The organism is Butyrivibrio sp. M55 (genome assembly GCF_900116865.1).
In the GTDB taxonomy this organism is placed as follows: domain Bacteria; phylum Bacillota; class Clostridia; order Lachnospirales; family Lachnospiraceae; genus Butyrivibrio.
Window position 1 is genome coordinate 57672 of record NZ_FPCD01000008.1, and the last position, 57671, is coordinate 115342.

The 57671-nt window shown below is 40.4% G+C and carries 55 protein-coding genes (1 of these 55 only partly in view); 47 read left to right on the top strand and 8 right to left on the bottom strand.

All coding sequences use genetic code 11. The annotated features are described in order from the left end of the window. From BM398_RS10230 to BM398_RS10240, 3 genes are all read left to right on the top strand, one after another. Positions 1–2090, top strand: the 3' portion of a protein-coding gene (locus tag BM398_RS10230) for a glycogen/starch/alpha-glucan phosphorylase (RefSeq protein ID WP_242949801.1). The gene continues 166 nt to the left of window position 1, outside the view; 2090 of the gene's 2256 nt are visible here — the last part of the coding sequence; the start codon falls outside the window, past its left edge; its stop codon occupies positions 2088–2090. Positions 2091–2265: 175 nt separating this feature from the next. Beyond that, positions 2266–3909 carry a sensor domain-containing phosphodiesterase gene (locus BM398_RS10235; protein WP_092337576.1) on the top strand — a complete coding sequence of 548 codons (1644 nt, stop codon included), beginning with the start codon at positions 2266–2268 and terminating at the stop codon, positions 3907–3909. Between the two features lie 47 nt (positions 3910–3956). After that, positions 3957–4694 (top strand): hypothetical protein, encoded by a 738-nt coding sequence (locus tag BM398_RS10240; protein WP_092337577.1) that lies wholly within the window; start codon positions 3957–3959, stop codon positions 4692–4694. 57 nt (positions 4695–4751) lie between these two features. Here the strand turns inward: BM398_RS10240 and BM398_RS10245 are convergent, their stop codons facing one another. Beyond that, a complete protein-coding gene (locus tag BM398_RS10245; protein ID WP_026654189.1) occupies positions 4752–4997 on the bottom strand; it encodes a hypothetical protein in 246 nt (81 codons plus the stop codon). A 348-nt stretch (positions 4998–5345) separates the two neighbouring features. On the opposite strand from BM398_RS10245, the gene BM398_RS10250 reads away from it, so the two are divergent. The 3 genes from BM398_RS10250 to BM398_RS10260 all read left to right on the top strand — a co-directional run bounded on the left by BM398_RS10250 (position 5346) and on the right by BM398_RS10260 (position 8463). Then, positions 5346–6188 (top strand): DUF3737 family protein, encoded by an 843-nt coding sequence (locus BM398_RS10250; RefSeq protein WP_092337578.1) that lies wholly within the window; start codon positions 5346–5348, stop codon positions 6186–6188. Continuing rightward, a complete protein-coding gene (locus BM398_RS10255) occupies positions 6185–7015 on the top strand; it encodes a patatin-like phospholipase family protein (protein WP_092337579.1) in 831 nt (276 codons plus the stop codon). The genes BM398_RS10250 and BM398_RS10255 overlap by 4 nt, the downstream gene beginning before the upstream one ends. A gap of 251 nt (positions 7016–7266) precedes the next feature. Continuing rightward, positions 7267–8463 (top strand): ATP-binding protein, encoded by a 1197-nt coding sequence (locus tag BM398_RS10260; protein WP_092337580.1) that lies wholly within the window; start codon positions 7267–7269, stop codon positions 8461–8463. Positions 8464–8710: 247 nt separating this feature from the next. Here the strand turns inward: BM398_RS10260 and BM398_RS10265 are convergent, their stop codons facing one another. Genes BM398_RS10265 through BM398_RS10275 form a run of 3 tightly spaced genes read right to left on the bottom strand, consistent with a single transcriptional unit; the run spans position 8711 to position 12100 of the window. Beyond that, entirely contained in the window at positions 8711–9973 is a 1263-nt protein-coding gene (locus BM398_RS10265; protein WP_092337581.1) for a substrate-binding domain-containing protein, read from the bottom strand. A 12-nt stretch (positions 9974–9985) separates the two neighbouring features. After that, positions 9986–10918, bottom strand: coding sequence for an HD-GYP domain-containing protein (locus BM398_RS10270; protein WP_092337582.1), 933 nt, complete (start codon positions 10916–10918; stop codon positions 9986–9988). Positions 10919–10951: 33 nt separating this feature from the next. Next, on the bottom strand, positions 10952–12100 hold the full coding sequence (locus BM398_RS10275) for a GGDEF domain-containing protein (protein ID WP_092337583.1): 1149 nt from the start codon (positions 12098–12100) through the stop codon (positions 10952–10954). A 182-nt stretch (positions 12101–12282) separates the two neighbouring features. Between BM398_RS10275 and BM398_RS10280 the strand changes: the two genes are divergently transcribed. Next, entirely contained in the window at positions 12283–13833 is a 1551-nt protein-coding gene (locus tag BM398_RS10280) for a hypothetical protein (protein ID WP_092337584.1), read from the top strand. 322 nt (positions 13834–14155) lie between these two features. Here the strand turns inward: BM398_RS10280 and BM398_RS10285 are convergent, their stop codons facing one another. Then, positions 14156–15469 (bottom strand): IS30 family transposase, encoded by a 1314-nt coding sequence (locus BM398_RS10285; protein ID WP_092337585.1) that lies wholly within the window; start codon positions 15467–15469, stop codon positions 14156–14158. Positions 15470–15757: 288 nt separating this feature from the next. On the opposite strand from BM398_RS10285, the gene BM398_RS10290 reads away from it, so the two are divergent. The 23 genes from BM398_RS10290 (at position 15758) to BM398_RS10400 (ending at position 40190) form a co-directional block, all read left to right on the top strand. Then, complete coding sequence (locus tag BM398_RS10290) at positions 15758–16147, top strand: GIY-YIG nuclease family protein (protein WP_092337586.1); 390 nt, start codon at positions 15758–15760, stop codon at positions 16145–16147. Positions 16148–16412: 265 nt separating this feature from the next. After that, positions 16413–17183: a hypothetical protein gene (locus BM398_RS10295; RefSeq protein WP_207648074.1), complete on the top strand. Its 771-nt coding sequence runs from the start codon at positions 16413–16415 to the stop codon at positions 17181–17183. A 152-nt stretch (positions 17184–17335) separates the two neighbouring features. After that, positions 17336–17470, top strand: coding sequence for a DUF4357 domain-containing protein (locus tag BM398_RS10300; protein ID WP_207648075.1), 135 nt, complete (start codon positions 17336–17338; stop codon positions 17468–17470). A gap of 25 nt (positions 17471–17495) precedes the next feature. Further along, a complete protein-coding gene (locus tag BM398_RS10305) occupies positions 17496–18188 on the top strand; it encodes a hypothetical protein (RefSeq protein ID WP_092337588.1) in 693 nt (230 codons plus the stop codon). A gap of 173 nt (positions 18189–18361) precedes the next feature. Then, a complete protein-coding gene (locus tag BM398_RS10310; protein ID WP_175531910.1) occupies positions 18362–20323 on the top strand; it encodes a reverse transcriptase domain-containing protein in 1962 nt (653 codons plus the stop codon). Between the two features lie 249 nt (positions 20324–20572). Next, complete coding sequence (locus BM398_RS10315; protein ID WP_092337590.1) at positions 20573–21748, top strand: AAA family ATPase; 1176 nt, start codon at positions 20573–20575, stop codon at positions 21746–21748. Beyond that, on the top strand, positions 21741–22391 hold the full coding sequence (locus tag BM398_RS10320; protein ID WP_092337591.1) for an RloB domain-containing protein: 651 nt from the start codon (positions 21741–21743) through the stop codon (positions 22389–22391). The genes BM398_RS10315 and BM398_RS10320 overlap by 8 nt, the downstream gene beginning before the upstream one ends. 74 nt (positions 22392–22465) lie before the next feature. Next, positions 22466–23143 (top strand): hypothetical protein, encoded by a 678-nt coding sequence (locus BM398_RS10325; protein ID WP_092337592.1) that lies wholly within the window; start codon positions 22466–22468, stop codon positions 23141–23143. Between the two features lie 23 nt (positions 23144–23166). Next, a complete protein-coding gene (locus BM398_RS10330) occupies positions 23167–23553 on the top strand; it encodes an HAD family hydrolase (protein ID WP_092337593.1) in 387 nt (128 codons plus the stop codon). A 46-nt stretch (positions 23554–23599) separates the two neighbouring features. Next, the gene (locus BM398_RS10335; protein ID WP_242949803.1) at positions 23600–23815 is read left to right on the top strand and encodes a hypothetical protein; all 216 of its coding nucleotides are present in this window, start codon (positions 23600–23602) and stop codon (positions 23813–23815) included. A gap of 31 nt (positions 23816–23846) precedes the next feature. Next, positions 23847–24164, top strand: coding sequence for a nucleoside triphosphate pyrophosphohydrolase (locus BM398_RS10340; protein WP_330390579.1), 318 nt, complete (start codon positions 23847–23849; stop codon positions 24162–24164). 71 nt (positions 24165–24235) lie between these two features. Continuing rightward, on the top strand, positions 24236–24907 hold the full coding sequence (locus BM398_RS10345) for an HAD family hydrolase (RefSeq protein ID WP_092337594.1): 672 nt from the start codon (positions 24236–24238) through the stop codon (positions 24905–24907). Between the two features lie 18 nt (positions 24908–24925). Beyond that, a complete protein-coding gene (locus tag BM398_RS10350; RefSeq protein ID WP_092337595.1) occupies positions 24926–25222 on the top strand; it encodes an ABC transporter ATP-binding protein in 297 nt (98 codons plus the stop codon). A 128-nt stretch (positions 25223–25350) separates the two neighbouring features. Beyond that, positions 25351–25569 (top strand): DUF3791 domain-containing protein, encoded by a 219-nt coding sequence (locus tag BM398_RS10355; protein ID WP_092337596.1) that lies wholly within the window; start codon positions 25351–25353, stop codon positions 25567–25569. After that, positions 25569–26072, top strand: a complete 504-nt coding sequence (locus BM398_RS10360) for a DUF3990 domain-containing protein (protein ID WP_092337597.1) — start codon at positions 25569–25571, stop codon at positions 26070–26072. Before BM398_RS10355 ends, BM398_RS10360 begins: the two co-directional genes overlap by 1 nt. Before the next feature lie 3 nt (positions 26073–26075). After that, positions 26076–26306, top strand: a complete 231-nt coding sequence (locus tag BM398_RS10365; RefSeq protein ID WP_092337598.1) for a hypothetical protein — start codon at positions 26076–26078, stop codon at positions 26304–26306. A 355-nt stretch (positions 26307–26661) separates the two neighbouring features. Beyond that, positions 26662–28431: an ammonium transporter gene (locus BM398_RS10370; RefSeq protein WP_092337599.1), complete on the top strand. Its 1770-nt coding sequence runs from the start codon at positions 26662–26664 to the stop codon at positions 28429–28431. A gap of 107 nt (positions 28432–28538) precedes the next feature. Further along, the gene (gene asnB, locus BM398_RS10375) at positions 28539–30122 is read left to right on the top strand and encodes an asparagine synthase B (protein WP_092337600.1); all 1584 of its coding nucleotides are present in this window, start codon (positions 28539–28541) and stop codon (positions 30120–30122) included. A 24-nt stretch (positions 30123–30146) separates the two neighbouring features. After that, positions 30147–32255, top strand: coding sequence for a glutamine synthetase III family protein (locus BM398_RS10380; RefSeq protein WP_092337601.1), 2109 nt, complete (start codon positions 30147–30149; stop codon positions 32253–32255). Positions 32256–32277: 22 nt separating this feature from the next. Next, positions 32278–36828, top strand: coding sequence for a glutamate synthase large subunit (gene gltB / locus BM398_RS10385; RefSeq protein WP_092337602.1), 4551 nt, complete (start codon positions 32278–32280; stop codon positions 36826–36828). Between the two features lie 65 nt (positions 36829–36893). Then, positions 36894–38384 (top strand): glutamate synthase subunit beta, encoded by a 1491-nt coding sequence (locus BM398_RS10390; protein ID WP_092337603.1) that lies wholly within the window; start codon positions 36894–36896, stop codon positions 38382–38384. Positions 38385–38601: 217 nt separating this feature from the next. Further along, positions 38602–39111: a hypothetical protein gene (locus tag BM398_RS10395; RefSeq protein ID WP_092337604.1), complete on the top strand. Its 510-nt coding sequence runs from the start codon at positions 38602–38604 to the stop codon at positions 39109–39111. A gap of 5 nt (positions 39112–39116) precedes the next feature. Then, entirely contained in the window at positions 39117–40190 is a 1074-nt protein-coding gene (locus tag BM398_RS10400) for a hypothetical protein (protein WP_139233811.1), read from the top strand. Between the two features lie 244 nt (positions 40191–40434). Here BM398_RS10400 and BM398_RS10405 read toward each other — a convergent pair whose 3' ends face one another. Together BM398_RS10405 and BM398_RS10410 are read right to left on the bottom strand one after the other, a co-directional pair. Then, a complete protein-coding gene (locus BM398_RS10405; RefSeq protein ID WP_092337606.1) occupies positions 40435–41040 on the bottom strand; it encodes a hypothetical protein in 606 nt (201 codons plus the stop codon). Positions 41041–41195: 155 nt separating this feature from the next. Further along, positions 41196–41831, bottom strand: coding sequence for a hypothetical protein (locus tag BM398_RS10410; protein ID WP_092337607.1), 636 nt, complete (start codon positions 41829–41831; stop codon positions 41196–41198). A 183-nt stretch (positions 41832–42014) separates the two neighbouring features. On the opposite strand from BM398_RS10410, the gene BM398_RS10415 reads away from it, so the two are divergent. The 14 genes from BM398_RS10415 (at position 42015) to rsgA (ending at position 53810) form a co-directional block, all read left to right on the top strand. Then, positions 42015–43181 (top strand): SLC13 family permease, encoded by a 1167-nt coding sequence (locus BM398_RS10415; protein WP_092337608.1) that lies wholly within the window; start codon positions 42015–42017, stop codon positions 43179–43181. A gap of 39 nt (positions 43182–43220) precedes the next feature. Next, positions 43221–43781 (top strand): GNAT family N-acetyltransferase, encoded by a 561-nt coding sequence (locus BM398_RS10420; RefSeq protein ID WP_092337609.1) that lies wholly within the window; start codon positions 43221–43223, stop codon positions 43779–43781. 72 nt (positions 43782–43853) lie between these two features. Beyond that, a complete protein-coding gene (locus BM398_RS10425) occupies positions 43854–44705 on the top strand; it encodes a damage-control phosphatase ARMT1 family protein (RefSeq protein ID WP_092337610.1) in 852 nt (283 codons plus the stop codon). A 72-nt stretch (positions 44706–44777) separates the two neighbouring features. Next, positions 44778–45467 (top strand): aspartate/glutamate racemase family protein, encoded by a 690-nt coding sequence (locus BM398_RS10430; protein WP_092337611.1) that lies wholly within the window; start codon positions 44778–44780, stop codon positions 45465–45467. A 98-nt stretch (positions 45468–45565) separates the two neighbouring features. Then, positions 45566–45982 carry a GNAT family N-acetyltransferase gene (locus BM398_RS10435; RefSeq protein ID WP_092337612.1) on the top strand — a complete coding sequence of 139 codons (417 nt, stop codon included), beginning with the start codon at positions 45566–45568 and terminating at the stop codon, positions 45980–45982. Positions 45983–46033: 51 nt separating this feature from the next. Next, a complete protein-coding gene (locus BM398_RS10440; protein ID WP_092337613.1) occupies positions 46034–46771 on the top strand; it encodes an AlkZ-related protein in 738 nt (245 codons plus the stop codon). Between the two features lie 116 nt (positions 46772–46887). Next, positions 46888–47370, top strand: a complete 483-nt coding sequence (locus BM398_RS10445; protein WP_092337614.1) for an RNA polymerase sigma factor — start codon at positions 46888–46890, stop codon at positions 47368–47370. Further along, positions 47360–47950 (top strand): hypothetical protein, encoded by a 591-nt coding sequence (locus BM398_RS10450; protein WP_092337615.1) that lies wholly within the window; start codon positions 47360–47362, stop codon positions 47948–47950. The genes BM398_RS10445 and BM398_RS10450 overlap by 11 nt, the downstream gene beginning before the upstream one ends. 251 nt (positions 47951–48201) lie before the next feature. Then, positions 48202–49185, top strand: coding sequence for a PLP-dependent cysteine synthase family protein (locus BM398_RS10455; protein ID WP_092337616.1), 984 nt, complete (start codon positions 48202–48204; stop codon positions 49183–49185). Between the two features lie 69 nt (positions 49186–49254). Next, positions 49255–49737, top strand: coding sequence for a GNAT family N-acetyltransferase (locus BM398_RS10460; RefSeq protein ID WP_092337617.1), 483 nt, complete (start codon positions 49255–49257; stop codon positions 49735–49737). A gap of 83 nt (positions 49738–49820) precedes the next feature. Next, positions 49821–50795, top strand: coding sequence for a Gfo/Idh/MocA family protein (locus BM398_RS10465; RefSeq protein WP_092337618.1), 975 nt, complete (start codon positions 49821–49823; stop codon positions 50793–50795). Positions 50796–50974: 179 nt separating this feature from the next. Then, positions 50975–51448 (top strand): nucleotidyltransferase domain-containing protein, encoded by a 474-nt coding sequence (locus tag BM398_RS10470; RefSeq protein WP_092337619.1) that lies wholly within the window; start codon positions 50975–50977, stop codon positions 51446–51448. After that, the gene (locus BM398_RS10475; RefSeq protein WP_092337620.1) at positions 51441–51770 is read left to right on the top strand and encodes a HepT-like ribonuclease domain-containing protein; all 330 of its coding nucleotides are present in this window, start codon (positions 51441–51443) and stop codon (positions 51768–51770) included. The genes BM398_RS10470 and BM398_RS10475 overlap by 8 nt, the downstream gene beginning before the upstream one ends. Positions 51771–52220: 450 nt before the next feature. After that, complete coding sequence (gene rsgA / locus BM398_RS10480) at positions 52221–53810, top strand: ribosome small subunit-dependent GTPase A (RefSeq protein ID WP_092337621.1); 1590 nt, start codon at positions 52221–52223, stop codon at positions 53808–53810. A gap of 59 nt (positions 53811–53869) precedes the next feature. On the opposite strand, the gene BM398_RS10485 is transcribed toward rsgA, so the two are convergent. Then, positions 53870–54928, bottom strand: a complete 1059-nt coding sequence (locus tag BM398_RS10485) for a transglutaminase domain-containing protein (RefSeq protein WP_092337622.1) — start codon at positions 54926–54928, stop codon at positions 53870–53872. A 515-nt stretch (positions 54929–55443) separates the two neighbouring features. Between BM398_RS10485 and BM398_RS10490 the strand changes: the two genes are divergently transcribed. The 3 genes from BM398_RS10490 (at position 55444) to BM398_RS10500 (ending at position 57495) form a co-directional block, all read left to right on the top strand. Next, entirely contained in the window at positions 55444–56118 is a 675-nt protein-coding gene (locus BM398_RS10490; protein ID WP_092337623.1) for a helix-turn-helix domain-containing protein, read from the top strand. Positions 56119–56210: 92 nt separating this feature from the next. After that, positions 56211–56732: a GNAT family N-acetyltransferase gene (locus BM398_RS10495; protein WP_092337624.1), complete on the top strand. Its 522-nt coding sequence runs from the start codon at positions 56211–56213 to the stop codon at positions 56730–56732. Between the two features lie 94 nt (positions 56733–56826). After that, positions 56827–57495, top strand: a complete 669-nt coding sequence (locus BM398_RS10500) for an HAD family hydrolase (RefSeq protein WP_175531911.1) — start codon at positions 56827–56829, stop codon at positions 57493–57495. Positions 57496–57671: the final 176 nt, after the last annotated feature.

Below are 57671 nucleotides of genomic sequence, written 5' to 3' on the forward strand. Positions count from 1 at the left end.
GTAAACTCTTATCCAATAACCTGATCAATCTTGGACTTTATGACGAGGTGAAAAAGGAACTTGCTGAAGCGGGCATAGATATCGCTGAGCTTGAAGAATGTGAGTACGAGCCGTCTCTCGGAAACGGAGGACTCGGAAGACTTGCGGCATGCTTTATTGATAGCTGTGCAACCCTCGGACTTCCTGCAGACGGTGTGGGACTTGCTTATCACTGCGGATTGTTCCGCCAGGTCTTTGCCGATAATAAGCAGGAAGAAAAGCCCGATGAGTGGCTTAAATGGGGAAAAGAAAGTTGGATGAGAAAGACCGATAAGCGCTACGAGATTGCGCTCGGCGACTTTACAGTTACAAGTGTAATGTACGAGATCGCCGTGACGGGATATGATACAGGCTGTTGCAGATTAAGGCTCTTTGATATCGATTCTGTGGATGACCGCGTTATCGGACAGGGCATATCTTTTGACAAACAGAAGTTTAAAAAGAATCTGACACTGTTCCTCTATCCCGATGACAGTGATGACTATGGAAGAATCCTTCGAATTTATCAGGAGTATTTCATGGTAAGCAATGCGGCACAACTCCTCCTCAACGAGTGCATGGAGCGTGGAAGTAATCTTCACGACCTTGCCGATTATGCCGCAGTGCAGATAAATGATACTCACCCTTCCATGGTCATCCCTGAACTTATAAGACTTCTGGAAGAAAAGGGAATAGATGAAGATGAGGCGGTTAAGATCGTTACCGATGTGTGCGGTTATACCAACCATACGATACTTGCAGAGGCGCTTGAGACCTGGCCTCGCGAGTTCCTCGAACAGGCTGTGCCTTTTCTTTTACCCATTATTGACAGACTTGATCAGCGCGTAAAAAAGGCCTACAAAGATCCTACAGTTTGGATAAGTGACAAGGACGGCAATGTTCATATGGCACATATGGATATTCACTTCTCACATTCAACAAACGGTGTGGCTGCGCTTCATACAGAGATTTTGAAAAACAGTGAGCTTAAGGCTTTCTATGATATATATCCCGAGAAGTTCAACAATAAGACCAACGGAATTACCTTCAGACGCTGGCTTTTGTCCTGTAACCCCGAGCTTGCGGATCTTATCACGAAGCGTCTTGGAAACGACTGGGTAAAGGATGCGGAGAAACTTAAGGCACTTAAGGACTTCTCTGATGATGAAGTATTTCTTGTATCACTTGCTGATATTAAGAAGAATAATAAAGAGCGCTTTGCAAATTGGCTTGAGCTTTATCAGGGAACAAAAATCGATCCCGATTCGATATTTGATGTGCAGTCAAAGAGACTTCATGAGTATAAGAGGCAGCAGCTTAACCTTTTGTGGATCATCCATACTTTGCAGGAAATCAGAAAAGGCAAGGTTCCCGCGCACAAGATCACATGTATCTTCGGAGCCAAGGCAGCGCCTGCATATACAATAGCCAAGGATATCATTCATGCAATCCTTTGTCTTTCCGAGATTATTGCAAAAGACGAGAAGGCAAGCAAATATCTTCAGGTTGTAATGATCGAGAACTACAATGTTACGGCGGCTGAAAAGCTCATTCCTGCCTGTGATATCTCAGAGCAGATCTCACTTGCTTCAAAGGAAGCTTCGGGAACCGGCAATATGAAGTTCATGTTAAACGGAGCGGTGACTCTGGGAACAATGGATGGTGCGAATGTTGAGATCGCAGATCTTGTAGGAAAAGATAATATCTTTACCTTCGGACTTTCTTCGGACGAAGTTATTAAGCACTATGAGAAAGCTGATTACGTTGCCAAGGATTATTACGAAAAAGACCCTGCTTTGAAAGAGGCTGTGGACTTCCTGACCGGCAAGGAGATGCTTGCTGTCGGTGATAAGAAGAATCTGACAAGACTTTACAAAGAGCTTGTCGGAAAAGACTGGTTCATGACATTCCCTGATTTTAAGGATTATTGCAAGGTTAAGAGCAAGGTACTTAAGGCATATGCGGATGAAAAGAACTGGCGCAAGATGACACTTGCAAATATCGCAAATGCAGGATTCTTCTCATCAGACAGAACAATAGGGCAGTACAATGACGAGATCTGGCATCTGTAAATAAATAGATAAGTATATGAAAGAGGCAATAGTAAATGGACTGTTGCTTCTTTTTTTATGCAAGCAAATCTCTTAGATGATATAATGTTAATAGATGTGCCAAATAACATTGGTTAAGGCTTGAATTCTGGGGCACCTTCTTATAAAAGATTATCGGAAAGAGGTAGGAAGCGGGATGTCAGGAGGAGTGTACGATACAATCAACAGGATTTTCGATACCTTTGCGGTAACGTCGAGAAGCCGATATGTATATGTCTATGACATGGCAAAAAATATCTCGAGGTGGTCACTTAACGCTGTTGATTACTTCGGGCTTACAAGCGAGTATATTTATAATGCATCGGCTGTGTGGGAGAGCAAGATTCACCCTGATGACAGAGAAAAGTATAACGAGTATCTCAAGCAGGTTTTTGTCGGTGTTAAGCTTGATCCCAATTTTGAATACAGGGCAAGGAACAAAAACGGTGAGTACGTTGCGTGCTCATGCAGGGGCGTCGTAATAAAAGACTATGTCGGAAAGCCCTCTTTTTACGCATGTTCTATAACAAACAAAGGAATAATAAACAACAACGATCCGATAACTCTTTTGCCCAACCAGTATGAAATGTTGAACGACATGAGAAGTCTTAAGAATAGTAAAAAGACCTATGCCGTTCTTATGATCAATTTCATCGACTTTGGTGATGTCAACAGGCGTTACGGATATATGACCGGTAACAGCGTGCTCAGGGCGCTTGCGACTAAGCTTGCGACGGACGGCGCACCGGTAGGAAAGGCATACAGAGGCGAGGGAACGATCCTTGCGCTTATCAGCGAGAACATAGATCTTGAGCCGCTTAAAAGACTCTTTATGAGGCTTAAGACTTATTCAAGAGAAGGTATAATGGTCGAAGGAAAGCGCGTTGTCAATGAACTTGGCGGCGGCATAATAATCGCGACCGATTTTGATATAGACGAGCATTCGATTTATACGAGCGCGAAGTATGCGCTTAATTATTCCAAGACGCAGAAGCACGGAAATCTTATGGTTTTCCAGAACGATACGGCGGAAAGCAATAAGAGTAACATGGCTCTTGTAAATGAAGTAAGAAACAGCGTCATAAACGGATATCACGGCTTCTATCTTGAGTATCAGCCGATTTTTTCGGTTACCGACAATCAGCTTGTGGGAATGGAAGTGTTCGTAAGATGGGAAAAAGAACCTTTCGGCTCGGTTTCGCCATCGGAGTTCATCCCGTGGCTTGAGCAGGACCCTGTTTTCTATGCGCTTGGAAACTGGATTCTTGAGACGGCGCTCGGAGAGGCACTTGAGATAAAGAGAAGTCAAAAGGATTTTTACCTCAGTGTAAACCTTGCATTTATGCAGCTTGAAAGATCCGAGTTTAGAACAGTTCTTTTGGAAATCCTAAGAAGAACGGGATATCCGGCAACAGGCCTGTGCCTTGAGCTTACAAACAGCAGCAGTCAGCTTGGAATGGAACATCTAAAGAGCCAGATAGAATTCCTTAAGTCATGCGGACTTAAGATAGGACTTGATGCGTCAGACTTTGCGGCAATGGATCTTGTAAGGCATCTGCCGATAGACCTTATCAATCTCGTTCCTTCAATGACGGCGGGAATGGAAAACAATATTACTTCCAAGTACATGGTGGAAGCCGTTACTTCTTTTGCCCACAGACTTAATATAAGAACGTGTTTCACAGGCATAGAGGATGAGGAGACGCTTAAGATTGCCAAGCAGTATCCAATCTCTGATATGATGGGATATTATTTCGGACATCCGTGCAGGATAGAGGAGTTTAAGAAAGAGTACCTTTGATATAATTGCAGATAGTGAGCATAGATTGGAATTAAGAAAGGATTACGATGAGCAGAACCTTTCGTTATATTCAAAATGATGATGTTCTTAAGTCTTTCATAAAGTTTAGGGATACCATTCTGATTGAAAGACCGGTGGTTATTGCGCGTCACGGAGACTACAGCCTTACTATGACAAGAGTTTCCGACAATTCACTTAAGCTTACTATTGTTAATACGGAAAAGAAAAAGAAAGTTTTCAGCAGGACTTACGATGTAGATAAGACTACAGATGCGCTTGTTTCCAGGGGAACGAGGCATGCTTGCCAGAAGATGGCTGAGCTTAGCGATGAAGAGGTTGACAGAAAAAGGCTCCAGATCTGGAAATGGTATGTACTTGACTGGCAGGAAGAGAACATCGATAAGGACGGCGAAATCCTGAAAGCTGAGATTACCTGGGAGGATTATGTCGATAAGACCAAGAACGACGTGCTTGATATCGAGGCTTTTCTCCACGGTGATTATCTGAACCTCGGAAATACGCTGATGCTTATAGAAAAGTATATGCCGGATGCCGGACATCGCGATATGTTCAGGAAATTCGCAATTGAAGACATTATGGAGATGACGAGCGAAGATACTAAGGACAAGTCGATCGCGGAGGCTGAAAACAGGGTTCAGGCAGAAGAAGTCAAAAAGCACACTTATCAATTTACGGTAAGTGTCGAAGCTACGGACAAAGAGCACGCAAGACAGGCGCTGTTATTCTATCTTGCGGGAGATGAGAGAATAAAAGTACAAAAATAAAGCACCAACCTTTTCATAATAAAAGATTGATGCTTTCTTTATTTGGAACTGAACTAATCACCTGATTTTAACGAACGCTAATGCTTTTTTCTCTGTATTATTCTCCTTCCTGTGGATAAGCTCCGTTGTATGTACGGTGTACTCTGAAGTGTATTCTTCATCCGATACATTTCCGGCTCCCATCATATCGAGTGCTTTGAATTTGCCGTAGGAAAGGTTCTGCTCTTTTGCCTTAATTGCATCTGCCATGATCTCGATGCAACTTTGGCTGATGTTATTTTTGGCCTTAGCTGAACGTCTCATTTTTTTTCCTCCTCATCTCATAAGAAATATTCAATTCATAAGAAATAAAATTACTAAATGATTTGCTTGTAAATTAATAGGCCCCTCAACCTATTGTGGTTTTATTACAAGATTTCATTCAATGAATACATTATATACTATTTATCATAGAAATAATAGTGATATTTAGCCACTTTAACCCGTTAAAATATAAAAATTTTATGAAATTATCTTTCTGTTTCACGTAAGGAAAACGACGCTTACACAAAATAGAGTGTTTTTGCACCTGCTTGCATTTAATTTTAAATTGTTTACAATATAATGTGATTCGAAGTTTTTTGTTTTTATTAGGTTGATTATGAGGTTTATATGAAGAATATAGTAGAGAACAAGCAGTTTGACGAGGAGAGAGCTCTTTATAATCTCACAGATGCAGAGGTTAGGAATTGTAGATTCGAAGGCCCTGCAGACGGCGAGTCTGCGCTTAAAGAGGCAAGGGATATAAAGGTGGAAGAGTGCAGTTTTTCCCTAAGATATCCGCTTTGGCACGTGACGAACTTTGAGATTGAGAAGTCTTCGATGAATGAATTTACGAGGGCAGCTCTCTGGTACGATCAAAACGGAAAGATAAAGGATTCCAAGCTTGGCGGTATTAAGGCGCTTAGAGAGTGCAAGGACATTGTAATAGAGAACAGCGATATCGTGTCCGAAGAGTTTGGATGGAAGTGTGATAACATCACGCTTAAAGATACGAAAGTTGAGGCGATGTATCTGTTCCTTGACAGCAAGAACCTGAAACTTGATAATGTCGAGATGAAGGGCAAATACTCTTTTCAATATGTTGAAAACATGGAAATATCAAATTGCAACTTTGATACCAAGGATGCTTTCTGGCACACCAAGAACGTTACGGTAAGAGACAGCATCGTTAAGGGTGAGTACCTTGCGTGGTATTCGGAAGGACTTACACTTATTAACTGCAAGATAATAGGAACGCAGCCGCTTTGCTACTGCAAGGACCTTAAGCTTATCGATTGTACAATGGAAGGCTGCGATCTTTCTTTTGAATATTCGGATGTAGAAGCGAGTATAATAGGTAGCATAGATTCAGTCAAGAACCCGAGATCGGGCAAAATAACAGCAGATGCCGTCGGTGAGATCATCACGGAGGCACCTGTAATAGAATGCAGCGGAGAGGTTATCATAAGATGAAAAAAGGGCTTGTTTTGGAAGGCGGAGCAATGAGAGGCATGTTCACTTGCGGCGTGCTTGATGTTTTTCTTGAAGAGGGGATAGAGTTTGACGGAGCCGTGGGAGTTTCCGCGGGAGCTACGTTTGGCTGTAATATCAAGTCAAAGCAGCACGGAAGAGCGCTCAGATATAATAAGAAGTATTGCGCGGACAAAAGATATCACAGCATCTCATCTCTTTTGACAACAGGCGACATCTACAACGTAAAGTTCTGCTACGACGAACTTCCTTACAAGCTTGATAAATGGGACATTGAGACATTCAAGAATTCACCGATGGAGTTCTACTGCGTTGCGACGGACATAATGACCGGCAAGCCCGTATATCATAAGTGCCTTACCGGGGAAAAAGATGACATAATCTGGATACAGGCATCCGCTTCAATGCCGCTTGTATCAAGACCTGTAGACATAGCCGGCGGCAAATACTTAGACGGCGGAATATCAGATTCCATCCCGCTTAAGTTTATGGAAGAAAAGGGCTACGATAACAACCTTGTCATCGAAACCCAGCCCGTAGACTACATCAAAAAGCCTCAGTCCTACATGCCGCTCGTTCGCTTCATGCTCCGTAAATACCCCAACATGATTAAAGCGATGGAAGAGCGATACATCATGTACAACGAGGAGAAGAAGTACATTCGTGAAAAAGAGCTCGCGGGAGAAGTCAAGGTAATCCGCCCTGATGCATCTTTGAACATCAGTCCTGTCGAAAAAGATCCTGCGCAGCTTCAGCGTGTCTATGACCACGGCAGAGCCAAAGCACTTGAATACTTGTCAAAGCAGTAAATTGAGTGTTTGCTGTGGTTGCTATTCAGGCAGCTATCGCCGAGAAGAACAACAGCTTCACAGATACATTCAAGCCAAAGATATTTGATAGAGTGGATTTTATTGAGCAAATGGTGTTACCAGCGATTGATTTAGATGAATAATGAATGTTACACAGGGCAGTTATCGAAAGATAGCTGCCTTTTCATTTCGCAAATTTTAAAATTGTTTAAATTTGCGAAATGAAGTATACTAATTTTGAGGTGAAAAATATGAAACTGATTGAACGAAATTACTACTTAAATGCTCTTTTAGCGGTAAAAGATATTCCAGATATTAAAGTGATAACGGGTGTACGTAGAAGTGGGAAATCAAAACTGATGGATGCATTGATTTCTAATATTTCTAAAGATATATCTGCTAATATTGTACGCATTAAGCTTAATCTAAAAAAGAATGAGTCGATGCTTGATGGTGATAAACTATATGAGTATATTGAGCAGCAATATGATGACGAAAAAAATAACTATCTTTTTATTGACGAAGTCCAGATGTGCGATGGTTTTGAAAGGGTCATCAATAGCATATATGAAGAAGAATTGTATGACATATATCTTACTGGATCTAATGCATTCTTACTTTCAAGTGACCTTGCAACATTGTTTGGTGGAAGAGTATTTGAAGTAAAGCTTTATCCATTTTCATTTAATGAGTATTTGAAATACTTCCCATCTGATAATGTGGATGTCGCATTCGATGATTATGTAAAAAAAGGTGGTATGGCTGGTTCATATTTGTATAAGACAGAAGAAGATGCTAGAAAATATATTAATGGAATATATAGAACAACCATCACAAAGGATATAGTAACTAAGTTTAAAATCGAAAACGAAGATTTGCTTGTTATGATTGGCAATTTTTTGATGGATAATGTAGGTAACCAAACCTCAATAAGAAATGTCGCGTCTAAACTAACATCAGGTACTTATAAAACAAACGATAAAACGGTAGGGGTTTATATAGATTATTTATGTCGTTCATTTTTGTTTTATCCAATTCGGCGATATGATATTAAGGGTAAAAAATATCTTGAGTCAGATAAGAAATATTATCTTTCTGATTTATCATTTCGTTTTTCTGAATTAGGAACAAAGGATGCTGATTACGGTCATTTGTATGAAAACATAGTTGCATTGGAGCTATTGCGCAGGGGATATGAAGTATATGTTGGAAAACTATACGAGAAGGAAGTGGATTTTGTTGCTATAAAGGAAGGCGAAAAGCTATATATACAGGTTTCAGATGATATTTCTCGTGAGGAAACTTTTAAAAGGGAGATAGCTCCTCTTTTGAGTATAAAAGATGCCTATCCTAAAATGATTATCGCAAGAACAAAACATGATGAAACTCAACATGATGGTATAAGAATAGTTGATATTGCAAGATGGCTTTCTGCTTCGCGAAAATAAATTTTTTATAATAATGCGAAATAAAAAACTGTCGTAGGATATCACACCAGCATATTCTGGCAAAAGCTCATTACGTAAATAAGTAGGCGCATATTATATAAGCAACTGAATGGGCCTCTGAGCTCGTCGGTACTTATGCCGCGTTTTTTGCGGTATTAGTACCGCTACGAAGCGAGGGGAGCGAAAGCGTCCCTGAAGTTGCTTATATAATATGCGCCTACTCTTCACTACCGTAAAGCGCTTTTGCCTACTTGGATAGCAGATCCATGTAAATCTGTGCATCATCTGTCTTTATCATATTGATCGCGAATGCGTCATATTCTGACGGATCGCCCAGCTGCGAAGTAATGCTCGATTCGTCATATCCGTTGCCAATCACGATGGTAAGATCAAGATTGAGAGTGTAGGCGTACTGCTGCAGGAGCGGCTGGTACGTCTGGCTAAGGAAATCATCTTCGGTACTGTAGATGTTGAGCCACACTTTTTTCCTCGGATGTTCATTTACATTAAGCTGGTGTGATACTTCCTCATACGGCGCTCTGGGATCCAGGTGCGCCAGATAGTTTTCGTTTGTAACGGCGAGATTTAGTGCAAGGAAGGCGCGTTCCCTGTCAGCATAGTAAAAGTCTGCCTGGTTAAGAACGTTTCCTACATCGTCAGGCACACCGATTCCGGTGTTTACATCAACTCCGTCAAGACAATTTCTTAGAATGCGAAGTGTAAGGTACGCCTGAACATCGGCTCTTTGGCTGACGCTTCCGCAAAAACCGTCCTTAATTGCGGCTACGCAGTCACCGTTCGAATCATATCCAAATACAGGTACATTGTTACTGTGCGCCCAATTATCAAACATTTTTAGTCCCATTCCGTCATTGTTGGAAATAATAACATCTATGCTGTCACCAAACAGTTTTACCCATTCATCGATGGCAACACCTGCGGCGTCCGCATTCCAGGTTGCACCGTCGGGGGATGTCATCTCTTTTGACGCAAGCTCTCTTATGATATAGTCTTTTCCCGCTATCGTGGCGGTTCCGTCCGTTACAATCTTAGAACTTCCGTCTAGATTTATACCGACGGCGTCGGGAATTATCACATCATCTTTTTTCACGGCGGTTCCGCAAGCTTTTCTTGCGCCGCGTGTTCTTGCGGCGGATATATTGTGCCCTGTATCACCTATGGCGAGGACATAGCCGATGATTCCGTCGCCGTTTCTGTCAAGTGAAGCATCGCGGCCCATTATGTATTTGATGATCATCTCGCCTTGAAGCGTTGCGCCCTGCTCCATATCAACACCGACGTAGTAGACGTTCTTGTTAAAGGTTATGGCGTCGTAATCAATTTCGCCGGTCTCGCTGTTTGAAGGCTGTCTGTTGAACCAGACAACAGGCTTGTCCTTATTTGAGATATTTGCACCGGTCATCGAATTGCTTGCCGTTTCGGCGCAAGCGGAAGAAGTTACCATGCCGGCTAAGAGAAGCGGGATAATAATTTTTTTTCCAAAATTCATACGATCGTCTCCTTACAGATTGTCTTCCCTGAAATCGTTTGCGAGGAAAAGAGCCATCTTATCTTTTACACTTCTGGTGCAACCCTCGACTTTTTCGCGCGGGATCGAGCAGAATATCCTGACGATTTCCTTATCAAGCTGCGAACCTGCAGCAATCTTCAAAGAACCGATGGCATCGTCGTAGGATCTCGAGGGCTTGTAGGACCTTACCATGACTATCGCGGAATATGTGTCGGCAACGGCAATGATCCTAGATGCGAGAGGGATTTCGTCGCCTTTAAGCCCGTAGTAGCCGTTTCCGTCAATTCGTTCGTGATGGTACAAAATCCAGTCGGATATATTGTCAAAAGAGTGAATCTGCTTAAGTACCTGCACGCCGATGGCTGTGTGCTTTTTTATAAGATCCCATTCACCGCTTTCAAGCTTTCCCGGCTTGTTCAGGACTTTGCTTGGAATTCCCAGTTTTCCTACATCGAGAAAAAGAGACGCGTAGCGCAGATTCTCACATTGAATTGTCTTTTTATATTTGTACGGAAGGTAGTCATATATGAGCATGGCAATCTCCATAACGTGGATGGAGTGGCCGTCAAGGTTAGTATCGCGCGCTTCGATCATTCCGATCAGGCTCTCAGCGATCTCTTTTGTCTTGGACTTCACATTCGTTATGACTACGAACAACCAATTGGTGAAAAGAAAAAGTATCAGAGCCAGAATGATCACTACGATTCCGCTTAGGATATTGTCGCGGCTAATGAACATTGCGACTACAAAGAAAAGGCAGGTGGCTATGTACAGACCAAAAGAAGCATAGAGGATCATTTTTTTCTTGCCTTCAAACGAAGTGATAACGTCTCTGTGAAGGCTGAAAAAAGAGATGCACTCCAGCGTGGTGTAGGCCGCTATGATGATTCCGCAAAGAATAAGCGCTTTTACAACAATGATCATATCTGCACTCCTTATGGAAAAAAGAGGAAAGCTTCAGTTTATCGTGATGCGGTTTCTTCCCCGGTCTTTGGATTGATAGAGAGCTTCGTCGGCACGTTTGTAAATTAAATCCATGTCTTTGTCATCGTCTGTGACGGCGGTGACGCCCAAAGATGCGCTGATACCGCTAAGTTCACCAATCTGTACGGAATTGAGATTGGTAAGGATAGAATCTAAAATTGCTTTTACGTCATCCATGTTTTTCTGACCGCGTATGAGCATAATGTACTCATCGCCGCCGAGCCTTCCCGCTATGCTAAATTTGTCGCGCACGGCTCTTTCTGTAAAAGACCATTTCTCAAACATATCGATATTCAAGGCTTCCACTATGATGTGGGATGTCGTCTGGATTGCCTTGTCACCCATCTGATGTCCGAGTTTGTCGTTTATCTCTTTGAACTTATCAAGATCGAGCAGGCATACGGCGAGGAATTCATCGCGTCTTATCGGATCTTTTATGATCTGATCGGCTATCGCAAAAAAGCGCGCTCTGTTAAGAAGGTCCGTCAAAGTATCAAAACTTGAGCGTATCTCGAGGTCGCGCTGAATCTGAATATTTTTTTGAAGCGTGTAGAACTGTGTCATTTTATTGTGCTGGAAAAAGTAATGCAGAATAAGCGAAAGAGCAAGGAAAACAATTATATTGTACATATCAAGTTCTGCGAGTGAATGTGGTTTGAACTTGAAAGAAGTGTACAAAAAGACACTGCAATAGAAGATAAGAAGTACGGTAAATCTTATCATGGTATCGATATATGTAACGGAAAGAAGGACAACCATAACAAGATACATGGTTGCGGCAAGATAGGGCTGAGCGACCGATGAGAATATTCCGAAAACAATCAGGATGATTGAGCTTGCATGAACAAAGAATGTTGCGAATCGTATGCAGAATTTTTTGAACGCGATAATAATGACCTCAAAAATCAGCGACAGTATCATGAACGAGTAGTACATGTTGAAATTTCTTCTTGTCACGCCAAACTCGTTCATAAGACACAGAATCATAAAGGTTATGGTCATCAAAAGAAGCCAGCTGTTAATGATCAGCAGATGCGTGTAATTTGTATCATGTATGAGTTTTTTACAATCATCATAGCGATGCTTCTCGAATCCGTAGTAGTTTATCTTTTGCCAATACATAGTAGGACCTCATAGTCGGTATTGTCATCAAATTAACTATTTACAGTATAATTATACGCTATTTACAGAAAATGCGAAACAGGGAAAAGAATGAGGGGGTAGTCTGTACCAACTTTATCCCCTAAAGTGGCTTAGAATGTGATATTATTACATGTGTTATTTTATTATGTGAGGTTCCTACTATGAAAAAGACTATCGCACTTATATTATCCGCTACCATGACAATACATTTTTTCATGGCACCTTATACCTCTGTTACAGCCTGTGCAAAGGGGATTGATGATCTCAAAAACACCGGAAGCACACTGATTGATAATGCCAAAAAGACCGGTAAGACAGCGAAGGAATCGGCTGAGAAAGCAAGCAAAACCGCAAAGGATACCGCGGATACAATTTCCCAAAATGCTGAGAAAGCAGGAAAGACTGCAAAAGAAACCGCTGATACAATTTCAAAGAATGCTAAAAAGGCGGAAGAGACAACAAGACAGACTGCTGAGAAAGCAAGTAAAACCGCCAAAGATACTGCCGAAAAGGCGAGTAAGGCGGCCAAAGACACTTCCGAAAAAGCTAAGGCCGTTAGCGACACGATCAAGAAGTATGCAGCCAAGATCGACACCAAGAAATTTAAGTCGGGATGGGACTATGCTTCCAAATATACAGGAACCACGATTGCAGCGCTGAAAGGCAAAACATATGTAAACAGCGTTCAGTCTTCAATTACCGATACTTCAAGCCTTATGCAAAAAGAGCTTCTTAAGAAGGTTAACAGCAATAACGGCTTTGCTTCGAGCAATTCTGATTTCGACAGTAAATATGGCTCAAATTATTATAAAACTTCTAAGCCAAGCGCCAAGACGCAGGCAATAAATTTTTTTGAAGACTATCAAAAATACTATGTTGAGACTAAGCAAAATGGCGGAACGCCAATGAATGCCACGGAATACCTTGGCCAATACGAAAAGAAGAATCTTGATGCTATTTATGATTCGCTTTATACGGGAAAGAATAAGCCCGCTTCTTACAATAAATATGGGCTCTTAACTCCCAAATATATCCTGAAACAAGCAATCGGTGCTGGAGCTCAGGCTGCAATCATAAACACGGCCTTTGCGATAGGACCCGACGTATACGCAATTCTTGTTGATGCCGCCAAGACAGGCAAGATCGATGAAAAGAAACTGATGGAAACCGGCATAGAAGGCGTTCTCGCAGGTTCCGAAGGATTTGTCGAAGGTTCTGTCAGCAGTGCCATCGTTATCGCTTCTCAGTCCGGCAAGTTTGGCAGATCATATAAGAATCTTGCACCTGAGACAGTCGGAACGCTCACTGTTCTCATAGTAGATTCAATCCGCTATGGCTATCAGCTTTCAGTAGGACAGATCACAGAAGAGGAGTACGGAGACTTGATGGCGCAGGAGATTATAATTGCTCTTGCTTCGCAGACGACGGGTGCATTGGTACAGGCGCTCTTCCCATTCATTCCTTTCGCCTATGTCGCAGGAAGTATGGCAGGCGCAATGCTTGCTTCAGCAGGATATTCCGCAGGCAAAGACATCATATTGGAAGTCCGCGGCGAGAACGGATTCGAGACTGTTGTACCCGAGTCACATTCATCCGGCCAGTCACTTGCTACAAGCTTTATGAGCAATATCAAGCTAAAAGATACGATTTCCGAATTTAAACACAAGACAGTCGCCACGATCGGAAACGGAAAAATAAAAGTTTCAAGTTAATAGACTGCTGGGATTTTTGTATGTGGTCCTTTTGGGGACGGGGTTAGTGGACCAAAAAAGCTTTCCTAGCTGACTTGAAATTTTAAATTCCAGTGAAGAAGTAAATTCCACCGCGATTTAAAATTCATTGATTTTTAGTAATTATTTTAGGCCCATTCTGACGATTGATGGTATAATTGAGCCAACTTTCCATAAAATAACTGAAATGACTGTATGGTAAACAAGCCTCTGGACATTTCATGTGCGAGACTGAATTCCACAGGCCACATCTAAAAAATGTGAATTGTTTACTTCCAGTCTGACAGCAGGTTTTTATGTAAAGTTAATGGTTGAAGCGTATCAGCTTAGGCGTCAGATTGACCTCATCGGGTGGAATCGGTCTGAGCTGAAGCGCTTTTAGGATATCTGGGCCGTAGTTCTCCAGAGCTACATCATACGGAGTTCTGCCATTTAATATCTCTCGTGGTGTTGAATTTATATGATCTACGATTGTACGCAGATCCCATTGAGTCAGGTATTCAAAACTCGTCTTCTTGGGAAGTACCATTCGCAGCATCGTATGTACGTGCTCTATGCCGCCTTTTTGGCCACTTCTCATTGGATCGCAATAGTAAATGCTTGAGCGTACAGTTCCATCAAGCCCGTTTTCAAGAGAATCCGGATCACCAAACTCCACTCCACGGTCGGTCAGTACTGTATTGAATAATGTAAGAAAGTCATATATTCCCAGCTGGCGCTCCAGCTTGTCGAAAATGAGCTTTACAGCACCTTTAGTGCAGCGGTTCATGATAAAAGCAAGGAACAGTTTCTCGCGGGTTAGAAAAAACGTGAGTATGACTCTTTTTGATTCCTGGGAGGAATGCACAGTATCCATCTCCGTGAAATGATCGAGTTCCAAAGCTTGAAAATCGTTGTATAAACGTCCTTCAAAAACAGCTCGTTCCTTGATTTGGGTCTTGTGGACCTTACGTGGCTTGAATTTTACTTTGCGTTTAAGGTCGATGTTTCTGGCTGTGAGAATGCCATCTTCAAGGTATGTATAGAGTGTTCTTACAGACATATCAAGCTCTGGATGGTTAGTAATTATCTGATAAGGTGATTGCCCCTGATAGATAAGTGGAGTAATAACCATATCTTTTTCGTGAAGTTCATGCTTTGTGATGCTTATACCTTCTCTGGAGGATTTAAGGCATTCCTTATATTTGCGATTAGCAAATATAGCATCATAACGATACTTGTGGGCTATAGTACATCTGGTGATGGGATTAGGACATCCATTGCATACATATGGAGCTTTGGTCAGACGAATGCAGTTTTCCCTCACAAAATCCGGACACGTCTGGTTACATGTAGGGCAAGAGGAACATCTGACACCACATATGACAATCTTTCCACAGGCATTTGTTTTACCGCACTTATATCTGTGAATACAAAAGTTCTTGGCGTTGTAAAATGGACCTTTATGATACCAATCATCAAGCCTGTGAAGTCGGACCTCTTTGGATATGGTTGTTGGGTCCTTACAAAGAAATCGAGCAATATCTTTAAACGATACCCCTTCATTCAAGGATCGTTCTATGTACTTACGGTCATCAAGTGTTAAATGCTTTTGGTTACCTGGTATATATCTGCTCATAGAGCCTCCTTCTACTGCTGTCAGAAGGAAAGCTTAGAGCATACCATTAATGTGTGAAGGTTTAAACTCCACTTGTGCAAAAGTAAAATCTACCACAAGAAGTTAGAGTGGAATTTACTTTAATAATTTTCAAAAAGCTTTCCTACTACGTTAATATGTAGAGGAAAGCTTTTTATATGGTATAATTGAAGTCAGTTATAGCTTGTTTTTTCAGTGATTTAGTAATTTTATATTTTAGATTTCAGTGCACCACAGCTTTAAAAATATCAAAAAAAGCGGAGCAACTACATGACTACTGCAGATCAGACGCAAGAAATTCTTTATGTAATAACGAATCACAAATTTCCAAGCGACAATTACGGAAATGATGATTTTCTCAATAACTGGCCGATGCTCTATATCCTTGAGAATGGGAAAAAGATCTATATTGGTGAATCTACCAATGTTTCCGAAAGGATGAAGCAGCATTATAACAATCATGAGAAAAGAGAATTCAAACAAGTTCATTTTATCTATTCAGAAAGATTCAATCAGTCGGCGACATTTGACTATGAATCTAAGCTGATCCAGTTTGTTTCCGCAGATGGAAAGTTTATCATAACCAACAAAAACGATGGCATCGCCAACAAGAATTATTTCAGAAAATCTGATTATGACGATACCTTTGAACAGCTATAGAATGAGCTGATAAGCCATCGTCTCGCTGACCACTCCCTTGAGTGGATCAAAAACAGCGAGTTCTATAAATATTCTCCATTAAAAGAATTAAATAAAGTTCAACCATATAACTCTTCATCAGCGAACTATTAGTGGTTCAGATATTACGTACTTTCGTGACTGTTTCTTTGCAAAAGCAACAGTTTAGCCTTTGAGGGATTTTTCTTAAATGATATACTTAATAAAGTGGAAAACGGAGAAATAGAGGGGATTTGAGTGACACAAAATGGGTGAATTTTTTAAAAGCAATGATTATATGAGAACTATATATAAGCATAAGAACTTACCGGTATATGTAACTGATGAGTTTGATTTTTATAGATGTGTGGAATTCAATGAAAGTTTTTATGGTAAATCTGTTTATGATCTTCACGCAGGAAATTTAAGAGAATGTACAGGACGGTATTCAAAGCTTTTTCCTAACCAGCGTATTTCATATTGGGCTGATTCACCAGATACTTCTCGGGCAGAAATAAAAAAACACGGGGCGAGTAACAATATCATAACTTTTTGGGCTTATGATGATGCTACCAGTACGATTCCTATCACTGATAATGACGAGCCGTTGATTATTATTGATGGCAGAAAATGTGGAGTTCAGGAATTGATAGACAAAATAGATAATGGAATAGCGCTCACATTAAGTGAAGAGAATATGATGAAACGTATTTTGGAGCAGAAACCAGATTGTTTAGTTTATGATTCAAGAGCGTACAAGGGGGGAGAAAACTATATTTTTCTTGAAAGAGGATTCAAGAAATTAGCGGTGAGACAACTAAGACTACGTCTTGGAAATAGAAAAGCCAAGAATTCACAAACTATTGTTTGCGCGGACACCAGCGATTATATGCCGTTTGTTGCGAATTACGGATGCTGTTTAGAGCCTATAGCGCGCGTGGGGTTAAAAAGAGAATTCTTGGAATCAGAACAATATAAGTATTATATGAAGAATCATGATATTTCAGCCGATAAGTTGCGTTCAGCGTTTAGAGATTAGGAAGGTAGTATTGTTATGTATGGTAAATCGATTATAAGTCCTAGTGGAGTTATGCCCTTAAAGGATCCAGAGTATCTGACGGAAGAGTACCATCATTTGAGACAAGAGGTAAATCTTATTTTAGATTGCGACAACAACTGGAGAGTGATGGAATGATAGTTGATAGGGGGCAGCATGACTATGAGTTCAATGCTCCGCCAGTAGCCTCGGTGGTTGTAATGGGACATACTTCTAATGGTAATGTGGAGTGGGAAGATGAGAATGAAATAAAACTAAAAGATATATAATTTTATGGTTGGAGGAATTAAATAAATGGAGGCAATGAGAGATTTCCTTTCAATACTTAGAACGGATCGTAAACGAGAAATTAGTAAGTATAAGAAAAAGGATTACTTGGTATCAGATTCTTATCGGATGGTGAGAAAAATTCAAATTGAGGGGCTTTTGATTGGTGTGCAGGTAAGCTCACAAGATTACTATTTCTATTTGATAGATGATAGTCAAAATGCATATTTTTCTGTTCGTGAGTTATATAATCTTTTATTTCAGATGTCGATTAAAGAAGGAAAAAAATATGTATTAGAACTTTTGGAAAAGCAAATTAAAAACACAGAGGAGGCTGCTTTAAGATACGAAAATATAGATTATGCAATTAAGAAAACTATTATTCCAGAAGAAAATGATATGATAACAGTGGAAGATGGCTCTAGCGAAGTGAGTTATCGACAGTTATTTGTTTTGCTAAATCTAGTCCAACAAAAGAGCAATACAATGTTTGAAAATAGTCTAGGAAATGAGAGTTACAAGAACGGAATACTTCGTCTACTAATGACATTAATTGAGGCAGAGAAAGATCATGAAATTCTTCAATCTAAAGGGTGGTTTTTCGATATTGAGGAAGATAAATTCATTTATAAAGAAATTTTAAATGAAGAAGATAAAAGACGAAAAAAATATTATTTGACGGAGGAGGAAAGGGACGATATAATGTCCATAGAATCCTAGTATTCGTCGATGACGAAGTAGAAATATGGAGTTTTTATGAGTGAGAGAGAAATCAAATAATTGATTCGCTCGCTTTTCCCGTTCGCCGCATATGCTCACGGGGCTCACTCATCAATTCTTTGATTTCTTTCTCACTGTAGGATTCTTTTTTTGTGTAAAATATGAAAGAATATATGTTATTAGATCAGATTTCAATTGAACGACCTATCGTTTTTCTTTGTGGTCCTTATTACAATAAGAAGGATGATGGGGACAGAAGGAAAATTCTTAAACAGACTATTTCTAATCAGTATTCGAATAGAATATTGCCATTAATTATTGATGATTTTCTTACTGAAGAGAACATAGATGATAAGACTATTAGTATTCAGTTGATGGAAGAAATATGTGCAGCTGTTTCAGTTAAAACATATATATTTCTAGATACTTTGTCTAGTTCTGCCGAGCTAGGTATTTTTGCTAACAGCACATTTATGAATAAGATTCAGGTCTACATTCCTAAAAAGAATGATATTTATAATAAGAGTAATGTGGGATATTTTGTACGAGAAATATCTCTTAAGTCAAGACCAGATACAATAAAAGTATTGGAATATCGTCCGGGAGTAAAACGAAACGCAATAGCTTCGGATTATATTGTTGAGTTTTATTCATTTGTTGGTAATAAGCTTCCTTTGAATATTCATCAAAGCATTATTAATGATGAAGATTTAAAAGAATCAAAGGGTAAAACAAATATTGAGATTATTGAATCTGCGGATATGCCTCAGTCTCATTATCAAATTTGTTATTCGATTACTAATCAAGAATTGCAGGTTAATACATCAATAAAATTGATGTTCTATGTGACGTTGGCAATAGTTTCATGTGAATATAAAGAGCTTTTTGATAATAAGGAGTCAGATTTTAGCAAGATATCCTTGGAGGAGGTAGAGCAACAGGTCAAGGATGCATTATATAATTTAATTGAATCCAAAACATTAATTAATAAAAATGATTTAAAGAAAATCTCAGTTAAGACAGTGTTAAAACAGGAGCAGAATGATAATTTAATTAGACACATTGTTAAATTCTTACATGTTTTTAATAATAATTCAGACTATGGAGTATTACGTTTATTTAAAAATCCAATAAATAAGATAATAAAGCAAGTTATAAAAGGAAAAACTGTCTTTGATGTTATTAAACTCACGCAAGAGCAGATAGAGTTGCTTATGAAAATCAATTCTAATCCAGATTTGTATTATGAGACTATTGAGATTAGAACTGGTAATAAGGTTAGAGAAATTGTCAAATATAGAAACGATAAAAATGGTGATTCAGCCCGAAAAATACATGAAGCAATTAATCAGAGCCTAAAGAATGAATATATGTATAGCAGTAATTCTTATGCATACAAAAAAGGTGAAAATATAAAAAAATGTGTTATTAATCATTTGGATGGGATGGGATTTCTAAAATATGACATTAGGAAGTTCTTTAATAGTATATCAATAGAATTGCTAGCGAAAAAAATGATTATTGAATTTGATATTGATCCTAATTATGTTTATCAGTTAAAAAGTGTATTAATGGCATGTTCTTATAATAACCAAATTCCGCTTGGTTTTGTTACATCGCCGATATTTTCGGATATTTTTATGAAAGATGTAGATAATAAAATATGTTCAGTAGCAGAGAAGAATGATTGTATTTACACTAGATATGCTGACGATATTCTTATATCTTCGAAACAGATGATTGGTGATGATATGTATAAAAACATTGATCTTACTGTAAAAGCGACAATGTTGGAAAATGGACTGGTTACTAATGAAAAGAAAAATCAGTTTATTAATTTTGATTCTTCACATTCGTTTTTAAGATATATTGGAGTAAATATTATTCATCAACAGACTGGGAATATAATTACAGTAGGAAAAACTTATATTAATGATGTGGCAAAAGATTATATTGAATATGACCAAAAGAAAAATAATTGTCAGCAACAGTTAAACGAAGAATTATTTTATTCTAGATTAAGGATAATTGGTAAAATCGCCTTTATTAAACAAATTGAGGGGGATGTAGGTGTGGAACGACTTAAACGACGCTTGTATAAATATGATCCAAATATAGATTTTGATGCAGTTTAAATGTTTTGATGAGCCCTGTTGCACCTACATGCTCTTTATATGCGGCAACAAATTCTATTGCGGCAAAGGCAGCAGCTATAACAAGCAATACATTGGGAAAATAAAAGATAGTTTTTGATTAAATAATATTTTTGATTTTGTTGGGCACTTTTATAATAAAAATCTTAAAAATCTTTCATCTAAACCAAAAATCTGGTTTAGATGAAAGATTTTGTGTTATAATAGAGGCATCGAAAAGGAGATTAAAGGATGCTGATAAGTTTTAAGTTCAATAATTTTTGTTCTTTTAATGTTGAGAGCGAATTCAGTATGGAAGCGCCTAACAGTAAGGTAAAAACTAGATATCCGGACAATTACACTTCTTCGGATGTGGGCTACGATCTTTTGAAAACCGCAGTGATAGTAGGTGAAAATGCGGGTGGTAAGTCTAATTTTATTGGTAGTCTTAAATTTTTGAAATCGCTGATAGATTACAATTTGCAGGTTCAGTCGGTTGGTGCATTTGTTAATGTCTCCAGTTATCTTACTGATAAGAATCCTGAGCAGAGATTTGAAATATGCTTTATATCAGAACAGGGAAAATGCTACAAGTATTCCCTTGGAATTGATTCGATTGGAATTACAAGTGAAGCACTATATAAGCAGAGCAAGCGTAAAGGAGCTTTTTCTTGTCTTTTTTCTGTGGGCAGAGATAAGGATGGAAAATATGAGAAGAAAGAGGGGAAGGTTTCGGAACTTGATGTTGCTTTGAAAAACAGCAATAACAGTTACGGGCTTTTCATAAGCAAGCTTGCGCTACTTGGCAATGAAGACGCGAGTGAGACAACAAGCTGGTTCAAGAATGTTTTGCTTCCGGGAGCTGTTCCTGAAGATCATGACGGAAATCCTTTTAATAAAGATGAAGATATCAAAGTCATGCGCGATCCGCGTTTTATAGATATTTTCCGCATGGTTGATTACAGTATTTCAGGTGTTGAAGTTGATAATGATAAACCTTACGGTAAATCTCTTATTATCAGAAAAGATTCTGACGGAAATGAAATTCGTAGGGAACTGCAGCAGGATTCTACGGGGGTCAGGGAGTTTTTTGCATGGGCTGTTCAGATTTTCAGAGTGGTTTATGAGAACAGGGTTGTATTTGCCGATGAGATGGACAGGGTGTTAAATCCTATACTTTCAGACCGAGTGATTGCTTTTGTTAATGGAGAAGATCACAAGGGGCAATTTATCTTTTCTACGCATAATGTGCTGCATTTGAATCTCAGGACTTATATGAAAGAACAGATCTATTTTGTTACCAAGAGTAAGGATAGTCTTACCTCCGAGTTGTATTCACTTTCAGATTTTCCTGAAGTGAGGTATGAAACTGCTAAGGTATATGAGTTTTATATGAAGGGAATATTGGGAGGTACGGCTTTTGAGTAGAAAAGAGAGGATACTTAAGAAAAGGTATGCCATCTTTTGCGAAGGCGATACTGAGTATAATTACATTGACAAAATGCGCAAGAAACAGGGAGTAGAACTTGTTCTGAAGCCTATTAATATGCATGGCGGTGGATATTCTAATTTTTTAAAACAGATTAGAAAAGAGGCGCAGACCAATTATCTTGCTAAGTTTATCATTGTTGATGCTGACAGGATTAAAACTATACCCGGTGAGCAGGAAAACTTCTTGAAGCTGCTGGAGTATTGTATGATTCAAAATAAGAAGGGAAGCACACCGCATTTTTTAATCGCTGATAACCCTGATTTTGAATATGTTGCTTGTTTACATGATGCGGAATATAAGGGGCAGGATACTAAGAAGTACATCACCAATGCATGGGCATTTAAGGATATTACCGCATTTAAGAGTAATGAGGATGTATATGAGTTTCTTAATGCGGGTAAGAAGTCGTACATGAATCTTCTTGAGGCGATTAAGAAACAGGAAAAAATGATTTCCAATAGATATGAGATCAAGAAAAAGACTTTTGATATTAAAATTAAGAAGACAGACTATAATCGTGACGGGATAAATAAGAAAAATAGTAATATTGAAGAGTTTTTTGAAGTTATTGATTGGTAGAAACGTTCGTGAGCAGTGCCCAAATGGCCCACACCCCCCACCCCTAGGACCATTTGAAAAGAAGCACTGAAAGCATGCAGGGTAAAGTGGAGATGATAGGAATTATGGAAGATGAGCATTTTGAAATTATAGGCGGTGCTGATGGCCCTACATCTATATTTATTTGTGATAAGTCTAAGAAACAGACACTACCGCAGAGATTAATGTCTTTTTTATATAGGATAAAAAGGTGGTTTATTGAAAAAAGTATTAGACCCGGTGTGCATAGCTTAGATGAAGTTGAGGAATATATTAAAAGCAGATATGGTTTTGTGGAAGTAGATCGAACTGAGTTCGAGTTTGAATATGAGGAAACACGTACGGCATTTCTTTTTAAGTATAGATCTGATCTGGCTCAAGGGCGGGATATTGATTTGGATTTTGATATAACAGATGATGCAGAAGAAATGCTTATTCGATTGAATGAGAAGATAAAAAAGGAAAAAGAGATTGCTGATTCAATTCCGCGGGATGTTTTTGATATAGATTTCCATAAGTATGTAAAAAAAGGGAAAGATAATGATGATTCTATGCATATTATAATTGAGAAGAATTATGATTATCTTGCTGCAGGAGCACAGGGAAGCAAGAAATTTATGAAGATGTTTAGTAGTGTTTACAAGGATATATATAAATACTATGGCGTGTCAGAAGAGGACATTCAGAATAAGACTGAGCGATATAAAGACCTGGTTATCGAATTGAGTAGGTGAATATTTAAGGTAAGAGGCTCCCAATGATTAAAAACATAATATTTGACGCATGCGGCACACTAATTTCAACAGGCACCGGTTCTGTTGATGCGACCAAAGCAATCTTCAGTAAATACGATCTTGCAGAAGATGCGGATGAAATCTATAAGAAATGGAAAAAGATACATAAGGAAAATATCTTTTCACTTGAAGAATTTATAACAGAGGAAGAGATATTCGTTAAAGACCTTGAAAAGTTGTTTGATCTGTACGGCATAACAGATAATCCGAAAACTGAGATAAAACCAATGCTTGATTCACTTGTTGATAGAAAGCTCTTTGAGGAAACGGAGAGTGTTATCAATAAATTCAGCGAGGACTACAATACTGTACCAGAAGGAGAAGCTGGACAAAGAGAAGATTCGCAATGAAAAGCTATATCGTGTTGGATATATATCAAGTATCGACAAATATGTTATGGCATGCGTTGTTACGTGGGTTGCATGGTATGACGAGTATTTTGAAATAACTAAAGAGGAGTACAATTTATTTGGAACAGAGAGATTAGATGAGATTGCTAATGAGCTGCGCAATCAAGGAAGCGGCTCGTCTCGTTTTCTTTTCTCTGATAAGAATGAAGAAAATACAAAAGAACAGCAAAAACTAAGAGATAAAGTGATTTCAGAATCATAAACCGGATGTACTTAACAGGAGTGGACTTACAATGGCAGTGGTAATACACAATAAACTTGTCAGGGATAAGATTCCTGAGATTATAAAGAATGACGGCAGAAGATGCGAGACAGAGATCTTATCGGATGATGAATATTTGGCAATGCTTGATTCGAAATTGGACGAGGAGCTAAATGAGTATCACAAAGATCAGAACATAGAAGAACTTGCGGATTTAATGGAAGTAATCTACGCCGTTGCCGAAGCAAGAGGCTATACGCTTGAACAATTGGAATCTGTGCGAAAAGAGAAGGCGGAAAAAAGAGGAACGTTTAAGGAAAAGATTTTTCTAAAAACTGTTTGTGAGTAGCGTTAGAATGGTCCACACCTCCGACTATCGGGACTGTTATTAGAATTGTTAGAGATATTTAAAGGACACCAATGATCAAAAACATAATATTTGACGTATATGGCACACTAATTTCAACTGGCACAGGTTCTGTTGATGCGACAAAAGCAATCTTCAGTAAATACAATATTGTAGAAGATGCGGATGAAATTTATAAGAAATGGAAAAAGATACATAAAGAAAATATCTTTTCTCTTGAAGAATTTATAACGGAGGAAGAGATATTCATTAAAGACCTTGAAAAGTTGTTTGATCTGTACGGCATAACAGATAATCCGAGAACTGCTATAAAACCTATGCTTGATTCACTTGTTGATAGAAAACTCTTTGAGGAAACGGAGAGTGTTATCAATAAATTGAGTGAGGACTACAATATTGCTATAGGTTCAACGACGGACACAAATCCTTTGATGCATAATATAGAAGGTACGTCACTGCAACGCATAAATCCGATATTTACTTCTGAGATGCTAAGGGTCTATAAACCAAACGCTAGATTTTATTTGGAGATTCTGAATAGAACAAAGTGGAAAGCGGAAGAATGTCTTTTTGTAGGGGACTCATTGGATGATGATGTGATCGGACCTATGAAAGTAGGGATGAAGCCGATACTCATCGACAGAAAAAAGCGATATGTTTCAATACCAGAAGGGGTAAGGAAGATTAAATCGCTTACAGAATTGTGTGTTAGTCTAAAGGATTGATAATAAAAAGAGGCCACTATGAAGCTGGAAAACGAAAAGGTTCGCAATGAAAAGCTATATCGTGTCGGATATATACCGAGTATCGGAAAATATATTATAGCATGCGTTGTTACGTGGGTTGCATGGTATGACAAGTATTTTGAAATAACCGAAGAGGAGTACAATTCATTTGGAGCAGAGAGTTTAGATGAACTTGCTAATGAGCTACGAAATCAAGGTAGTGACTCATCTCGTTTTCTTTTCTCTGATAAGAATGAAGAAAATACAAAAGAACAGCAGAAACTAAGAGATAAATTGATTGCCGATATGAAATAGTTAGCAAAATTATCAAATATGACTTTCATTTATCGATATGGTAGAATTTTACTAGGCTTATAAATTGTAGATGCAAGAATTATACATAAAAAATTTCTTCATTATATTTTGAGTGTAAAGGAAAATATATGAGCGAATTAAAAAAGAAAATAAACTATACAGTAGTTTGTGTGAATGAATTTGCTGACAAATTTAATATAGACTCTAAAGATGCTTTTACATATCTGTATGATTACAAAGGGATTGAGTTTATTAAAGAGAACTATGATATAGAGCATACGCTCAGTATTGATGATGCGGTAGATGATTTGATACTTATATGTAGGAATAACGGGGGAAATTACTGATGATTTTATATCATGGGAGTAATACTGAAATCAAAGAAATCAATCTTGCAATGTGTCGACCATATAAGGATTTCGGTCAGGGATTCTATCTTACTGTTATGAAGGAACAGGCAGAAAAAATGGCAATCAGGGTTGCAAGAATTTATGGCGGTGCCCCTGTTTTGAATGTTTACAATATTGATGACGATTTTATGGGAACAGACAGTTTAAACATAAAGGATTTTGGTACAGAGACTTCGGAGGAATGGGCCAGATTTGTGAGGAATAATCGCAGTAAGACATATACGGATTTTGCCAATGTAGAATGTAATTTAGACAATAAGTATGATATTGTTATTGGTCCTATAGCAGATGATGATATGGCATTGCTATTTCGTCAGTATGAAAATGGAGTAATTTCTTTTGAAAATATGCTGACCGGAATGATATATAAGAAGACAACTAATCAATATTCTTTTCATACGCAGCGAGCTATTAGCTTGTTGAGAAAGGTAGGCGTTTGATATATGGGAAAAGAGCAGCAGATGATTGAATATATGGTTCAGGATCTTGTGGAGATGCTTACTGAAGCACAGAATATCGAATATGATAAAGCTATGCGCATACTTTATGACTCGGAAGTATATGAAAAATTATTGGATATAGAAACTGGATTATATAGAGAAAGCCCTTCCTATGTCTATGGATTATTGCAGGACGAGCTGAATTTTGGGCATATAGTTCAAGCAGAGGTATGACCATTTGAATTTAGAAAAAAATATGCTTGACAACCCATATATGTGAGTGTAAAATCATAAAACATAAAGACAAGGGCGTCTTAGAGAATAACTCTAAGGCGCTTTTTCTGTTTTTTGGGCTGTGACTGTGTGTTTATGCCCATGGATGCAATGGAGATAATATTTCCGGAGTATTATACTTTCTATTGTATACAAGTATTCAAGAATTAATGAATATTGAAAAATAAATATAAATTCTGATGCAATGGGGCATCAACCACTTATCGGGAAGATATGTGGTTGTTGCCCCATTGCTTTGCTCAAAAGAGAAGCTCATAAGAGGATTCGGATTGAGCAAAGGGAGAGGAGAAATTGTATGAGTGAAGAAATCTTAAGTGCAATAGATAGTAGTGTCTTCGGTGTCTGGTTCCTCATTGGAGCAGCATTAGTATTCTGGATGCAGGCCGGATTTGCAATGTGCGAGGCCGGTTTTACAAGAGCCAAGAATACCGGAAACATCATAATGAAGAACCTTATGGACTTTTGTATAGGAACCGTAGTTTTCATCTTAATCGGATTTGGACTTTTCCTCGGTGAGGATATGGTCGGAATCATCGGAAAACCCGGATTTGATATTTTTACAAACTATGCAAACTTTGATTGGTCCAACTTTGTATTTAACCTTGTTTTCTGTGCTACAACAGCAACAATCGTTTCAGGATCGATGGCTGAGAGAACTAAGTTCTTATCATATTGTGTGTACTCGGCAGTCATTTCAGCAGTTATCTATCCTATTGAAGCACACTGGACATGGGGCGGCGGCTTCCTTTCACAGATGGGCTTCCACGATTTCGCAGGTTCCAACTGCATTCACATGGTAGGTGGTATTTCAGCACTTATCGGTGCAGCAATCCTTGGGCCCCGAATCGGTAAGTTTGAAAAAGACAAGAGCGGAAAAGTTACAAAAGTAAATGCTTTCCCCGGTCACAACCTTGTAGCTGCATCACTTGGTGTATTCATCCTCTGGCTTGGATGGTACGGATTCAACGGAGCAGCTTGTACTTCAATCGATCAGCTCGGATCGGTATTTGTAACAACAACAATCGCACCTGCACTTGCAACAGTAACATGTATGATCTTCACATGGGTAAAATATGGCAAGCCTGATGTTTCAATGTGTCTCAACGCATCACTTGCAGGTCTTGTAGCTATCACAGCTCCTTGTGATGTAACAGATGCATTTGGTTCAATCATCATCGGAATCGTAGCAGGACTCCTTGTTTGCTTCGGTGTTTGGTTCCTTGATTATAAGCTTCACGTAGACGATCCCGTAGGAGCAGTTGCAGTACATTGCTTAAACGGTATCTGGGGAACAATTGCTGTAGGTCTTTTTGCAACAAATACAGCACCCGGTTATTCAATCGCCGATTCAGCAGGAAATGAGCTTGTAGGTCTTTTCTACGGCGGCGGATTCAAGCTCCTTGGATTACAGCTTTTCGGTATGTTCTGCACAGCAGCTTGGACAGCAGTAACTATTACAATTACATTCCTTGCTATCAAGAAGATTATGGGACTCAGAGTTACAGAGGAAGAGGAAATTCTCGGACTTGACTCTACAGAGCATGGACTTGCATCAGCATATTCAGGATTTGCGATCATGGATGTTTCAAACACCTTGAATATGTCAATTAACGAAAATACAGACCTCGGAGTAAATTCTTACGAAGAGGCTTCAGAAATACAGAAGAATGCTTCAGTGCCTGTTGTTACGGCACCTGTACATACAGAATCAGGAATTCATAAAGTTGTTATTATCGCTAAGTTGTCCCGCTACGACAAACTGAGACGTGCGATGAACGAACTCGGCGTAACCGGGATGACTGTTACTCAAGTCATGGGTTGCGGCATCCAGAAAGGCTCAGGCGATATGTATCGTGGAGTTGAGATGGACGCAACCCTCCTTCCTAAGATTAAGTTGGAAGTGGTTATCAGCAAGATTCCTGTACAGGATGTAATTGAAGCAGCTAAAAAGACTCTTTATACCGGCCACATCGGAGATGGAAAGATCTTCGTTTACAGCCTTGAAAACGTCGTAAAGATTCGTACCGGCGAAGAAGGAGCCGCAGCGCTCGCCGACGTTGAGTAAATAAAAGTAAATAGCGTGTTTGTGCAGTAGCAGTTAGGGTAGTATATTGCCGCTAAATGCTACTGCATAAGGCGTTTAAATAATTACACCGGGAGGAAGGATAAAGTATGTGCGCAATTCTTACATACGCTAGAGCAAATGTTGCTCAGGAATTTTTTGAAGAAATGTTATATAAGACTCATTCCAGAGGCCCCGACATGTCGAGAACTCTGAAGGTCGACGAAGGATGGATGGGATTTAACAGACTCTCCATCATGGGATTAAATGAAGCGGGAATGCAGCCCTTTTCATTAAATGGAAACGTAGTTATATGTAACGGAGAATTATACGGATTTGAGAATATCAAAAAATATCTCATTTCCCTGGGCTACAGCTTTAAGAGCGAAAGTGATTGCGAGATACTGCTTCCTCTTTATGAGAGGCTCGGAACCAAGATGTTTGGATTTTTGGATGCCGAATTTGCATGTGTGATCTATGACGCGGCAAAGAGAAAGTTCATAGCCGCAAGAGATCCAATCGGTATCAGACCTCTTTATTACGGATACGACGATGAAGGACACATCCTCTTTTCATCGGAACCAAAGAATATCACAGGTACATGTCGGAAAGTTATGCCTTTCCCGCCCGGACATTACTACGAGGACGGGGAATTTGTATGTTATAAGGATATGACTGACGTAAAAGAAATTTCGACAGACAGCCTTGAAGTCATAACAACAAAGATACACGACAAGCTCGTAAACGGAATAGAAAAAAGACTCGACGCTGATGCGCCGGTTGGATTCCTTCTTTCCGGAGGACTTGATTCATCACTTGTTTGCGGTGTTGCCGCAAGACTTTCGGACAAGCCGATTGAGACTTTTGCGATTGGAATGGATATCGATGCGATCGACCTTAAATATGCAAGGGAAGTTGCGGAGTACATTCACAGCAATCACCACGAAGTCATAATCACCAAAGAAGATGTGCTTAACGCACTCGAGCCTGTTGTTGAGGCACTTGGAACTTACGACATCACAACAATAAGAGCTTCCATCGGAATGTATCTTTTGTGCAAATGGATACATGAAAACACCGATATCAAGGTAGTTCTTACAGGTGAGATCTCAGACGAGCTCTTTGGTTACAAATATACGGACTTTGCTCCGAGCGCCGAAGCCTTCCAGGAAGAGGCAAAAAAGAGAGTGAGAGAGCTTCATATGTACGATGTCCTCAGGGCAGACAGATGTATCAGCGTAAACTCACTCGAAGCAAGAGTTCCTTTCGGTGATCTTGATTTTGTAGATTACGTAATGAGCATAGATCCTGAGAAGAAGCTCAACACTTACGGAATCGGAAAGTTCTTATTAAGAAAAGCTTTTGAAAAAGATGAAGTTATACCAAGATCGATCCTTATGAGAGAAAAGGCAGCCTTCTCGGATGCCGTCGGACATTCACTCAGGGACGACCTTATGGAATATGCTGAAGGGAAATACTCTTTTGCAGATCTTGAAACAATGAAAAAGAAGTACACTCATGCAACTCCATTTACAAGGGAGTCTCTCCTGTACAGAGAACTGTTTGAGAAGTACTATCCCGGTCAGTCAGATATGGTAGTTGATTTTTGGATGCCCAATAAGAGCTGGGAAGGATGCAATGTTGACGATCCTTCCGCAAGAGTTCTTTCAAACTACGGAGCATCAGGAAAATAAATATTAAAAACGGAGGAAATTAAAATGATCGATGCAGAAAGATTAACAGAAGAATTTGGATGTCTTGTTTTTAACGACAAGGTTATGAAAGACAGGCTTCCTAAGGACATATACAAGGCAGTTCACAAGACAATTGAAAAAGGAACACATCTTGAACTTGATGTAGCAAACTGTGTTGCTGCAGTAATGAAAGAGTGGGCAGTAGAGAACGGTGCAACACACTTTACACACTGGTTCCAGCCTATGACAGGTCTTACAGCCGAGAAGCACGACAGCTTCATTTCACCTACAGAAGACGGCAAGATCATCATGGAGTTCTCAGGAAAAGAGCTTGTAAAGGGTGAGCCTGATGCTTCAAGTTTCCCTTCAGGCGGACTTCGTGCAACATTCGAAGCAAGAGGATATACAGCATGGGATCCTTCATCACCGGCATTTATTAAAGACGGATCTCTTTACATTCCTACAGCATTCTGCTCATACGGCGGAGAAGCTCTTGATAAAAAGACACCTCTCTTAAGATCAATGGAGGCTCTTTCAAGAGAAGCGGTTAAAATGCTTAAGCTCCTTGGATATGAGGATGTTAACAGAGTAAGCACAACAATCGGTTCAGAGCAGGAATATTTCCTTATCGATAAGGATGACTACAAACTCAGAAAAGACCTTCTTTTCACAGGTAGAACACTTCTTGGTGCACCTGCAACAAAAGGTCAGGAGATGGAAGATCACTATTTCGGCGTAATTAAGCCTAAGGTTTCAGCATACATGCATGATCTTGACGAGGAACTCTGGAAACTCGGAATTCCCGCAAAGACAAAGCACAACGAGGTTGCTCCTTCACAGCACGAGCTTGCACCTGTATTTGAGACAGCAAACATCGCTGTAGATCACAACCAGCTCACAATGGAAGTTATGAAGAAAGTTGCTGACAAGCACAACTTCGCATGCCTCTTGCATGAGAAGCCGTTTGAAGGAATCAACGGTTCAGGTAAGCACAACAACTGGTCTGTTTGCACAGATACAGGAATGAACCTCTTAGATCCCGGCAAGAATCCCGGTGAGAACACACCTTTCCTTGTATTCCTTATGGCAGTTATCGCAGCTGTTGATGAGTATGCACCACTCCTTAGACTTTCCGTTGCATCTGCAGGAAACGATCACAGACTTGGCGGAAACGAGGCACCTCCGGCAATCATTTCAATTTTCGTTGGTGACGAGCTTAGTGAAGTACTTAAGGGTGTTGAAGAAGGAAACGCATACCACAGCAAGGGCAAAGTTCAGATGGGTATGGGAGCACAGGTTCTTCCTCACTTTACAAAGGACAACACAGACAGAAACAGAACATCACCTTTCGCATTTACAGGAAACAAGTTCGAGTTCCGTATGCCCGGTTCTGCAGTTTCTGTAGCAAACGCAAACATCGTTCTTAACACAGCAGTTGCAGAAGAAGTTGCAAAGATTTATGCAAAGCTTGAGGGTGTTGAGAAAGATAAGCTTAATGAAAAGATCGCAGAAGTACTTAAAGAGACACTTGTAGCTCATAAGAGAGTTCTCTTTAACGGAAACGGATATACAGATGAATGGGTAGCAGAGGCTGCAAAGAGAGGACTTCCTAACCTTAAGTCACTTCCCGATGCACTTCCTTACTTCAAGGAAAAAGAGTCAGTTGACCTCTTCACAAAGCACGGCATCTTCACTAAGGAAGAGATTGATTCAAGATATGAGATTCTCCTTGAGAACTACTCAAAGTCAATCCACATCGAGTCTTTGACATTGCAGGAAATGGCTAAGAAAGACCTCATGGAAGGACTTATCGCATATCAGAGCGACCTTCTTGAAGAGGCAGCAGGAAAGAAGAGCCTTCTTGGAGAAAAGAGTGCAACATTCGAGATTGAGACACTCAAAGCAATTGACGAAGCTCAGGGTAAGATGAGCGAAGCTCTTAAGAAACTTGCAGCTGATACAACAGTTGCTGAGGGTAAGACTGAAGTTCTCGAACAGGCTTCTTACTACCAGAAGACAATTCTTGCAGACATGGATGAAGTGAGAAAGTATGCAGATGCTGCAGAAGCACTTGTTCCTGACAGCTATCTCGGATATCCGACATACGGACAGATGCTTTTCTCATTAAGATAAAAAGGAAAAAGGAAGGATAAAAATGGAAACTTGGATGAATGAACATGATGCCTGCGGTATAGGTGCAGTCATCAATATAGACGGAAGTGCAGACAACAAAGTTCTTGACGATGCGCTCAAGGTAGTAGAAAAACTTGAGCACAGAGCAGGAAAAGATGCAACAGGAAAAGTCGGTGACGGTGTAGGAATACTTGTACAGATTTCTCACAGATTCTTTTCTCTTGAAGCAAGAAAAATCGGTATTTCTCTTAAAGAAGCAGGCGATTACGGAATAGGGATGTTCTTTTTTCCTCAGGACCCTATGAAGCGTATGTTTGCAAAGCGCATGCTTGAAGTCATTGCAGAAAAAGAAAACCTTAAGGTACTCGGTTGGAGAGATGTTGAGACTCATCCCGAAATTCTGGGAGAGGTTGCAAGAAACTGTATGCCTCATATTTCTCAGTGCTTTATTGAGAGACCTTCGGATGCGGCAAGAGGAATTGAATTTGACAGACGTCTTTACTGCCTTAGAAGAGAGTATGAGAAATCTTCTGAAGATACTTACATCTGTTCATTTTCATCCAGAACCATTGTTTATAAGGGAATGTTCCTTGTAGGACAGCTTCGTAAGTTCTACGAGGACCTCCTTTCTCCTGATTACAGAACAGCGATTGCGCTTGTGCACAGCCGCTTTTCAACTAACACAACTCCTTCGTGGCAGCGAGCTCATCCGTACAGGATGATCGCCCACAACGGAGAGATCAATACTATTCGCGGAAACAGCGACAGAATGCTTGCAAGAGAAGAGACTATGTCTTCGGACGTTTTCGGTGACGATCTTTCAAAGGTTTATCCCGTTATCTCATCTTCGGGATCTGATTCCGCAATGCTCGACAATACACTTGAGTTCCTTTACATGAACGGAATGGATCTTCCGCTTGCTATGATGCTCGCAATTCCCGAGCCTTGGAAGAACAACGACTTCATGGATAAGGACAGAAAAGACTTTTATCACTACTATGCGACAATGATGGAGCCATGGGACGGCCCTGCGGCGGTTCTTTTCACAGACGGCGAAGTATTTGGCGCAACACTTGACAGAAACGGTCTCAGACCTTCCAGATACTATGTTACAAAGGATGGAAGACTCATCCTTTCATCGGAGGTCGGAGTCCTTGATATTCCTGAAGAGAATATCGTAAAGAAATCACGTCTTTCACCGGGACACATGCTCCTTGTAGATACAAGAGAGGGACGTATAATCTCGGATGAAGAGTGTAAGAATAAGTACTCACAGGCTAAGCCTTACGGTGAGTGGCTTGACAGATATCTTTTACACCTTAATAAGCTCAGCATCCCCAACAAGAAGATCCCTACACATTCGCAGGAGATGAGGGATAAGCTCTACAAGGTGTTCGGATATTCATATGAAGATGTTAAACAGCAGATTCTTCCAATGGCGATGAACGGCATAGAACCTACAGTTTCCATGGGTACAGATGTACCTCTTGCTATGCTTTCAACTCATCACCAGCCGCTTTTTTGCTATTTCAAGCAGCTCTTTGCGCAGGTTACAAACCCGCCGATCGACTCTCTTCGTGAGAAAGTCGTTACAGATACAACCGTTTATATCGGTTCCGACGGAAATCTGTTAAAAGAAAAGAGCGACAACTGCAGAGTTTTGGAAGTTAATAATCCGATACTTACAGGCGTTGACCTGATGAAGATAGAAGCTCTCGATCAGCAGGGCTTTTCGGTGAGAAAAATCTCACTTTTGTATTACAAGAATACTCCCGTCGAGAGAGCTTTGGAGCAGCTTAACATATCTGTAGACAGAGCCGTTGCAGACGGAGTTAACATCATTATCCTTTCAGACAGAGGAGTTGACGAGAACCACATGCCGATTCCTTCATTGCTTGCAGTTTCATCTGTTGAGCAGCATCTTGTAAGGACAAAGAGACGCACAGCCGTATCACTCATCCTTGAAAGCGGCGAGCCAAGAGATGTTCACCAGATCGCTACACTTCTTGGTTTTGGTGCAAGAGCGATTCATCCTTATCTTGCTCAGGAGTGTATTGCAGAGCTCATAGATATAGGAATTTTGGACAAAGATTATCATACCGCTATTGCGGACTACAACAAGGCACTTCTGGGCGGCGTAGTAAAGATCGCTGCAAAGATGGGTATCTCTACTTTGCAGTCCTATCAGTCTGCGAGAATTTTCGAGGCTATTGGTCTGTCAAAAGAGCTTGTTGATAAATACTTTACAGGAACAACCAGCAGAGTTGGCGGAATCGGCATAGAGGAGATTGGTGAGGATATTGAGCTTCGTCACGATAAGGCATTCGATCCTCTCGGACTTTCAACCGATTCAACACTTGATTCTATCGGCTTCCATGCGCTCAGAAGCGGTGATGACAAGGAAGACCATATGTATAACCCTAAGACTATCGTTACTTTGCAGAGAGCGGTAAGAGAGGGGGACTATGAGAGATTCAAGGAATACACACAGATGGTTGATGACGAGGACAGACCTCATACATTGAGAGCTCTTTTGTCCTTCGTACCTGCTAAAAAGCCTGTTCCGATCGAAGAGGTTGAGAGCGAAGAAGAGATTGTTAAGCGCTTCCAGACAGGTGCTATGTCATACGGTTCTCTTTCAAAAGAGGCACACGAGACACTTGCCATAGCTATGAACAGACTCGGCGGAAAGTCTAATACCGGTGAGGGCGGTGAAGACGTTGCACGTTTCGGAACTGAGAGAAACAGTGCCGTTAAGCAGGTTGCATCGGGAAGATTCGGCGTTACAAGCAGATATCTTCAGAGTGCACAGGAAATTCAGATCAAGATGGCGCAGGGAGCAAAGCCCGGAGAGGGCGGACACCTTCCCGGAAAGAAGGTATACCCTTGGGTTGCAAGCACACGTTTCTCAACACCAGGTGTTGCACTCATTTCACCTCCGCCGCACCATGACATCTATTCAATAGAAGATCTTGCGCAGCTTATTTATGACCTTAAGAATGCAAACGACAGAGCAAGAATCTCTGTTAAGCTTGTTTCTGAAGCAGGCGTTGGAACAATAGCTTCAGGTGTTGCAAAAGCAGGAGCACAGGTAATTCTTGTATCCGGATATGACGGAGGAACAGGTGCCGCACCTTCATCTTCGGTTCACCATGCGGGACTTCCGTGGGAGCTGGGAGTAAGTGAAGCACACCAGTCACTTGTAGATAACGGACTTAGAAGCAGAGTAGTTCTTGAGGCAGACGGTAAGCTCATGACAGGTAGAGATGTTGCCATCGCAGCACTTCTCGGCGCAGAGGAGTTTGGTTTTGCAACAGCTCCCCTTGTATGTATGGGCTGCATGATGATGCGTGTATGTTCAAAAGATACATGTCCTGTCGGAATCGCAACTCAGAACGAAGAGCTCAGAAAGAGATTTACAGGTAAGCCTGAGTATGTCATGAATTTCATGCTCTTTGTCGCAAGACAGCTTCGTGAGATCATGAGTGAACTCGGATTCAGAAAGCTTACCGATATGGTAGGAAGAACAGATTGCCTTAAGATGAGAAGTGTTCGTGGGGCCAGATGCAAGGACGCTGCAGATCTTAGCAGAATTCTTGACAGCAAGTATGCCGGAATTGAAAAGAATCACTTCGATCCTAAGGATGTATATGATTTCGGACTTGTTAATACTTTGGATTCAAAGGTTCTTATTCCTGAGTATGAAAAAGGAAAGAATGCACTTAAGGCTTATGCTGTAAAGGCAAATGAAGATGAGGAAAGAAGAGCATCCGAATCTGAGAGAGTAAAGATGAAAGTCGATATCTCAAGTACCGACAGAAGCTTTGGTACACTTCTTGGAAGCAGGGTTACCGATGACTTTAAGAATACTCTTCCCGAGGATTCAGTATTTGTCGAAGCATACGGCGGTGGCGGACAGTCATTCGGTGCATTCCTTCCTAAGGGCGTTACTTTGAAGCTTTACGGTGATGCCAACGACGGATTTGGTAAGGGACTTTCAGGTGGAAAGGTTATCGTAAGACCTTCCGAGAAAGCTACATATAAGGCACATGAGAATATCATTATAGGTAACGTTGCTCTCTACGGTGCAACAGCAGGAAAGGCCTATGTATGCGGTGTTGCAGGCGAGAGATTCTGTGTAAGAAACTCAGGAGCAATCGCGGTTTCCGAGGGCTGCGGCGATCACGGTCTTGAATACATGACAGGTGGAAAAGCAGTTATCCTTGGAATGACAGGTAAGAACTTTGCTGCCGGCATGAGCGGCGGAATCGCATACGTTCTTGATAAGGAGCATACTCTTTATCTTAGAATGAACAAAGATATGGCATCTCTTTATGAAGTGACCGAGAAATACGATATTGCAGAGCTTAAGCTTATCCTTGAAGATTATGTAAAAGAGACGGGCTCTGAATATGGAAAAGAAATCCTTAAAAACTTTAAGAGCTATATTCCCGACTTTAAGAAGATAGTTCCGAACGATTATCAGAAGATGCTTACGGCTATAAGCAAATTTGAGGAACAGGGAATCGACCACGAGCACGCTGTATTAGAGGCGTTTAAAGAGTTGGCGTAAGAGCCGCGAGGAGATTTTTTAACTTATAGGTTATTTCACTTCATATGTAAAATAGGAGATGTAAAATGGGAAAAGAAACAGGCTTTCTTGAATATACAAGAACAAATAATAAAGATATCCTGCCTGAAGACAGAATTCTTAACTTCGAGGAGTTTCATGCTCCTCTGGATGTTAAGGAGAGAAGAGAGCAGGCAGCAAGATGCATGAACTGCGGAGTTCCTTTCTGTCAGTCGGCAATGAATCTGGGCGGAATGGTAACGGGATGTCCTCTCCACAACCTCATCCCGGAGTGGAATGATGAGATTTACAGAGGACACGACGGACATGCTTTTGCAAGACTTCATAAGACAAGTAACTTCCCTGAGTTTACGGGAAGAGTTTGCCCCGCACTTTGCGAGAAGGCATGTATGTGCGGCCAGAACGGTGATGCCGTAACGGTTCACGACAATGAGCTGTACTTAATAGAAACAGCTTTTGAAAAGGGCTATATCAAGCCCGTTGTTCCTGAAATAAGGAGCGGCAAAAAAGTAGCTGTAATCGGAAGCGGCCCTTCGGGACTTGCCGTTGCCGATGAGCTCAACCACAGAGGTCACAGCGTTGAGGTCTTTGAGAGAGACGATGAGATCGGTGGACTTCTCATGTATGGAATTCCCAACATGAAGCTTGATAAGAGCGTTATAAAAAGACGTAGAAAGCTCATGGAGGAAGAGGGCGTTGTATTCCATACAAATTCCGACGTCGGAAAAAATGTGAGTGCTGCAAGCCTTAATGAGAAATTTGATGCGGTGGTTCTTTGCTGCGGTTCCAAGAAACCAAGACCTCTTAACGTAGCAGACCCCGAGAAGATCAAAGGCGTTTACAATGCCGTTGATTTCCTTACACAGACAACAAAGGCACTTATGCAGTGTTCTGATAAGAGTGCACAGACTCTTTCAAAGCACGGCGGATTTATAGATGCAAAGGGCAAGAATGTTGTTATCGTAGGTGGTGGCGATACAGGTAACGACTGTATCGGAACGGTTATAAGACACGGAGCAAAGAGTGTTACCGCTCTTGAGATGATGCCTAAGCCTCCTGTTAACAGAGCTGCTTCCAATCCATGGCCCGAATGGCCCAAGGTTCTTAAGACTGATTACGGTCACGAGGAAGCAATCCATGTTTTCGGTGAGGATCCGAGAGTCTATGAGACAACGGTAAAGAATGTTACAACCGACAGCAAGGGAAATATCAAGAAGATAGAAACTGTTAAGGTTACTTTCAAGGACGGTAAGTTAACAGAAGTTCCGGGATCCGAGAAGACCCTTAAGTGTGATATCCTTCTTATAGCTGCAGGATTCATCGGTTGTGAAGACTATTCGGCAGATGAATTCGGACTTAAGAAGAGTCAGCGCGGAACAGTTGTTACAGAGGCTGACAGCTATCATGTACCGAATACAAAGCTCTTTTGCGCAGGTGATATGCACCGTGGACAGTCGCTCGTTGTTTGGGCGGTCTATGAAGGACGAAGCTGTGCTAAAGAAGTGGACGAATATTTGATGGGTTATACAAATTTATAAAGAAAGAATATTAGGGAAAACTCCTTTATTCATCAACTCTCTGACAGGGTTTATGGGTAGAGGAGTTTTCATTATGTAAACTCATTTATAACAAATAATTACAACAAATTTAACTTTTGTGTTGCAAAAGTAGGGCAGGTGCTCTATAATAATAACTACCAAGGCTGAATACTTGTAAGAAAATGTTAAGCTAGTTTTTATAAAAGAGGAGTTAATTATGAGAAAAAGCCTAATAGTTATGGTAATGTGTCTGGTCGTTGCATCAGGGTGTATGGGATGCGGATCAGAAAAAGAGTTAAGCGTTAACGATGTTGAAATTAATCCTATAGTTGAAGATAAACCTGTAGTAGTAGATGAAAACGGTAAGGCTATTAAGAGCGATAAGATTGCTGACGATCTTGAAACAGTTTTTGAGAAATTTGAGGGCTCATGGATATTTGATTCAAGACGGGGGGCAGCGGTCATGATCGAAAGAGCAAATGACACAGATTATGTTTTACCCGGAGCATCATGGGTGGTAGCTATTTCAGGTGGCGACATAATGACAGACAAAGATGTTGTTGAGTATACCCAAAGTACTATTTCTTTTTGCAAAAAGAATTCTGATGGGGATTACTATTATAAATTGTCTTTTGGGGATGACGTTAAGAGCATCGAGATGGCGTGTGGTGACACACAGAACGCAGCAGATTCGGTACTTATCTGCAACGAGAAAAGTGAGGGATGACTTCTATGAAATTTAGTAATACGGAAGCCATAGCCGGTAATTTATTTTTTTTACTAATGATACCTGCCGTACTTTTTGTAGGTTGCTCATTAGATGGTAATATGCCCGGGGGGACAGATGAGGCTATAGATAACAAAATTGTTGATGTAAGCAGTGCAGGCGATTATTCAAAGGAGGGGAATGATAGTAGCACATATGATAATGCTTTAAGCGCGGTAGATTTCGAAAGCTTCCTGGGAGTCGAGGGGATGACTCCTGCGGATTATAATGCTGAAGAGTTTTGGAGCGCTAATGATGTCGCAAAGCTTATTGAGGAGTATGAAAGTATTGAGATAGTGAGCTCCAGCTATGAGGATGGAGCTTCACAACCTCTTTACACCAACAATTATTGGTATTCAAAGGAGTACAGTGCGAACAAAAATGAGCCGGGAGATTCCTTTATTGTCAAAGATAATGTCAGGGCGGTAAGTCGTCCGAGCTATATGAACTCAGATAATAAGGAAGAGACCGGAATAATGATCGAGCTTTATTCTTCGCCGGATTGCAGAATGGCGAACGTTGCAGAAAATGTTTATGCGAAGAATGATGAAATGCCGATCGAGCGTTGCCTTAAGGGAAATGGAGAAGTGTATTTTGAGATAGAGAGAATAATAGATTATTCAAATGAGGAGGCGCTCGATAATAAGGAACTTAAGGAGAAGACTACAAAATGGGGAATGGTCTTTGACGAGGAGACTAAGGTATTAAAAAGAGCAGCGATCACTTCCGCAAATGTTTTGGGAGGAGTTATTGATACTCGTTTTTATGAAGTGAAACTTGGAACCGGTATGCCGGAAATGTATACAGCTTTGAAGAATGTTCTTGATGAAGATCTCGCAGCTTCGGATGAGGATTCCAGAAATATACATTTTGTATACGGAAATCCTGTAAAGAAGGAATGCGATTATAAGGTCAAGAAGGGGACTAATGTAATTTTTGAGACATCGAAGGATAATCTGTTTCTTGATGAGAACGGAACTGTTCCTTACGATCCGTCAGATCTTACAAGCGACATAACGGTTTATAGAATAAAAAAATAATGACATAATTACATAGAATAGCACTGTAATCGTGAGGACAGATATGTACATTTTGTACGTTAAATCCTAAAGTGTATATAACTGTCTTTGCGAATACAGCGAAGACAAAGATTTATCTTACTTACCCTAATTTAAAACAAATTTATTTAATAGGAAATTTCTCCGGATTTCCTATTGAATAAAGATTAAACCCTACAAGCTGATCACTTGTAGGGTTTTAATTGTGCATTTTTTTAATTTAGGGTTATGAGCAAATTGCTATATTTGTTGCAACGCCGTTCTCAACCGTGATCTCTAAGTAAAGTTCTGAATCTGCAAGATCGGCGAGTTGCTTCTTGAAATCATCGGCCGTCTGTACTTCCGGTCCGTCTACACCGCCTTGGAGCTCGTAGTTTGTATTTTCATCGACAGCGAAAGAAAATATACCGTCTTCTGAAACAGAAATAACATCCTGTGATGCATTTTGACGGTAACCGTAGCTACCTGCGATACAGAATGCATCATCTGAAAGTTCTGATGCGTAAACTATTTTCTGCTGAGCGCCTGTCTCATCGGGAACACCGGCCTCATCCTTCTTTGATGCTATGAGATATGAGGAATAAATTCCGTCGGTAATTGTCTCAACTGCATCCTTCTTAAGCTTTCCTTCGGCTTTTGGAGAAGATTCCTTGGAAGTGTCCGCAGCTTCTTCCTCTACATCAAGGTCTTCAACATCCTCGTCATCAGAATTTGATCCATCTATAAGTCCTGTAACTTCCTCGCTAACCTGATCGAAAACGTCTGACGAACAGCCCATTGAAAATGCTCCAATGCACATGCAAAAGAGCATAATCAGTACTTTTCTCTTCATAACTTATTTCTCCTCAAATATTAAATCTTTCTTAATTTTATCACTAGTTTTTTAAAAATCAACAGATGAAGGGGAGGACATTTTTAAGGAAAAATATGTAAAAAAAATCCTTATGGACAACTAAATGTCCATAAGGATTCTGAAAATCGATATTATCATGAACTGATTGAAACTTCTTTAGCAACGCCGCCTTCTACGGTTACCATAAGTATGAGCTCTGAATCGGCACAGCTTGAAAGGACCTGCTTGAAACTTTCCAAAGGAACCTCTTCGGGACCGTCAACTCCGCCGAGCATAGTGAACTTTGTGTTAGCATCAACCTTGAATGAGAATGAATCATCATCTGAGTTTGATTCCATCTCTCCGCCGTCAACACTGCTGTAACCGTATACACCTTTAATAAGTAACTCACTGTTTGTAAGTGCTGTATCATAAGCTATACATGAAACATTTCCGTCTTCGTTAGGATTTCCGGCACGGTTCTTACCCGATGCTTGAAGAGTAGCGGTATAGAAACCGTCCTCAGTTACGGGAGTGGCACTTCCGTTCTTTACAAGTTCGCTGTTCTTGAAAGGATCTTCTCCGTTGCTTTCCTGTGCAACAGATACAGACTCGCCATCCTCTGTCTGAATATCAGTTGGTGCTTTTACCTCAGAATCATCAACTGTTTCTATCTCAAGATCGTTAACATCTTCCAAATTCTGGAGCTCTTTAAGATCGTCAAGCGAACAACCCATTGCCATAACTCCAATGCACATGCTAAGTAGCACGCCAATTATTCTTTTCTTCATAAAAAAACTCTCTCCTCAAAACATTAATTCTTTCTTAATTTTACCACAACATTTTATTTTATCAAGCATTTATCGTTGAAAAATAATAAATAATACACGACCTGTTAAATCGGGTTTTATCTTGCATATAAGAGGACACTGACCTATAATGTACTTTAAATTTTTTGTTTTTGGAGATCTGAGATGTTTAGTAAGGTTTGTAAGTTCATAAAAAAAGAAGCGGTACTCACAATTTCTTTTGTACTGGCGGTTGTTTCAAGTTGTTTTATCCGTCCCGATGCGGAATATATAGGGTATATAGATTTTAGGACGCTGAGTATTCTTCTTATGCTAATGCTTACGATGGCAGGGCTCCAGAAGCTCGGAGTTTTTAAGCAGGCGGGAGAGTATCTTGTCTGCAAGGCGAAGGATACAAGAGAGATGATAGCGATTCTTGTCGCACTTTCTTTTTTCTCCGCAATGGTAATTACAAATGATGTGGCACTTATAACTTTCGTGCCGTTTACGATAATATCCCTTGAAATCGCGGGACGTACCGATATGCTAATTATTACGGTAGTTCTTGAGACGATTGCGGCTAACCTTGGAAGCATGCTTTTGCCAATAGGAAATCCGCAGAATCTCTACCTTTATTCGAAGGCGGGAATGTCTCTTAACGAGTTTTTGGGATGTATGCTTCCTTACTCGGTGTTCGCGTTTGCGCTCCTTGCAGCGGTAATCTATTTTAAGGCTGACAGGTCGGGTATAGAGAAGAGCGGAAAAAACAGTTATATGAGAACCGGTAAGGAAAAGAGGCTGATCGCACTGTACGCGCTTACTTTTGTATTTGCGATCCTTGTTGTTGTAAGAGTTGTTCCTTATGAAATAGCACTTGCCTTAGTACTTGCACTTGTACTTATATTTGATGCAAAGACGCTTTCAAAGCCTGATTATTCCTTACTCTTTACGTTTGTTTTTCTTTTTGTCTTTATCGGAAATATGAAGAGGATTCCGGCTTTTTCAAATGCTCTTTTATCCGCCGTTAACGGGAATGAAGTAGTGCTTTCCGTTGCGCTTAGTCAGGTTATAAGTAATGTGCCTGCGGCGATTCTTTTATCCGGATTTACGGGAAGCTATGACAAGCTGATAGTAGGAACGAATTTCGGCGGACTTGGAACACTTATTGCGTCAATGGCGAGCCTTATCTCTTTTAAGCTCTATTGCAATACCAAAGATGCAAACAAGAATAAGTACATTCTTGTGTTTACGGGATATAATCTGCTGTTTCTGGCGGCTCTTTCTTTTGCCAGAATGGGACTTTCTTCCGGAGCCGGCAGGACGGTAATGAACAGCCTTTCGTTTATAAAATAAAGTGCGTAAATAAAATTCATATAGAAAAGAGGTATAAATATGTACATGGAACCTGAGAAAATTACTTGCAAGAACGGTAAAGAATACAAGATGACATCAATAGGACCTGACAATGCAGTGGAATACTTGGATTTAATGTATCAGGTTTCAAGTGATACACATTATATGACCAGGTACGGCGATGAAGTTAAGCGTGATGAAGCGGGAGTGGAGGCTGAGAAAGCCAGACTTAAAAATCTTGCGGATGATAATCGCCAGGCTATGATCTCTGTTTTTGACGGGGAGAAGATAATAGGAAATGTTGCGGTTTACAGTAGCGGAGCGATTCACAGGAAAGTGGCTCACCGCTGCAGCATGGGAATCGCTATCAGAAAAGAGTACCGCGGAATGGGACTTGGAAATATACTTGTGAACCGTGCAATCGACTTTGCCAAGGAATCGGGCTATGAGCTCATGGAGCTCGGAGTGCTTTCTGACAATGAACCGGCGCGCTCTTTATATAAGAAGATGGGCTTTACAGAATGGGGATGCCTTCCCGATGCGTTCAGGCTTGATTGCGGCAAGAGTGTTGACGAGATAACTATGTATAAGAAGCTCTAAGAGGTGGCTATTCGGTGGTCCCTTGGGGACGGGGTTAGTGGACCATTTTTACAGGCATGGAAGGGGATTTGAATGCGAGTAAGTGAAAGTTGTGCGGAATGTCTTTTTAACCAGCAGAAGAACCTTACGGATGATAAGGATTATCTTGCTGAGATAAAGGCGATAATAGACGGAAGAGATGAAGATGATACGGCGCCGTATCTTGTATATAGAATTAACAGTGTTTATGAGGGGCGCTTTGGTAAAAAGGCTTCCTATAAGGATGTGAAGAGAAAGTACAACGACCTTGTGATGTCCATGGAAGATGATCTTAGAAAGAAGATAGAGAGCTCGGAAGATCCGCTTTTTAAGGCGCTTGTTTTTGCGAGAATCGGAAATTACATAGACTTTGGTGCGATGAACAATGTTGATGAGAATACATTCCTTGTTTTGTTCGATGATCCGAAGATGAGAAGCGAGGATGAGGCTGATATCAAGTCACTTTTTGCACAGTGTGAGACTGCAAAGAAGTTCCTTTTGGTTGCTGATAATTGCGGAGAGATCGTGCTGGATAAGCTGTTTCTTGAGCAGCTTGTAAAAAAGTATCCGCAGCTTGAAGTGTCAGTTATGGTAAGAGGCGCTGATGTGCTTAACGACGTAACACTCGAAGATGCCGAATATGTCGGACTCAGCAAAAAATACAGGATTATTTCAAACGGCAATTCTGCGGCCGGAACAATCTATCATATGTTGTCTGATGAGGCCAGAAAGGCTATAGACAGCGCGGAGATTATTCTTGCAAAAGGACTTGGAAATTATGAATCAATGTGCAAACAGGGAAGACATATCTTTTTCTCATTCCTGTGCAAATGCGAGCTTTTCACAAGCAGATTCAATGTGCCGAGACTGACAGGAGTGTTTGTTGAGGAGAGAGTAGCGGATTAAGATTTAAACGGCACCCGGTGTTAGCATCGGTGTGCCGATTATTATAAAAAGGTTATGGAGGAGGAAGAAATTATGAAGACTATCGGACTTATCGGAGGAATGAGCTGGGAGAGCACGATTACTTATTATGAGATTCTTAATAAGGAAACGGTGGCGAAACTTGGCGGATTTCACAGTTCCAAGATCATGATGTACAACGTTGATTTTGCCGAGCTTGAAGAAAACATGAGCACCGGCAACTGGGACGGCAACGCACAGATTCTTACCGATGCGGCAGTGAGGCTTGAGAAGGCGGGCGCTGATTTTATCGTGATTGCTACCAATACAATGCACAAGCTTGTTCCGCAGATTGAGGAAAAGATAAATGTCCCGATTCTTCATATTTCCGATGCCACCGCCGATGCGATAAAGCGCGACGGTCACAAGAAGATTGCGCTTCTTGGAACTAAGTTTACAATGACACAGGATTTTATTAAGGACAGACTTGTTAAAGCGGGACTTGAGATAATTATTCCCGATGAAGAAGATATCGAGCTTGTAAACAACGTTATCTTCGATGAACTTTGTCTTGGAAAGGTACTTGATTCCTCTCGCAAGGAGTATCAGAGGATTATTTCATATATGAAGGATCGCGGCGCAGAGGGCGTTATCCTTGGCTGCACCGAGATCGGTATGCTGATCAAAGAGGAGGACAGTGTTCTTCCGACATATGATACGACAATCATTCATGCAACCGAGGCTGCAAGGCTCGCGCTTGCGTAAAGTGGTCTCTTGGGGACGGGGTTAGTGGTCCATTTTGATTAAAATAGATCATGGCTCCGTCTTTTTTTGACCTATTATATGGAATAGAAGGGATAAAGATGAAGATAAGAATTACAAATGATGGAAACGAACAGGATATTGCGGATGTCTTTGAGATGCTTAAGGCGTATAATTTAAGTAAGCTTGAAACGTCGGATGTGGTTCCGGTCGGCGTTTACTATGAGGATGCGAGCGGTAGGAAACTTGCGGGGCTTACAGGCGAGACTTTTGGCAACTGGCTATGTATCAAGTACCTGGTTGTGGATGAGAGCTTAAGAGGGCAAGGCATCGGGAGTAAGCTGCTTAAGGCTGCTGAGGAAGAGGCTAAGAAGCGCGGATGCAAGTATTCTTTCGTTGATACATTTTCTTTTCAGGCGCCTGCGTTTTATGTGAAGCATGGATATAAGGAAGTCTTTGCGTTAAAGGAGTACCCGATAACGGGAGCGAGATATTACTATACTAAGGAAGTGTGGTAGACGAGGCGCTGATTAGGTAGGTCTGCAGGAAATCGAAAAGGAGGACAATCTATGCCAAACGAAAACGGAACATGGATAATGTACGGTGTATCATGGAATGATCCTGAGTGTCTTCATAGCGTGGAAGAGGCGATTGATTATATAAATGAAGTAGGTTTTTTGCCACTTTTTAAGAATGATATTCCCGGCTTTTCGATTGAGGAGAGGACTGTGCCAAAGTACTGGTGGTGTGGCGATCCGGAGGTTGATCCGTGGGAATGGAGAGAGCTTATAGCGCGGAGCGGCAAGGTTGCCTATGGGAAGTTCTTTGATAAAAAGGCAGGATTTATCTCCAAGAAATGGCTTCCGTATTTTGTGAATGTCCGCAGGGACGGCTATGACTTTGATGCGCTCTGGGAAGATGGCAAGGCATCGGCGAAGCAGCGCAAGATTATGACTCTTTTTGCTGAAGAAAATGAAGATGCAGAATATTATTCCAATGAACTTAAGGCGCAAGCCGGCTTCGGAAAGAGCGGAGAAAAGAATTTCGACGGAACGATAACGGGGCTTCAGATGCAGACATATCTGTGCGTCCGCGATTTCAGACAGCGCAAGAATAAGCTTGGCGAAGAGTATGGCTGGCCAATCGCGATATACTGCACTCCTGAACATTTATGGGGCTATAAGCATGTGACTAAGGCGTACGGCGAAACGCCGCAGGAATCTGCGAACAGAATTATGAAATATATGAATGATGTTTATCCTGTTGCGACAGAAAAACAGATCAAGAAAATAGTTGGACTGAAATGAATATTTGTCAGATATACTGCGGAAATTTATGATTAAAAAAATTTCTGCAGTTTTTTTGTAACCTTTTATGCCACCCGATTGTATTATTTATATAAGGCTTTATAAAGGAGTAGTTAATGAGGATACCTGTACAGGAATTGGTAGAAATGTACAAGGACAACATATACGCCGCGGCGTTTAACATATGCAAGAGTGCAGCAGATGCAGAAGATGTGGTTCAGGATACATTTTTACAATATTACATGACAAAAAAAGAATTTGATGACGAAAAGCACATCCGATACTGGCTACTAAGGGTGGCAATCAATAAAGCAAAAAATATTCAGTCCTCATTCAGACGGAAAAATGAAATGTCGCTTGAAGATTATGTCGAGACGCTTACGTTCGAAACGCCTGAAAGCAGAGAACTATTTGAAGAAGTTCTGAAATTGCCTGAGAAGTACCGAGTTGTGATTCACCTTTTTTACTATGAGGATTACAGCGTAAAAGAGATAGCGAAGATACTTAGAGTTACGGAAAGTAGCGTTAAGGTCAGACTGTCGCGCGGACGTGCCAAATTAAAAGACGCACTCAAGGAGGAATGGGAAGATGAGCAATAAAGAAAAGTATAAGAAGGCTTTTTCTGTACTTAATTCCTCCTGCGACTTTACTTTGGAGGAAAAAAGAATGAACAGAATTAAGAGAGAAAATACACATAGAAATCTTTTGGTAGCGGCAGCAGTTATGTTTGTGGTTTTGGCAGGTTCGGGAACTGCATATGCAGCTGATATTGGTGGAATCAGAGAGACAGTTCAGATGTGGATTCACGGCGAACAGACTGATGTTACGATCAATGACGAATCGATCGAGTATGTTGATGGGGATGGAAATAAGCAGGTTGAAACAGGAGTTTCTGTGGACCCTGAAAACGGTGAAAGACCATTGACAGGAGAAGAAATTGCCGAGGAAAAGGTTAATGAAGTAGACGTGGATAAGACAGATGATGGTAAGATGATTCTTTATTTCCACGATAAGCAATTTGATATTACAGATAATATTGCTAATAATAACTGTAAGTTCCATGTTGTTGCAGATGATGGTGAAATTTATGTTGAACTTGACATAGATTCGAATGGTGATTTTTCAATTACAACATATCCAAGAGCGGAGCTGTTTACCAATTATGTTGAATTGAAGTGATTGCACATCCTTGGATATGAAAGCCAAGAATATGATGACTTATTAAAATAAACGGCGCAATAAGAGAAACTGATACCAACCGATAAATTATAGTGATTATGCGGTTCAAGGTCTTTGTGATAGTATTCTTTTTGAACATAGTTATTTATTTAGCGCGACCGGAAGACCGGAGGTTATTTGTTTATAATGACCTTCGGCCTTTTTGTGCAGAGCACTTAGCGTATCAAAAGCGCAGCTTTTTGGAGGACATCATGGGAAGAATTTACGAATCTATAACAGAACTAATCGGGCATACACCACTACTTAGATTAAACGGATATATAAAAAAGAATGGTTTGGATGCGGATATTTTGGGGAAAATAGAGTTTTTTAACCCTAATCAGAGTATAAAAGACAGGATTGCCCTCAGCATGATAGAGGAAGCTGAGAAAAACGGCAGTTTGAAAAAAGGCGGAACAATATTGGAAGCAACCAGCGGGAATACCGGTATAGGTCTTTCGGCAATTGCGGCAGTGAAAGGGTATAAAACGCATATCTACGTGCAAGATACAGTGAGTGAAGAACGGTTTAAGGTAATGAGGGCGTTCGGGACCGAGGTGTCTAACATGAGTGACGTTTCGGAAGTTGATAAGGCTCTTAAAGAAAATAATAATGATTATGTTGCCGGATATGCAGCTTTTTATGAGAAATTTTTGGGAAAAGATGATAGTGTTTTTCTTGTAAATCAAGATGCAAATCCGGCTAATCCTGAGATACACTATAAGACAACAGGGCCGGAGATATGGGAAGACAGTGAAGGAACAGTTGATATTGTGGTTGCTGCTGTCGGAACAGGGGGAACAGTTACCGGAGTTGGTAAATATCTTAAAGAAAAGCGACCTGATATAAAAGTAATAGCTGTTCAACCCGGAGAAAATTCTATTCCTTCGAAAGATAATCCCAATCCGGAAGAAATTGCGGGAGTACATCCTTTTGTAGGAATTCCTGCTGAATTTGTACCGTCAAATCTTGATGATAGATATTATGATGAGTGTTTTCCTGTTGAAACAAGCCAGGCCTATGAAGCTGCGAGAGAAGTAGCAAGGACTGACGGTATATTGATTGGAGCTTCGAGCGGAGCAATTCTGTATGCGGCTACTCAGGTTGCGAAAAGAGAAGAGAATAAAGATAAGACAATAGTTGCTATTTTTCCTGACACGGGATTGCGATATCTGTCAACTAATCTTTTTGGGTAAAAAATGGACCACAAACCTCATCCCCAAGAGACCATATGGTTCAAAAAATGCTAAGGAGAAAAACATAACATGTACATAAGAACAGCAACAATAGAAGATCTTGACGCAATCGCTCAGATGGAAGCGGAGTGTTTTCCGCCGACGGAAGCTGCGACTGCAGCAGAGTTTAAAGAAAGGCTTGAACATTACGCGGATCATTTCTGGCTTATGTTTGACGGAGATTTGCTTATAGCTTTTGTAGACGGATTTGTGACGAATCAAAAAGATCTTACGGATGATATGTATGAAAAAGCTGAATTACACGATGAAAACGGCGATTGGCAGATGATCTTCGGAGTTAATACCATTCCTGAGTATAGGAGAAACGGCTACGCCGGAGAGCTTATAAAAAGAGCTGTTGATGATGCCAAAAGACAGGGCAGAAAAGGCCTTGTTCTTACTTGCAAGGATAAACTTGTGCACTACTATGCGAAATTTGGTTTTAAAGATGAGGGCGTAAGTGAGTCAATTCACGGCGGTGTGACGTGGAATCAGATGAGGCTGACGTTCTGATATGGATGCGATACTTTTTTCTATGCTACAATAATATAAGAGATTGTTGTATGTAAAAAAGTATATTGAGATGAGGTATCTGTATGGCAAATATCAAATGGGGTGTACTTGGAACTGCAAATATAGCGAGGGGATGCACGATTCCCGGAATGCAGCTTGCGGACAGCTGTGAGCTTTATGCCATAGCGGGAAGAGATAAAGAAAAGGCTGATTCTTTTTTGGAAAAATTTGGTTTTCAGAAGGCCTATGGAAGCTATGAGGAACTGCTTGCCGATAAAGTTGTGCAGGCGGTATACATTCCTTTGCCCAACAATCTTCACTACGAATGGGTTATCAAAGCGCTGAAGGCGGGGAAGCATGTTCTTTGCGAGAAGCCGCTTGCTCTCAATGAAGAGCAGGAAAAAGAGATGTTTGAAACTGCCAATGAGAACGGCGTGTATCTTATGGAAGCTTATGCGTATCTTCACAGCCCGTATATTCAGAGTCTAAAAAAAGATGTCTTCAGCGGAGTCATCGGCGATGTTGATTATATCGAGACAGCATTTTTGACGCAGGGGTATGAAGACGACATAAGAATCTATAAAGAAATGGGCGGCGGAGCGATGTACGACCTTGGATGTTACTGTACGACCATGATTCTTTCGCTTATAGATTCAAGCCCCGATTATGTCAAGGCGATTGCGGAATATAACGAGCATGGCGCGGACATCTCTACATCGGCGATAGTTCGATTTGCCAACGGAGCAAGAGCTTCTTTTAACGTAGGAATGATCTTGGGAAAAGAAAAGCCTGCAAGACTCGACAGATTGTATATTCACGGAAGCAACGGTCATATAATCTCTGATGTTGAATACAACCAGCAGGGCGATGTGAGCTACAAGATATTTACGCAGGGAAAAGAGATTGAGCGGAAAGTCAGCATTCCGCAGAACTATTTCCTGGAAATCCAGCAGATGAGCAAATGCGTTGCCGGAGAGGCGGTACCTTTTATAACGCAGGAGTTCTCGATGTCTAACGCAAAGCTGATGGATATGGTGCTTAAAGAGATTGGATATTGAAGATAAAATAAAATGCTTTACAATCCGTTTTGTATTAGAAGGGTTGTAAAGCATTTTTGCACTTTATAGAAAAATAAAGTGTAAAAATTGCACCTGAAATGACGAAGAAGTGCAATATTTGCACTTTGCTTGACATTGAGGTGCAAATATTGCACTATATAAATATAGGAGGTGCAATAATGAGTTCAATAAAAGAATTAAGAATAGAAAAAAATCTTACTCAACAACAGGTAGCTAATCTTGTTGGAATCTCCCTTAGATCATATAAGTCGTATGAGAATGATAAATTAAAAGAAGACTCTATAAAATATAATTATATATACGATAGACTTCAAGAGATAAACCCGATAGATGAAGAACATGGAGTATTGGAAATTGATTATATAAAAACAAAATGTATGGAAGTTTTTAAAGATTATCCTGTGCATTACTGTATTTTGTTTGGTTCTTATGCAAAGGGAAAAGCGACGGAAACGAGTGATCTGGATTTGCTTATATCTTCGGATGTAAAAGGAATTAAGTATTACGGAATGGTAGAAAAGCTTAGGAATACTCTTCATAAGAAAATAGATGCGCTTAATCTTGAACAACTTAAGGATAATTTGGAATTGACTAATGAAATATTAAAGGACGGGATAAGGATTTATGGATAATATTAAAAATGATAATTACTACTTAGAGAAGATAAAGAAGGATATAGCATTCATTGTGATTCATATGAAAGATGTAGATTTGAAGGCTTTGAATGAGAATGAGGTACTTCTCGATTCTATGATGTTTAGGATGATACAAATATCTGAAAATTCGAAAAAGCTTTCAGTTGAGTATAAAAAAGGAAAGCCGGATCTTCCCTGGGATGAGATGTCAGGATTAAGGAATAGAATAGTACATGATTATGGAAATGTAGATCTTAATATTGTTTATGAAACACTAAAGTATGATATTCCGGAATTGATGGAACAGTTAAGAGAGTGAACATTACTTTATTTACGGGAACGCATGGTGGTTTGCAAAAATATCGTTGCATTTAAAGAGGGATTTTGCTACACTTTGTATTGAAATAAAAATCTTAAAGAAAGCGAGGTACATTTGATGCGTGTTATGAAAACAGAGATTGTAATTAAATACAGTATGATGACCTCGGTATGTGCTTTTTGATTTTTATTGAATCTTTTATATTTGAGTTTACGACCGTGGCTTGTTTTAGTCGCGGTCTTTTTTATTTGATAGGAAATTCATAGGATATTGCTAAATACTATCTTTGCCTGATTCAAGGCGCATATTCAATTTGCACAAGGTCTTCATATCTGTAACGAACGCAGTCTCTGGGAACGGAGGTGTGAAAGTTAGGAGCTTGCCGTTTTAGGACGGAGGTGCAGGCTTTTTTAAAAAAGATAAGTCAGAAGAATTAAGGAGACCAAAACATTGAATAATATAATTATCAGAAAAGAAACTAAAGAAGATTACTACAATACAGAGCATATGGTCATGCGGGCGTTTTGGAATATCAATGGCCCCGGATGCAATGAACATTTAATGGTTCATAAGCTCAGAGAATCAAAGGATTATCTTCCTGAGTTGAGTCGTGTGGCAGAACTTGACGGACAGATTGTCGGAGCGATTTTTTATACAAGGGCAAAGGTTGTGGCGGATGAGATGGAACATGAGGTTCTGACTTTCGGGCCGCTTGCGGTTGAACCGACTCTTTTCAGTACGGGGATAGGAAAAAAACTCCTTGAAGAGACCACGGCGCTGGCAAAAGAAGCAGGATATAAGGGGATAGTTCTTTGCGGAGAACCGGAATATTATCCTAAGCATGGTTTTGCCACATGTGATCACTTTGGAATAGTTCATCCAAAGTATGGGAATTTTGATGCATTCATGGCACTTCCTTTAAACGAAGGATTTGATAAGATTCGCGGCAAATTTTATGAAGCTTCGGTATATGAAGAGTGTGGCAATCCTGCGGAGATTGCGACATACAATGAGAAGTTTCCATATTACAAGCCGCTTAAGCTTTCATGTCAGTGGCTTCACAAGGAGAGACTTGGACGAATATCGGAAGTGGAAAGGAATATTTATACGATACGTTTCTTTGAAAAAGATATTCAGGGAAGGATAAAAGGAAGTTTTTACGGGGAGAATCCTGAAAAGCTCCCTGTAGTCGGAGATTATGTCACATTTAATTACAACCCGATAGGTGATTCCGTGATCACATCTGTCTGTGAGAGGACGAGTTTTTTGCAAAGACCCGATCAGGCAAAGACAGGTGTTATGCAGTATATGGTTGCAAATGCAGATTATTCGTTTATTGTTACATCGTTAAATGACGATTATAGCTACAACAGAATAGCGAGATATGTCAGCGTTGTGCTGCAGGGTGACTCGGTGCCTGTTGTAGTGCTTACCAAGTCAGATCTGTGCGGTAATGTAGGAAGGTATGTGCGAGAGGTGGAATCCATATCCGACAAAGTCAGAGTACATGCTATTTCTGCGTTGTATGATATAGGACTGGATGAGCTTAATGAATATCTCATTCCCGGAAAGACAATATGTCTTCTGGGTTCCTCAGGAGCGGGAAAATCAACGCTTCTAAATGCTTTAGTTGGTGATGACGTGATGAAGACCGGAAAAATCAGAGAGTCCGATTCAAAGGGAAGACATACAACGACGCACAGACAGCTTATTCAGCTTGCGAGCGGAGTTTCGATAATCGACACTCCGGGTATGCGAGAGATTGGAATGGCTAAGACGGAGGAAGGTATTGATAATACTTTTTCAGATATTCTTGAGCTTGCATGCATGTGTAAGTTCAGCGATTGCAAACATGAATCTGAGCCCGGATGTGCGGTAAGGGCAGCGATTGAAAGAGGAGAGTTGTCTGAAGAAAGATTGGAACTATATAGGAATCTGGGACGAGAAAATGTGCGTAATTACGCTAAGAAAAAAGAAATATCAAAGTGGGCAAAGAAGATGAAGAACTTCAAAGATAAGAATAATTGGGGCTCATTCTAATTAACAAAAAGCTGGCAGGAATTAAAACCTGTCAGCTTTTAAAATGCATTGTTATTTTGTCAGTCATCATAACGGAATTCCTGAACTCCGCCGCCGTCGTATCCGCCGTAAGTTAAAATGTTGCGGTTACAATCAAGCTTAAGGAAGTATCCGCCTGTAAGGGTAGAGTACTTATCGTCTGTTGCCTGAACATTGAGAGAATTACTACCGCAAAGATAATAATCTGAAAAACCGTCTCTCTCCGCACGGGTATTGTCTGTCATTAAGAAATAGTCCAAAGGTGTGTTATCATCAAATAAATCCGGGCTACTGAGTCCCTGTGTAGGATCGACATGATAATCTTTTCCACCGATGGAAACAAAACTCCACTGATGGTCACCGTTAATATTATAACCGCTGATGACGTCTGCCTCGACGCCACACTGTAAAAGAAGATAGGAGTAAAGGTCGCTTAACTCCTGGCTTATGCCTTTGTTATCCATTAAAGCTCTGTAAGCTCCAACGTTTTCGCCCTTTCCGGCTAAGTAATCCTCATACATCTCGTAGTCATAAACGAAATTCTGTGAGATGTATACGTATAAGTTCAAAGCTTTTTCAAATTCAGAATAGCTTGGATCAACGTTTGCATTTAACGTATCAATAACTTTATCTTCAAATGCTTTCTCTCGGGAATGGAATTCATCCTTTGTGATATTGTATTTGATCTTTCCTACGCCGTCTTCGAATCCGGTTGTCTGATCGGCTGAAATACATGATACCGCAGCCGGGAAGAAGTGGCTTAAAAGATCTCCTTCAATACATTCTATATATGTAGCTTCATCGGGGCATTCGAAGGTATCTTCCCCAGCTTTCAATGCTTTACATAAATTGAAAAATGAAGCTTTTGTCTTTTCGCCATAAATTGTAGCGGCTTTTTTTGAGAAAACATTTTCGTTAAATTTAAATGTGTTTGTAGCTATTGTGTTATTCTGTGTAGTTGTATCGTCTGCTGGCTCTGCACTAAGCGGCATATCTTCGACTGATATGGAAGTGACATTCGTAGCATTACTTGCATTTGTACCGCATGCGGTGAGTGCAAGTGTAGCAATCAGCACAATAGATAAATAGCTTTTTCTCATTTTCATTTTCCTCATACAAATTGATATAAAGATACCATGTTTTGGGGAAATAGTATAGGTGGAAATTGCCGATTTTATCGTTAATTATGACTCGAATTATGAAAATATGTTACAGCAATTTTTGCAATGTGTGCAATGCTGTATTGCATATTGCACAAAAAACAACACAAAAACATGTGAAAAATAGTTAGAAGGATGCGCCGACATCATATAACTTTGTAGAATGTGTACAATTTAGCCAAAGCAATTTTGGGTAATAATCCATGTGAAAAATAATAATATTTCAGTGGAAATATTATTTCGTGAAGGTGAAAATATTTCCGAAGATAGATGTCTTTTCACTATAATAGTTTGAAAAAGGGGCGGAAAAACCTTTGTTGTATACGAAATTACGATAGGTATGGTTTAAACGGTTTATTGATAAGTTTCCGTGGCGCATTTCCGGAACTCTACGATACGTAGGTGGTGTGAGATTTATGTGCAGATTTACAATCGGTACATGGAGGTAAAAGAAAATGAATCAATATGTTACAGGTGCGGTCATTAAGGAACTGCGTGAAAAAAATAATATGACACAGCTTCAGCTTTCTGATAAGCTGGGAGTTAGCGACAAAACAATCTCTAAGTGGGAGACGGGCAAGGGATATCCCGATATCACGCTACTGGAGCCGATTGCGGATGCATTTGGCGTGTCGATTACGGAGCTGATTTCCGGAAACACCATTCATAATGAAAATGTCTCTGCAAATATGATGAGGTCAAAGTTCTATGTGTGCCCGGTTTGCGGAAACGTGATCCACAGTATGGGTGAGTCGGTTATACAGTGCCACGGGATTCAGCTTTCTCCGCTCGAAGCGGAGGCGACCGATGAGCAGCATATGGTATTTATCGAGCGAGTCGAGGATGAGTACTATGTGCGTTTTGACCATGAAATGACAAAGGAGCATTATATTTCTTTTGCGGCAGCGGTATCGTCAGATGATATGCAACTATTAAAGCTCTACCCGGAAGGCAGGGCTGAAGCGAGGTTCAAGATTCGCGGCGTTAAGAAGCTCTTTTTCTACTGTAACCGCGACGGGCTGTATTTCATTGATATTGTAAAAGGCATTGATGATAAGGAAAGCAGCTACGACGACGTTGAGGAGCGAAGAGCGCTTGAGAAGGCCGCAGATATGCTATTTGGAAAGTGAGCCGGGGGGGACGGGGGCAGTGGTCCATTTTTGAAATGATGAACTACAAACCCCGTCCCTTAGGACCAAAATAGAAGGAAAGGACTGACAAGATGATTGAAACAGACAGACTACGACTTAGAAAATACACCATGGAGGATTTCGACGTTCTTTATGAGATCTTGTCAGATCCTGAGACTATGCAGCATTATCCAATGCCTTATAATGAAGAGTGGACAAAGAAGTGGATAACATGGAATCTGGATAACTATGAAAAGTACGGCTTTGGACTATGGGCTATCGAGCTAAAAGAGACCGGAGAATTTATCGGCGACTGCGGGATAACCATTCAAAATATAGATGGTGAGCAGCTTCCCGAGATCGGATATCACATAAATAAAAAGCACTGGCGCAAAGGCTATGCCAAAGAGGCTGCCCGCGCTTGCAGGGACTGGGCATTTAACAATACCGACTACGATACTTTGTATTCTTATATGAAGTATACCAATGTCGGCTCGTATTCTACAGCGCTTGCAAACGGCATGAAGAAGATAAAAGAATATCCGGATCCCCATAATGAGATCTCATATGCATACGCGATTACTCGTGATGAGTGGGAAAAGGTGATAGGATGAAAATATGTAATGCCTGTAAAGAAGACTTGGTAAAAACAGAACTGATAAGATACAGCAATGATAAATGTTTACTACTGAACGAGGAATAAGTTTTATGAGCAAGATTAACACAGTGATTTTTGATATGGACGGAACAGTGCTGAACACACTTGATGATCTGACAACGTCCGTGAATTATACGATGGAGAAATTTGGATTTCCGAAGATAACGCTCGAGGAATACAGGCGCGCGGTTGGAAACGGCATAAGGAAGGCAATCGAGCTTACGGTGCCTGAAGGAACTTCGCAGGAAGTGATAGATGAGATGGTGCCGGTTTTTAAGGAGCATTATGATGTGCACTGTCTTGATAAGACGGGACCTTACGCCGGCATAATCGAGCTTATGAAGAAGCTTAAAGAGCGTGGTTACAAGATGGCCATTGTTTCCAACAAGATTGATTCTGCGGTAAAAGAGCTGAATCAGAAGTTCTTTTCCGAAGTGGTTGAAGTTGCGATCGGAGAGCAGGACGGGATAAAAAGAAAGCCTGCGCCCGATATGGTTGTGAAAGCTATGGATGAACTGGGGAGTTCGGCGGATGAAGCGGTGTATGTCGGTGATTCTGAGGTTGATTTTGCAACGGCAAAGAATTCGAATCTTCCATGCATATCTGTGCTGTGGGGCTTTAGAGATAAGGCTTATCTTGAGGAGATAGGAGCTAATATTTTTGCGGAAGAGCCAAGCGATGTATTGGAAATTCTGGCAAACTGGAAACGGAATAATTAAGACAAAAAAAGTGTGAGCACAGCTTCAAGAATTGGGGCTGTGCTTTTCAATTTGGAAAACAGGCGTATATGATGAAAGTGATGCGTAAATGCACAGAAGATAAAATTTATAGAAAAATGATATGTTACTGTCAGTTTTTCTATTTACGAATCGTTTTATAAGTAGAAGGCCTTCAA

What these genes read in the sequence shown, in the direction of transcription:
- BM398_RS10235 (WP_092337576.1), top strand. Translation starts at nt 2,266, where the DNA reads ATGTCAGGAGGAGTGTACGATACAATCAACAGGATTTTCGATACCTTT.
- BM398_RS10240 (WP_092337577.1), top strand. Translation starts at nt 3,957, where the DNA reads ATGAGCAGAACCTTTCGTTATATTCAAAATGATGATGTTCTTAAGTCT.
- BM398_RS10245 (WP_026654189.1), bottom strand. Translation starts at nt 4,997, where the DNA reads ATGAGACGTTCAGCTAAGGCCAAAAATAACATCAGCCAAAGTTGCATC.
- BM398_RS10250 (WP_092337578.1), top strand. Translation starts at nt 5,346, where the DNA reads ATGAAGAATATAGTAGAGAACAAGCAGTTTGACGAGGAGAGAGCTCTT.
- BM398_RS10255 (WP_092337579.1), top strand. Translation starts at nt 6,185, where the DNA reads ATGAAAAAAGGGCTTGTTTTGGAAGGCGGAGCAATGAGAGGCATGTTC.
- BM398_RS10260 (WP_092337580.1), top strand. Translation starts at nt 7,267, where the DNA reads ATGAAACTGATTGAACGAAATTACTACTTAAATGCTCTTTTAGCGGTA.
- BM398_RS10265 (WP_092337581.1), bottom strand. Translation starts at nt 9,973, where the DNA reads ATGAATTTTGGAAAAAAAATTATTATCCCGCTTCTCTTAGCCGGCATG.
- BM398_RS10270 (WP_092337582.1), bottom strand. Translation starts at nt 10,918, where the DNA reads ATGATCATTGTTGTAAAAGCGCTTATTCTTTGCGGAATCATCATAGCG.
- BM398_RS10275 (WP_092337583.1), bottom strand. Translation starts at nt 12,100, where the DNA reads ATGTATTGGCAAAAGATAAACTACTACGGATTCGAGAAGCATCGCTAT.
- BM398_RS10280 (WP_092337584.1), top strand. Translation starts at nt 12,283, where the DNA reads ATGAAAAAGACTATCGCACTTATATTATCCGCTACCATGACAATACAT.
- BM398_RS10285 (WP_092337585.1), bottom strand. Translation starts at nt 15,469, where the DNA reads ATGAGCAGATATATACCAGGTAACCAAAAGCATTTAACACTTGATGAC.
- BM398_RS10290 (WP_092337586.1), top strand. Translation starts at nt 15,758, where the DNA reads ATGACTACTGCAGATCAGACGCAAGAAATTCTTTATGTAATAACGAAT.
- BM398_RS10295 (WP_207648074.1), top strand. Translation starts at nt 16,413, where the DNA reads ATGGGTGAATTTTTTAAAAGCAATGATTATATGAGAACTATATATAAG.
- BM398_RS10300 (WP_207648075.1), top strand. Translation starts at nt 17,336, where the DNA reads ATGATAGTTGATAGGGGGCAGCATGACTATGAGTTCAATGCTCCGCCA.
- BM398_RS10305 (WP_092337588.1), top strand. Translation starts at nt 17,496, where the DNA reads ATGGAGGCAATGAGAGATTTCCTTTCAATACTTAGAACGGATCGTAAA.
- BM398_RS10310 (WP_175531910.1), top strand. Translation starts at nt 18,362, where the DNA reads ATGTTATTAGATCAGATTTCAATTGAACGACCTATCGTTTTTCTTTGT.
- BM398_RS10315 (WP_092337590.1), top strand. Translation starts at nt 20,573, where the DNA reads ATGCTGATAAGTTTTAAGTTCAATAATTTTTGTTCTTTTAATGTTGAG.
- BM398_RS10325 (WP_092337592.1), top strand. Translation starts at nt 22,466, where the DNA reads ATGCAGGGTAAAGTGGAGATGATAGGAATTATGGAAGATGAGCATTTT.
- BM398_RS10330 (WP_092337593.1), top strand. Translation starts at nt 23,167, where the DNA reads ATGATTAAAAACATAATATTTGACGCATGCGGCACACTAATTTCAACA.
- BM398_RS10335 (WP_242949803.1), top strand. Translation starts at nt 23,600, where the DNA reads ATGGCATGCGTTGTTACGTGGGTTGCATGGTATGACGAGTATTTTGAA.
- BM398_RS10340 (WP_330390579.1), top strand. Translation starts at nt 23,847, where the DNA reads ATGGCAGTGGTAATACACAATAAACTTGTCAGGGATAAGATTCCTGAG.
- BM398_RS10345 (WP_092337594.1), top strand. Translation starts at nt 24,236, where the DNA reads ATGATCAAAAACATAATATTTGACGTATATGGCACACTAATTTCAACT.
- BM398_RS10350 (WP_092337595.1), top strand. Translation starts at nt 24,926, where the DNA reads ATGAAGCTGGAAAACGAAAAGGTTCGCAATGAAAAGCTATATCGTGTC.
- BM398_RS10355 (WP_092337596.1), top strand. Translation starts at nt 25,351, where the DNA reads ATGAGCGAATTAAAAAAGAAAATAAACTATACAGTAGTTTGTGTGAAT.
- BM398_RS10360 (WP_092337597.1), top strand. Translation starts at nt 25,569, where the DNA reads ATGATTTTATATCATGGGAGTAATACTGAAATCAAAGAAATCAATCTT.
- BM398_RS10365 (WP_092337598.1), top strand. Translation starts at nt 26,076, where the DNA reads ATGGGAAAAGAGCAGCAGATGATTGAATATATGGTTCAGGATCTTGTG.
- BM398_RS10370 (WP_092337599.1), top strand. Translation starts at nt 26,662, where the DNA reads ATGAGTGAAGAAATCTTAAGTGCAATAGATAGTAGTGTCTTCGGTGTC.
- asnB (WP_092337600.1), top strand. Translation starts at nt 28,539, where the DNA reads ATGTGCGCAATTCTTACATACGCTAGAGCAAATGTTGCTCAGGAATTT.
- BM398_RS10380 (WP_092337601.1), top strand. Translation starts at nt 30,147, where the DNA reads ATGATCGATGCAGAAAGATTAACAGAAGAATTTGGATGTCTTGTTTTT.
- gltB (WP_092337602.1), top strand. Translation starts at nt 32,278, where the DNA reads ATGGAAACTTGGATGAATGAACATGATGCCTGCGGTATAGGTGCAGTC.
- BM398_RS10390 (WP_092337603.1), top strand. Translation starts at nt 36,894, where the DNA reads ATGGGAAAAGAAACAGGCTTTCTTGAATATACAAGAACAAATAATAAA.
- BM398_RS10395 (WP_092337604.1), top strand. Translation starts at nt 38,602, where the DNA reads ATGAGAAAAAGCCTAATAGTTATGGTAATGTGTCTGGTCGTTGCATCA.
- BM398_RS10400 (WP_139233811.1), top strand. Translation starts at nt 39,117, where the DNA reads ATGAAATTTAGTAATACGGAAGCCATAGCCGGTAATTTATTTTTTTTA.
- BM398_RS10405 (WP_092337606.1), bottom strand. Translation starts at nt 41,040, where the DNA reads ATGAAGAGAAAAGTACTGATTATGCTCTTTTGCATGTGCATTGGAGCA.
- BM398_RS10410 (WP_092337607.1), bottom strand. Translation starts at nt 41,831, where the DNA reads ATGAAGAAAAGAATAATTGGCGTGCTACTTAGCATGTGCATTGGAGTT.
- BM398_RS10415 (WP_092337608.1), top strand. Translation starts at nt 42,015, where the DNA reads ATGTTTAGTAAGGTTTGTAAGTTCATAAAAAAAGAAGCGGTACTCACA.
- BM398_RS10420 (WP_092337609.1), top strand. Translation starts at nt 43,221, where the DNA reads ATGTACATGGAACCTGAGAAAATTACTTGCAAGAACGGTAAAGAATAC.
- BM398_RS10425 (WP_092337610.1), top strand. Translation starts at nt 43,854, where the DNA reads ATGCGAGTAAGTGAAAGTTGTGCGGAATGTCTTTTTAACCAGCAGAAG.
- BM398_RS10430 (WP_092337611.1), top strand. Translation starts at nt 44,778, where the DNA reads ATGAAGACTATCGGACTTATCGGAGGAATGAGCTGGGAGAGCACGATT.
- BM398_RS10435 (WP_092337612.1), top strand. Translation starts at nt 45,566, where the DNA reads ATGAAGATAAGAATTACAAATGATGGAAACGAACAGGATATTGCGGAT.
- BM398_RS10440 (WP_092337613.1), top strand. Translation starts at nt 46,034, where the DNA reads ATGCCAAACGAAAACGGAACATGGATAATGTACGGTGTATCATGGAAT.
- BM398_RS10445 (WP_092337614.1), top strand. Translation starts at nt 46,888, where the DNA reads ATGAGGATACCTGTACAGGAATTGGTAGAAATGTACAAGGACAACATA.
- BM398_RS10450 (WP_092337615.1), top strand. Translation starts at nt 47,360, where the DNA reads ATGAGCAATAAAGAAAAGTATAAGAAGGCTTTTTCTGTACTTAATTCC.
- BM398_RS10455 (WP_092337616.1), top strand. Translation starts at nt 48,202, where the DNA reads ATGGGAAGAATTTACGAATCTATAACAGAACTAATCGGGCATACACCA.
- BM398_RS10460 (WP_092337617.1), top strand. Translation starts at nt 49,255, where the DNA reads ATGTACATAAGAACAGCAACAATAGAAGATCTTGACGCAATCGCTCAG.
- BM398_RS10465 (WP_092337618.1), top strand. Translation starts at nt 49,821, where the DNA reads ATGGCAAATATCAAATGGGGTGTACTTGGAACTGCAAATATAGCGAGG.
- BM398_RS10470 (WP_092337619.1), top strand. Translation starts at nt 50,975, where the DNA reads ATGAGTTCAATAAAAGAATTAAGAATAGAAAAAAATCTTACTCAACAA.
- BM398_RS10475 (WP_092337620.1), top strand. Translation starts at nt 51,441, where the DNA reads ATGGATAATATTAAAAATGATAATTACTACTTAGAGAAGATAAAGAAG.
- BM398_RS10485 (WP_092337622.1), bottom strand. Translation starts at nt 54,928, where the DNA reads ATGAGAAAAAGCTATTTATCTATTGTGCTGATTGCTACACTTGCACTC.
- BM398_RS10490 (WP_092337623.1), top strand. Translation starts at nt 55,444, where the DNA reads ATGAATCAATATGTTACAGGTGCGGTCATTAAGGAACTGCGTGAAAAA.
- BM398_RS10495 (WP_092337624.1), top strand. Translation starts at nt 56,211, where the DNA reads ATGATTGAAACAGACAGACTACGACTTAGAAAATACACCATGGAGGAT.
- BM398_RS10500 (WP_175531911.1), top strand. Translation starts at nt 56,827, where the DNA reads ATGAGCAAGATTAACACAGTGATTTTTGATATGGACGGAACAGTGCTG.